This window comes from Peptoclostridium sp., from assembly GCF_009881055.1.
In the GTDB taxonomy this organism is placed as follows: Bacteria; Bacillota; Clostridia; order Peptostreptococcales; family Peptostreptococcaceae; genus Peptoclostridium_A.
In genome coordinates, this window is record NZ_WXFG01000015.1 from 1 (window position 1) to 50,670 (window position 50,670).

Annotated in this window: 46 protein-coding genes, 1 rRNA gene, 1 pseudogene and 1 riboswitch; of the genes and pseudogenes, 9 read left to right on the forward strand and 39 right to left on the reverse strand. The window is 45.2% G+C overall.

Going from position 1 to position 50,670, the window contains the following annotated elements:
* The 6 genes and pseudogenes from GT589_RS02520 to GT589_RS02545 all read right to left on the reverse strand — a co-directional run.
* Positions 1 to 112: pseudogene (locus GT589_RS02520) on the reverse strand (glycine/sarcosine/betaine reductase complex selenoprotein A); the annotation flags it as partial.
* 96 nt (positions 113 to 208) lie between these two features.
* Positions 209 to 541 carry a thioredoxin TrxA gene (trxA, locus tag GT589_RS02525; RefSeq protein ID WP_025434639.1) on the reverse strand — a complete coding sequence of 111 codons (333 nt, stop codon included), beginning with the start codon at positions 539 to 541 and terminating at the stop codon, positions 209 to 211.
* A gap of 107 nt (positions 542 to 648) precedes the next feature.
* On the reverse strand, positions 649 to 1,596 hold the full coding sequence (gene trxB / locus GT589_RS02530; RefSeq protein WP_293395513.1) for a thioredoxin-disulfide reductase: 948 nt from the start codon (positions 1,594 to 1,596) through the stop codon (positions 649 to 651).
* A gap of 331 nt (positions 1,597 to 1,927) precedes the next feature.
* The gene (locus tag GT589_RS02535) at positions 1,928 to 3,448 is read right to left on the reverse strand and encodes a glycine betaine uptake BCCT transporter (RefSeq protein ID WP_293395516.1); all 1,521 of its coding nucleotides are present in this window, start codon (positions 3,446 to 3,448) and stop codon (positions 1,928 to 1,930) included.
* Between the two features lie 289 nt (positions 3,449 to 3,737).
* Positions 3,738 to 5,051, reverse strand: coding sequence for a betaine reductase selenoprotein B (grdH, locus tag GT589_RS02540; RefSeq protein WP_293395519.1), 1,314 nt, complete (start codon positions 5,049 to 5,051; stop codon positions 3,738 to 3,740).
* A 34-nt stretch (positions 5,052 to 5,085) separates the two neighbouring features.
* Positions 5,086 to 6,414: a glycine/sarcosine/betaine reductase component B subunit gene (locus tag GT589_RS02545; RefSeq protein WP_293395522.1), complete on the reverse strand. Its 1,329-nt coding sequence runs from the start codon at positions 6,412 to 6,414 to the stop codon at positions 5,086 to 5,088.
* 369 nt (positions 6,415 to 6,783) lie between these two features.
* On the opposite strand from GT589_RS02545, the gene GT589_RS02550 reads away from it, so the two are divergent.
* Positions 6,784 to 7,485: a TetR/AcrR family transcriptional regulator gene (locus GT589_RS02550; protein ID WP_293395525.1), complete on the forward strand. Its 702-nt coding sequence runs from the start codon at positions 6,784 to 6,786 to the stop codon at positions 7,483 to 7,485.
* Between the two features lie 82 nt (positions 7,486 to 7,567).
* On the opposite strand, the gene GT589_RS02555 is transcribed toward GT589_RS02550, so the two are convergent.
* The 7 genes from GT589_RS02555 to dut all read right to left on the reverse strand — a co-directional run bounded on the left by GT589_RS02555 (position 7,568) and on the right by dut (position 13,968).
* Positions 7,568 to 9,289, reverse strand: coding sequence for a methyl-accepting chemotaxis protein (locus GT589_RS02555; RefSeq protein ID WP_293395527.1), 1,722 nt, complete (start codon positions 9,287 to 9,289; stop codon positions 7,568 to 7,570).
* Between the two features lie 266 nt (positions 9,290 to 9,555).
* Positions 9,556 to 11,004 (reverse strand): aminotransferase class I/II-fold pyridoxal phosphate-dependent enzyme, encoded by a 1,449-nt coding sequence (locus tag GT589_RS02560; RefSeq protein ID WP_330582840.1) that lies wholly within the window; start codon positions 11,002 to 11,004, stop codon positions 9,556 to 9,558.
* A gap of 99 nt (positions 11,005 to 11,103) precedes the next feature.
* The gene (locus GT589_RS02565; protein ID WP_293395530.1) at positions 11,104 to 11,454 is read right to left on the reverse strand and encodes a hypothetical protein; all 351 of its coding nucleotides are present in this window, start codon (positions 11,452 to 11,454) and stop codon (positions 11,104 to 11,106) included.
* A 4-nt stretch (positions 11,455 to 11,458) separates the two neighbouring features.
* Positions 11,459 to 12,190 (reverse strand): lysophospholipid acyltransferase family protein, encoded by a 732-nt coding sequence (locus GT589_RS02570; protein ID WP_293395533.1) that lies wholly within the window; start codon positions 12,188 to 12,190, stop codon positions 11,459 to 11,461.
* A 94-nt stretch (positions 12,191 to 12,284) separates the two neighbouring features.
* Complete coding sequence (locus tag GT589_RS02575; RefSeq protein ID WP_293395535.1) at positions 12,285 to 12,614, reverse strand: hypothetical protein; 330 nt, start codon at positions 12,612 to 12,614, stop codon at positions 12,285 to 12,287.
* 99 nt (positions 12,615 to 12,713) lie between these two features.
* Positions 12,714 to 12,799: riboswitch (cyclic di-GMP riboswitch) on the reverse strand.
* 152 nt (positions 12,800 to 12,951) lie between these two features.
* The gene (locus GT589_RS02580; protein WP_293395538.1) at positions 12,952 to 13,521 is read right to left on the reverse strand and encodes a manganese efflux pump MntP; all 570 of its coding nucleotides are present in this window, start codon (positions 13,519 to 13,521) and stop codon (positions 12,952 to 12,954) included.
* A gap of 15 nt (positions 13,522 to 13,536) precedes the next feature.
* Complete coding sequence (dut, locus tag GT589_RS02585) at positions 13,537 to 13,968, reverse strand: dUTP diphosphatase (protein ID WP_293395641.1); 432 nt, start codon at positions 13,966 to 13,968, stop codon at positions 13,537 to 13,539.
* Between the two features lie 147 nt (positions 13,969 to 14,115).
* Here dut and GT589_RS02590 point away from each other — a divergent pair, with 147 nt between their 5' ends.
* The 3 genes from GT589_RS02590 (at position 14,116) to GT589_RS02600 (ending at position 17,422) form a co-directional block, all read left to right on the forward strand.
* The gene (locus tag GT589_RS02590) at positions 14,116 to 14,823 is read left to right on the forward strand and encodes a response regulator transcription factor (RefSeq protein ID WP_293395541.1); all 708 of its coding nucleotides are present in this window, start codon (positions 14,116 to 14,118) and stop codon (positions 14,821 to 14,823) included.
* On the forward strand, positions 14,798 to 16,210 hold the full coding sequence (locus tag GT589_RS02595) for a sensor histidine kinase (protein WP_293395544.1): 1,413 nt from the start codon (positions 14,798 to 14,800) through the stop codon (positions 16,208 to 16,210). The genes GT589_RS02590 and GT589_RS02595 overlap by 26 nt, the downstream gene beginning before the upstream one ends.
* Positions 16,211 to 16,339: 129 nt before the next feature.
* Positions 16,340 to 17,422 carry an HD-GYP domain-containing protein gene (locus tag GT589_RS02600; protein ID WP_293395547.1) on the forward strand — a complete coding sequence of 361 codons (1,083 nt, stop codon included), beginning with the start codon at positions 16,340 to 16,342 and terminating at the stop codon, positions 17,420 to 17,422.
* A 90-nt stretch (positions 17,423 to 17,512) separates the two neighbouring features.
* Here GT589_RS02600 and addA read toward each other — a convergent pair whose 3' ends face one another.
* The 8 genes from addA to GT589_RS02640 all read right to left on the reverse strand — a co-directional run bounded on the left by addA (position 17,513) and on the right by GT589_RS02640 (position 28,376).
* On the reverse strand, positions 17,513 to 21,103 hold the full coding sequence (gene addA, locus GT589_RS02605; RefSeq protein WP_293395550.1) for a helicase-exonuclease AddAB subunit AddA: 3,591 nt from the start codon (positions 21,101 to 21,103) through the stop codon (positions 17,513 to 17,515).
* Entirely contained in the window at positions 21,087 to 24,473 is a 3,387-nt protein-coding gene (gene addB / locus GT589_RS02610; RefSeq protein ID WP_293395553.1) for a helicase-exonuclease AddAB subunit AddB, read from the reverse strand. The genes addA and addB overlap by 17 nt, the downstream gene beginning before the upstream one ends.
* A 133-nt stretch (positions 24,474 to 24,606) precedes the next feature.
* Entirely contained in the window at positions 24,607 to 24,762 is a 156-nt protein-coding gene (locus GT589_RS02615; protein WP_293395556.1) for a hypothetical protein, read from the reverse strand.
* A 32-nt stretch (positions 24,763 to 24,794) separates the two neighbouring features.
* Positions 24,795 to 25,007 (reverse strand): hypothetical protein, encoded by a 213-nt coding sequence (locus tag GT589_RS02620; protein WP_293395559.1) that lies wholly within the window; start codon positions 25,005 to 25,007, stop codon positions 24,795 to 24,797.
* Between the two features lie 17 nt (positions 25,008 to 25,024).
* Positions 25,025 to 25,855 (reverse strand): response regulator, encoded by an 831-nt coding sequence (locus GT589_RS02625; RefSeq protein ID WP_293395562.1) that lies wholly within the window; start codon positions 25,853 to 25,855, stop codon positions 25,025 to 25,027.
* Positions 25,856 to 25,897: 42 nt separating this feature from the next.
* Positions 25,898 to 27,058, reverse strand: coding sequence for an FprA family A-type flavoprotein (locus GT589_RS02630; protein ID WP_293395565.1), 1,161 nt, complete (start codon positions 27,056 to 27,058; stop codon positions 25,898 to 25,900).
* A gap of 18 nt (positions 27,059 to 27,076) precedes the next feature.
* The gene (locus GT589_RS02635) at positions 27,077 to 27,502 is read right to left on the reverse strand and encodes a Fur family transcriptional regulator (protein WP_293395568.1); all 426 of its coding nucleotides are present in this window, start codon (positions 27,500 to 27,502) and stop codon (positions 27,077 to 27,079) included.
* A 127-nt stretch (positions 27,503 to 27,629) separates the two neighbouring features.
* The gene (locus GT589_RS02640; RefSeq protein ID WP_293395571.1) at positions 27,630 to 28,376 is read right to left on the reverse strand and encodes a hypothetical protein; all 747 of its coding nucleotides are present in this window, start codon (positions 28,374 to 28,376) and stop codon (positions 27,630 to 27,632) included.
* 206 nt (positions 28,377 to 28,582) lie between these two features.
* Here GT589_RS02640 and GT589_RS02645 point away from each other — a divergent pair, with 206 nt between their 5' ends.
* A complete protein-coding gene (locus GT589_RS02645) occupies positions 28,583 to 29,686 on the forward strand; it encodes an HD-GYP domain-containing protein (RefSeq protein WP_293395574.1) in 1,104 nt (367 codons plus the stop codon).
* 61 nt (positions 29,687 to 29,747) lie between these two features.
* Here GT589_RS02645 and GT589_RS02650 read toward each other — a convergent pair whose 3' ends face one another.
* From GT589_RS02650 to GT589_RS02665, 4 genes are all read right to left on the reverse strand, one after another.
* Positions 29,748 to 30,458, reverse strand: coding sequence for an amino acid ABC transporter ATP-binding protein (locus tag GT589_RS02650; RefSeq protein WP_293395577.1), 711 nt, complete (start codon positions 30,456 to 30,458; stop codon positions 29,748 to 29,750).
* A 15-nt stretch (positions 30,459 to 30,473) separates the two neighbouring features.
* Complete coding sequence (locus GT589_RS02655; RefSeq protein WP_293395580.1) at positions 30,474 to 31,112, reverse strand: amino acid ABC transporter permease; 639 nt, start codon at positions 31,110 to 31,112, stop codon at positions 30,474 to 30,476.
* 133 nt (positions 31,113 to 31,245) lie between these two features.
* Positions 31,246 to 32,058 carry an amino acid ABC transporter substrate-binding protein gene (locus GT589_RS02660; RefSeq protein ID WP_293395583.1) on the reverse strand — a complete coding sequence of 271 codons (813 nt, stop codon included), beginning with the start codon at positions 32,056 to 32,058 and terminating at the stop codon, positions 31,246 to 31,248.
* A gap of 158 nt (positions 32,059 to 32,216) precedes the next feature.
* Complete coding sequence (locus GT589_RS02665) at positions 32,217 to 33,581, reverse strand: PP2C family protein-serine/threonine phosphatase (protein WP_293395585.1); 1,365 nt, start codon at positions 33,579 to 33,581, stop codon at positions 32,217 to 32,219.
* Between the two features lie 269 nt (positions 33,582 to 33,850).
* Between GT589_RS02665 and GT589_RS02670 the strand changes: the two genes are divergently transcribed.
* The 3 genes from GT589_RS02670 (at position 33,851) to GT589_RS02680 (ending at position 36,583) form a co-directional block, all read left to right on the forward strand.
* Positions 33,851 to 34,717, forward strand: a complete 867-nt coding sequence (locus GT589_RS02670; RefSeq protein WP_293395588.1) for a DMT family transporter — start codon at positions 33,851 to 33,853, stop codon at positions 34,715 to 34,717.
* Between the two features lie 103 nt (positions 34,718 to 34,820).
* Positions 34,821 to 35,630 (forward strand): histidinol-phosphatase HisJ family protein, encoded by an 810-nt coding sequence (locus GT589_RS02675; RefSeq protein WP_293395591.1) that lies wholly within the window; start codon positions 34,821 to 34,823, stop codon positions 35,628 to 35,630.
* Between the two features lie 116 nt (positions 35,631 to 35,746).
* Positions 35,747 to 36,583, forward strand: coding sequence for a CHAD domain-containing protein (locus GT589_RS02680; RefSeq protein ID WP_293395593.1), 837 nt, complete (start codon positions 35,747 to 35,749; stop codon positions 36,581 to 36,583).
* A 135-nt stretch (positions 36,584 to 36,718) separates the two neighbouring features.
* On the opposite strand, the gene GT589_RS02685 is transcribed toward GT589_RS02680, so the two are convergent.
* The 5 genes from GT589_RS02685 to GT589_RS02705 all read right to left on the reverse strand — a co-directional run bounded on the left by GT589_RS02685 (position 36,719) and on the right by GT589_RS02705 (position 43,086).
* Positions 36,719 to 37,981: an efflux RND transporter periplasmic adaptor subunit gene (locus tag GT589_RS02685; protein WP_293395596.1), complete on the reverse strand. Its 1,263-nt coding sequence runs from the start codon at positions 37,979 to 37,981 to the stop codon at positions 36,719 to 36,721.
* 19 nt (positions 37,982 to 38,000) lie between these two features.
* Positions 38,001 to 40,364, reverse strand: a complete 2,364-nt coding sequence (locus tag GT589_RS02690) for an ABC transporter permease (protein WP_293395599.1) — start codon at positions 40,362 to 40,364, stop codon at positions 38,001 to 38,003.
* Positions 40,361 to 41,065, reverse strand: coding sequence for an ABC transporter ATP-binding protein (locus GT589_RS02695; protein ID WP_293395602.1), 705 nt, complete (start codon positions 41,063 to 41,065; stop codon positions 40,361 to 40,363). The genes GT589_RS02690 and GT589_RS02695 overlap by 4 nt, the downstream gene beginning before the upstream one ends.
* Positions 41,066 to 41,287: 222 nt before the next feature.
* Positions 41,288 to 41,944: a PHP domain-containing protein gene (locus tag GT589_RS02700; protein WP_293395605.1), complete on the reverse strand. Its 657-nt coding sequence runs from the start codon at positions 41,942 to 41,944 to the stop codon at positions 41,288 to 41,290.
* A 248-nt stretch (positions 41,945 to 42,192) separates the two neighbouring features.
* A complete protein-coding gene (locus GT589_RS02705) occupies positions 42,193 to 43,086 on the reverse strand; it encodes a diacylglycerol/lipid kinase family protein (RefSeq protein WP_293395608.1) in 894 nt (297 codons plus the stop codon).
* Positions 43,087 to 43,282: 196 nt separating this feature from the next.
* Here GT589_RS02705 and GT589_RS02710 point away from each other — a divergent pair, with 196 nt between their 5' ends.
* Positions 43,283 to 43,762 carry a hypothetical protein gene (locus GT589_RS02710; protein ID WP_293395612.1) on the forward strand — a complete coding sequence of 160 codons (480 nt, stop codon included), beginning with the start codon at positions 43,283 to 43,285 and terminating at the stop codon, positions 43,760 to 43,762.
* 25 nt (positions 43,763 to 43,787) lie between these two features.
* On the opposite strand, the gene GT589_RS02715 is transcribed toward GT589_RS02710, so the two are convergent.
* The 9 genes from GT589_RS02715 to rrf form a co-directional block, all read right to left on the reverse strand.
* Complete coding sequence (locus GT589_RS02715; RefSeq protein ID WP_293395615.1) at positions 43,788 to 44,705, reverse strand: Ppx/GppA phosphatase family protein; 918 nt, start codon at positions 44,703 to 44,705, stop codon at positions 43,788 to 43,790.
* A 25-nt stretch (positions 44,706 to 44,730) separates the two neighbouring features.
* Entirely contained in the window at positions 44,731 to 45,048 is a 318-nt protein-coding gene (locus GT589_RS02720) for an FtsB family cell division protein (RefSeq protein ID WP_293395618.1), read from the reverse strand.
* A 4-nt stretch (positions 45,049 to 45,052) separates the two neighbouring features.
* Positions 45,053 to 45,310, reverse strand: a complete 258-nt coding sequence (locus GT589_RS02725) for an RNA-binding S4 domain-containing protein (protein ID WP_293395621.1) — start codon at positions 45,308 to 45,310, stop codon at positions 45,053 to 45,055.
* A gap of 168 nt (positions 45,311 to 45,478) precedes the next feature.
* Positions 45,479 to 45,757 carry an HU family DNA-binding protein gene (locus GT589_RS02730; RefSeq protein WP_293395624.1) on the reverse strand — a complete coding sequence of 93 codons (279 nt, stop codon included), beginning with the start codon at positions 45,755 to 45,757 and terminating at the stop codon, positions 45,479 to 45,481.
* A gap of 74 nt (positions 45,758 to 45,831) precedes the next feature.
* The gene (mazG, locus tag GT589_RS02735; protein ID WP_293395627.1) at positions 45,832 to 47,283 is read right to left on the reverse strand and encodes a nucleoside triphosphate pyrophosphohydrolase; all 1,452 of its coding nucleotides are present in this window, start codon (positions 47,281 to 47,283) and stop codon (positions 45,832 to 45,834) included.
* A gap of 13 nt (positions 47,284 to 47,296) precedes the next feature.
* Positions 47,297 to 48,739, reverse strand: coding sequence for an aminotransferase class I/II-fold pyridoxal phosphate-dependent enzyme (locus GT589_RS02740; protein WP_293395629.1), 1,443 nt, complete (start codon positions 48,737 to 48,739; stop codon positions 47,297 to 47,299).
* A gap of 178 nt (positions 48,740 to 48,917) precedes the next feature.
* Positions 48,918 to 49,562, reverse strand: a complete 645-nt coding sequence (locus GT589_RS02745; RefSeq protein ID WP_293395632.1) for an SdpI family protein — start codon at positions 49,560 to 49,562, stop codon at positions 48,918 to 48,920.
* Positions 49,549 to 49,845 carry an autorepressor SdpR family transcription factor gene (locus tag GT589_RS02750; protein WP_293395635.1) on the reverse strand — a complete coding sequence of 99 codons (297 nt, stop codon included), beginning with the start codon at positions 49,843 to 49,845 and terminating at the stop codon, positions 49,549 to 49,551. Before GT589_RS02750 ends, GT589_RS02745 begins: the two co-directional genes overlap by 14 nt.
* A gap of 714 nt (positions 49,846 to 50,559) precedes the next feature.
* Positions 50,560 to 50,670: ribosomal RNA gene (rrf, locus tag GT589_RS02755) — 5S ribosomal RNA — on the reverse strand; the annotation flags it as partial.

The following is a 50,670-nucleotide window of genomic DNA, read 5'->3' on the forward strand; positions in this document are numbered from 1 at the left end:
CAGAGTATACTACTTCTGCTCCTGTGCCTTTTAGACATTCTGCCATAGCAGGACCTGGTATACCGTCTCTGTCACCGATGATGATGACTTTTTTGCCGTCAAACAAACTCATGGTTACCATCCTCCTATAAAAAATTTTAAATCTATAAAATAAACTCCCGGCCAAAAGGCCAAAGTCTACTCACTTAATTAATCAAGCTTGTTTCTATTAGCCAACGTGCTTGGCTATCATTGCATCTATGTTTTCTCTTGTAGCATCGTCTTTAGTAACTTCTTCTACTTTTTGTCCACCCTTGTAAAGTGTTATTGTTGGAAGTCCAAGTATTTTTTGGCTTATTGCAAGTCTTCTTGCTGAGCTTGTGTTGAATTTACGGAATGCAACCTTGCCTTCGTACTTTGCAGCAAGCTCCTCAACGTCAGGCATAAGAGCCTTGCATGGCACGCAGCCGTCGCTGAAGTAGTCAACTAGAACATAGCCTTCTGCCTCTAGTACCTCTGCTTGGAATTGATCCTTGTCTATTTCAACTAGTAATGCGCTCATTGAAAGTCATCTCCTTTTAAATTTTTAATATTATCAACATATTTTTTACAGTCACCATTTGAATTTATAGCCTTGTTTCGGATTGTCAAACAATATTTTTGCGTTCTTTATTCTTCGAAGTTAGCCTCAACGTATTTTTCAGCCTGAGTTGCAGCTATGGCTCCGTCTGCACATGCAGTAACTACCTGTCTTAGAGACTTGACTCTTATGTCCCCTGCTGCGAATACGCCTTCAACATTTGTCTTCATGTTGTCGTCTGTTATTATATAGCCGGCATCATCAAGTGTTATCTTGCCCTTGAATATGTCGCTCTTTGGTATGTAGCCTATGAATACGAATATTCCGAATGTGCCGTCTTCTTCATTTGCAAAGTACTCTGTAGTCTCGCCTGTAACCAGGTTCTTGAACACTGCAGACTCTACTATGCCGTCTCCCTTTATCTCTTCTATTGCAGAGTTCCACATGAAAGCAAGCTTAGGGTTCTTGAACGCCTTTTCCTGTATAGACTTGGCAGCTCTTAGCTCATCTCTTCTGTGTACTATTGTAACCTTTCTTGCAAACTTGGCAAGGTACATAGCCTCTTCAACCGCAGTGTCTCCTCCGCCTACTACGAACACTTCCATGTCCTCGAAGAAGTCAGCGTCGCAAGTTGCGCAGTATGATACGCCTTTGCCTGTAAGCTCTTGCTCTCCTGGGCAGCCTGCAAGTCTTGGAGCCGCTCCTGTTGCAAGTATTACTGATTTTGCCTTGTACTCGGCCTTTTCGCCTTTTATTACTTTTATCTTGCCGTCAAAGTCAACGTCTACTATCTTGTCCATTACCTTCTCAGCGCCAAACTCGTTTGCCTGCTCTTCCATTCTCTCTATAAGTGATGGACCTGTGGCTTCCCTAACTGATCCAGGGTAGTTGGCAACCTCGTGAGTTATTACTATTTGTCCGCCCACTTTCTGACCTTCGATCATAAGTGTCTTCATTTTTGCTCTAGCTCCGTATAGCGCTGCCGCCAGCCCTGCAGGACCCGAACCTATTATGGCCAAATCGTATACATTTTCCACTTAAACCCCTCCTGTTTATGCATGCATTTTTATTCATGCATGGTGTGATTTTATATCACAATGTCAAATAAATGTCATCATATTAAAATATACCAAAATAATGCTTATAACTGAATATATTTCCATTGAAAAAACAACATATTATATTTTTTGATAGAGACACCATTTTGCATAAATTAATCATATGATGACACTATATTTATACTCAAACGCAAAAGATGGAAACATTATTTATATTTTAACAATGCATATCGATATACAAGCCAAAAATAGCAGCAGATATATATCCTGCAGCACAAATTTTTGGCTTGTTATTCAGCAGTTCACAAATTTATTTCTTTGACTTGGAGTCCTCCGATAGCACCTTTAAAAGTGAAACACAGGCAAGAAGCATTACTCCTATGAAAGGAAAAGCCGCTGCTACAGATATGGTCTGAAGCGACTGAAGACCTCCCGCAAGAAGAAGTGCGGTTGCAAGGAGCGCCTGGAAGAGTCCCCATATTATTTTCTTTTGATTCGAAGGATTCAGATCTCCTTCAGATGTAAGCATTCCTAGTACAAATGTAGCCGAGTTTGCTGATGTTATGAAGAATGTGCACAAGAGGAAAAGAGTGATGAATGACAGTAGCGTTCCAAAATTGTAATGTTGCATAACTGCAAACAATGCAGTTTCAGGCGCACCTACCGCAGCCTTGAGCCCATCAAGGCCAATCTTATCCGAAAGTCCTATTCCAAGAGCTCCAAACACTGCAAACCATATGAAAGATGCCACTGCAGGCGCAAATATTACTCCGCCCACAAACTCTCTGATTGTCCTACCTCTTGATATACGCGCTATGAACGAACCAACAAATGGAGCCCAAGCTATCCACCATGCCCAGTAGAATACTGTCCAGCTTTTAAGCCAGCTGTTGTCTCCAAATGCATTAATCGACATTGAATCCTTTAAAAAGTCATTTAGGTACAGTCCAAGGCCGTTTGAGAACGCATTCATCGTGGCCACCTTAGGCCCTATGAGGAATGTTCCCACAAGAAGTGTTCCTGCAAGCCACAGATTGATATCTCCTAGTATCTTGATTCCCTTGTCTATGCCGCTCACCGCAGTCCAGATGTAGATTACTGTAACAATAGCAATTATCATTATATTCATCATTGTTGTCTGTTCTATGCCGAATATATAGCTGATTCCGCTTCCTATTTGAAGAGTTCCCATTCCAAGGGATGTTGCAACTCCTGCAACCGTTGCGAATACAGCCAGTATATCTATAGTCTTGCCTATAGGCCCTTTGACTCTCTCTTCGCCAAATATAGGTATGAATATGCTGCTTATGAGGCCCGGCTTTCCTTTCCTAAATTGCATATACGCAAGAGCCAGTCCTATGACGCTGTAATTCGCCCAGGGATGGAATCCCCAATGTTTGAACGATGTCTTGAATGCGAAATCGACAGCTTCTTTAGAGCCCGGTTCTACACCCAGCGGCGCAAGGTAGTGATAAATCGGCTCCGCCACGCCCCAAAAAACAAGGCCTATGCCCATGCCTGCGCCAAATAGCATCGCAAACCATGATGTAGTACTATAATCAGGCGTCGAATCATCAGGTCCGAGCTTTACATCTCCAAACTTGCTGAATGCAAGGCCTGCAGCAAAAACTACAAACACGAACATGGACATAAGATATGCCCAGCCAAATGTTTCTGAAAGAAAAGAAAGAAGGTTGCTTGCAAATGTTGCAAAGTTATCCTTGAAAAGCATTCCCCATCCAACTATTCCAAGAACTATAAGCATTGATATATAGAACACCTTGTTGTCTGGCTTTTTCACTTGGGGAGCTTCACTATTTAATGATACCAATTAAATTCCTCCTTTTTTGCTAGCCAAAGTTAGTTTTGACACTTAGTTATTTTTTTAACTTATCGTCATATTATTTGCTATGTTTTCTGCATTGTAATAAGTTTCTCATGTTTATATTGTATATTATATAAGGGGTTATTTAGATACAATATTTATTGCCTAATCAGGAGTGATGCATCATGCAATCACTCCTGATTAAAGCTTTCCGTACATTTTTCACTTTTGCCGTTCAATTTTATTTTCTATTTTTCAATTATATTTTGGATTGCGTTTGGATTGCGTTTGGATTTTATATTTTCACCTTGAATATTGTCTGTTCCTGAACATCTACCGTTAGAGCATCTAGTGCCGTTCCAACCCTGTGATACCTAAGTTTCCACTGCTGCTCCTTGGATGTTGAAGGATCTCCCAAAGGATATGGTATTGATATTGTAGGTACTATTTTGTTGGCTCCCACTGTAGAGGCAACAGGGATCAAGTTGCACATTTGTACTATAGGGAATCCGGCTCTTTCTATTTCTTTTACCATCGTTGCACCGCAACGTGTACATGTGCCTCAGGTAGAAGTCATGATAACGCCGTCAACTCCGCCTTCTTTAAGCTTTACAACTATTTCCTTGGCCATTCTTGCAGCTTCTGCCTCTGTAGTTCCAGTTCCAACTGTTGAGTAGAAGTACTGGTGAACCTTTCCTATCTTGCCTTCCTTTTCATATGCTCTAAGAGCGTCAAGCGGAACTATAACGTTTGGATCAGCGTCTGCAGCAGCAGGGTCGAATCCGGCGTGTATTGTCTTATAAACGCCACCTTCAAGCCTTTCAAGCCCTGTCACATCATACATTCCCCATCTTGTGGCTGAAGCCGATTGGATTCTGTCAGGGTTGTCAACAGGAACTATTCCGCCTGTAGTAACTACAGCTATAGTAGCCTTCGAAAGGTCCTTTATAGGCGCAGCTATTTCTACTCTATCTGACTTAGGTATTGGAAGCTCTGTCTGGAACTCTTCACCGCTTAGCTTTTTAAGCAGCATGTCAACTACTCTTTCAGAAGCAGGCTTTCCATCCTCTCTCCAGTACTGATGCCTCTTTCCTCTTGGGAAAAATCCTTCAGCGTCCGCAGGTCCGATTTTCTCTCCTGCAATAATCTTGTTGGCCACCTTAGCCATAGCGCTCATGTCCTGTCTCATTCTGCCTGCGTTGTTTCCGCCTATCATCACGTACATGTCCTTCTTGAACATCTGAACTCCAGGATTTTCAACATGCATAGATGTAACTACAGGTACATTGTACTTTTCCTTTACAGCCTTGCATATTTCTCCACATGCCACGCCGTATCTTCCTGCCTGGAATGCCGGCCCTGCAAGGAATATGTCGAATTCCTTGTCATCAAGGAATCCAAGTATTCTCCTTATGGCCTCATCCTTGTACGTTCCCATGAAGTTGTCACCACATATTACAGTATGTGTCACCTCGGCACCTTCTAGAACTCCGTTAAGCATCATAGCCGCGCCTACTTGTCCGTTTATTATTTCAGGCTCGTAATCAGCCTTGTCTTCACCGCCTACCTGTCCAAAGAACTGGTTCAAGTATAAGATTGCTTTTTTCATCTATTCGCACCTCCGTCAGGATTATATTAGAGTACTAAAATTCCTTCATAGTCTTTGTAGACCAGCCTACAACCTGATCTCCGCAGAACATGGCATTGTTTTCCATTATCACAGAGCCGTCAGCTTTCACTGAAGAGCCTAGTATCTCGTCTCCTGCCCATCCGCCAGAAAGACCATCTCTAGCAAGAGCTTCCAGTTCTCCGAGTACTACTGGCATAGGAGGAAGCTCTATTAGCTCAGATACGTTGCCGCAAGAAACTATGGCATTTGCCTTCTCGTCTAGAGTAACAAGCGGCTGCGAGAAACCGTCCCTTCCTGTACACTCGTTTGTCAGGCCTACAGTTTTAATGCCTTCATTCTCAAGGGCCACTATGCATGCTATGAAGTCAGCATCCGGATTTCCGTAGCCTTCCTCGGCAACTATTGCTCCCTGTGCTCCAAGAGTCTTGGCCATTTGTGCCACGAAAAGAGCTGAACGCTGCTTTTGCTGAAGTGCCACGTTTAGGTTCGACATTATTACTCCAAGGAAATTGACTGTCTTGCCGTGCTCAGCGTATAGCCTTTTTAGGGCAGGGAAGTTCTGGAAGTCATATGTCGACCATTTTGAAGAGCATGGCATGAAGCTTCCTGATATGATCGCTCCATCAAGCACTTCGTTTGGATGCATGAATGTTGGCACCATTCTGTTCATGTCCCAGCCATAAACAAGATCATTGTAGCCAAGCTCCTCCATCTGAGACTGAGGCTGCATTACGAATACTACTCCCGGAAGCTTTGTTACTTCGTCGTTTCTTTGTGTAACAGGCTCAAGCTCGTATGTCTCTATTTCCTGAGGCTCCATGTCCTTTACTGTCTTTCCTATATATTCAGCAAGCTTGTGACCGGCCCATCTTAGAGTCTTATTCTTTTTCTGTTGCTCGTTCTTTTCGAAGTCCTCGTTAGTATCTCCCACAAGAACTATGTTCTTAAGCGTCGAGTAGTATGTGTACTTTGCTCCCTCGCCGCCCATATCTATAAGTCCATCCTGGAATCCTCCCCAGTGCTTGCCTACCACAAGAACACTGCAGCCTTTAAGGGCATGAGTTCTTCCCTCGCCACATCTTGTAAGCTCTTCGTCTGTAACTCCAGGGAAATAAGTTCTGCCGTCAAGTTTGATCCTTGGCTCTATGGCCTCTTTGACAGGGCAAAGTCTTACCATGTCGCCGGGTTTTACAATATGAAGCTCCGCATGTGTTATGTTCTCATCCTCCATAACATAGTCCAGAGCCTCCTGCTTGTTTATAGTAAGCACGCCGTCCTTGAATGACGTTTTTTCTCCGAAAACGATTTCCTCAACATAAAAATTACCCAATTCCAATTTCATCAACAGACACTCCCTTCATACTTTAAAATGATAGATTTGCTTTAAAACTCCTGCAGGTTTTTTCAAATCCAGTCTGTGAAACGTTTTTTGATTTTTCAGAGTTTTTTTGAAACTTCTACTCTTTGTTATAATTATACACGATCCAGTTTATTTTGCAACCAAAATTATATAATAATCATGATTATGATAGAGGACTTCTATAATACTTTTCTGTATTTGCAAGCTCTTAGCATTAGTTTTATTTATCGAAAAAAATTTCACAATTATTATTTTGTTCAAAAATTACCCCCAACCGTATATGTTAGCGGTTATATTTGTGTTATAATCACATTTGAAAATCAACAAAATACTTATTTAGGGTGATTATATATGTACAGCAAAACCTCTGAAGTCAAAAAAAGAATGCAAAAGATAAGGATGATGAGCTATTTCATAGAGGCGACACAGAAAATAATAGAAGAGCAGGGCTTTGAAAATGTTACCATAAGAAAGGTTTCAGACATTGCCGGCTACAACAGCGCCACTATTTACAACTATTTCGAAAATCTAGAACACCTCGTGTTTTTTGCATCCATGAAATACCTGAGGGAATACTCGAGGAATCTCTCATCTTATACAAAGGGAGCCAGGAATTCTCTTGAAAAGTATCTCAACATTTGGAGCGCCTTCTGCAAGTATTCCTTCGAAAGGCCTCAGGTGTTCTACACCATATTCTTCGACAAATTCAGCAGCTCGCTTCCTGACATAGTTGAGCAGTACTATGAGATATTCTCAGAGGAGCTTGGTGAGCACAAGGATTCAACACTTCTGATGCTTCAGAAGAAAAACATATATGCTAGGAACAAAGCCATACTTGAAGACTGCGTGAGTGAAGGCTATATAATGGCTGACGATATAGACGCCATAAACGAGATGAGCATGCTCATATACCAGTCTCTCCTGTCCCGTGTTGTGGACGGCCAGGTCTCCTATTCTCCGGATGAGTCATCCAAAAAGACTCTTGAATATCTTAAGCGTGTGCTTATCTCATATCAGGTGGACAATACTGTGTCGAATGCATTTGAAAACTAAGGCAAAAAAATAGAATCCTTTTCGGGATTCTATTTTTTTGTCCTGCTGCGATGTCGCTGTTCAATTGTAAAATTATCTGAGTTTAGAATTTGAACTTGCCAAGCTCCTCGTCCATATTCCTGGCTATGCTGCTTAGCTCCTCAGAAAGGCTCTCTATCTCCTCTATCGAGGCCAGCTGTTCCTGCGTACTTGCGGATGTCTGCTCAGTGGCTGCCGAGGTCTCCTCTGTCAAGGCAGATATGTCATGTATAGAGTCGATTATTATGCCCTTATGCATTTCTATCTTTTCGGCACTCTCGCTGACCTGGTCAATCTTTTCATTGAGTTTTTCCAGTATAAGCAGCGTATCTTCAAATATTCTTCTTGTCTCTGTTACAGACTTGTTCTGTTCAAGTGCCGCAGCCTTGGCATCTTCCATGGTGCTTACAGCTTCGTGTGATTTTTTCTGTACGGTCACTATCAGATCCTTTATTTCGCTGGTGGCGCTTTCTGTACCCTCGGAGAGCTTTCTTATCTCCTCCGCTACTACTGCAAATCCGCGTCCCGCATCGCCGGCTCTCGCCGCCTCTATGGATGCATTGAGCGCAAGCAGATTTGTCTGGCTTGCTATGTTGTCTATCATTGCAACTATAGACTCTATGTTCTTAGAATAATCGTATACGCCCTGAATTTCCATGCTTACCTGCTCTGTCATCTTGTTGCTCTCGTCCACCTTGAGGTCTACAAGCTCTATGGCCTTGCTTCCCTGGATGCTAAGCTGCGCTGTCTCGTCAGAGAGCGTATTCATATCGCTTATGAACCTGCTTGCCTGCTCTATCTCATCTCCAAGCTCGGTTGCCTTGATTGCGACGTTTTCAGCGTCGCCAGCCTGCTCTGTGGAGCTTTGTGCTACCTCCTGCATCGCCTTGGCAACCTCATTGGCTGCAAGTGTAGATTCATTCGTTATCTTGGAAAGGTTCTCCGAGGATTCCGTTATCGTTCCAGCCGAAACCCTTATGCTTTCGAGCAGGTTTCTGAGGCCCTCCTGCATCCCCTGCATCGACTTGGCAATCTGCCCCATTTCATCGTTTCTCTCAAGCAGCTGCTTGTCCACATCACGGCTGAGATCGCCTCTTGCTATTAAATCCAGATGCTTGTCTGTTTCAAGCACGGCCTTTACTATTCCACGGGTTATGAAATAACTGGCTGCTATGCATATTGCAGCGGCTGCTATTATTATCTGAATCATTGCCAATGATGCGCTCTTTGATTCATTCAGATTTTTCTGCTTTATGGCTTCCGCGCTTTTTATGTTGTAGTCCACAAGCGCATTGAGCGCAGTGTGGTACTCTGTAAGCATCCCCTCCGAGGCCTTGAATACGTCATATGCCTCATCAGGCTTTCCTTCCCTGGAAAGTTCAAATATAGCCTCCATCTTCTGCCCGAAGTTGGTCCTGTTCTCCTTGAAGGCCGCCAGCTGTTCTTTTTCGAGCTGATCCATAGGGGTCTTCTCGTAGGTTGAAATATTGCCTGTGAGCTCTTCGCCGTCCTTGCCTATCTTGCCTATGTATTTCTCGACACTATTCATGTCGCCAGCTCTTGAGGAGTTTATCACCTCGAGCAGGTTCTTTTCAGCATCCGCTACGTTTGCCGACGCTTTTTCAAGATGTTCCACAGACTCCATTGTGTTGCTGAAAATCAATTCAATATTCTCATTGGCCTTCATGTTGAAGTAGTAGCCTACCCCACCCACAACAAGCAGCATAAGAATCATGAAACCTGACAGCATTGACATTTTACCGCCCAGCTTAATACTCCTAAACATGTAATCCCACCCCCGTTTTATTCTTTACTATTTGCTCTCTTTCGAGCCGGCATTCATAACGTTGGAATATTATGCATCCCTATAGTGCTTCATACCCATAATGTACATATATTAACATTATACAAACCTTAGACTTTTCTTAATTTATTTTAATGTAATTATAGTTGTTTGCTTTTGCACATTATAAATATTCCATGCATCTGCATTTAATTATCCGCAGAAAAAAAAGATGACCCACTACAGTGAGCCATCTTTCACTTATTCATTTACATTCCTAGTATTTTAATGTACTCTACATCAGGGTCTTCAGTTCCAACGAGCACAGCGCTTTGTTCCTTGAGAAAGCTTATGTAGTCTATCATTTCGCTCGTTATTCTCTCTCCTATTGCAAATATAGGGATTCCATGCGGATAGAGCATAAGGGATTCTCCCGCCACCTCGCCTGCTGCATCCTCAAGCATTACAGTCCTTTTGGGGCTGTAGAAAGCCTCTCTTGGCGATATTACCACGTATGGATTTTCAAGTATAGGCTGCTCTATTTGGCGCCAGCCCTTTGCATGCCTTGTGCTTATATCCTCAAGCGCCTCCACAAGGGCGTCTATGTCTGATTCGGAGTCGCCCAGGCTGACTATGGCAAGTATGTTGCTGCCGTCCGCCAGCTCCACCTGTATATTGTGCTCCTCTTTCAGCATGTCGTATACCTCAAACCCTGAAAGTCCTATGCCGGATACGCACACGCCAAGCTTTGTCTCGTCAAAGCCGAATATATCGTCTCCGTTTATAAGCTCTTTGCCGAAGGCATAAAGGCCTTCTATTGAATTTATCCTGTCACGCGCTGCCCTTGAAAATTTTACAGCCTTGCCCACCAGCTCATCTCCCATGGTTGCAAGATTCTTCCTTGCCGCATCGAGACTTGCAAGCAGCAGATATGAAGCGCTTGTTGTCAGCATTAGCTGCACGGTTGTCATTACAGCTCTGTGATCAACCATCCCATTTTTGACAAGCAGCATTGAGCTTTGTGTAAGCGAGCCCCCTGTCTTGTGAATGCTCACAGCGCTCATGTCTGCCCCCGCATCCATTGCAGACATTGGCAGGTCTTCATGGAATCCAAAATGCGTCCCGTGGGCCTCATCCACTAGCACTACCATGCCCCTTGAGTGCGCCAGTCTTACTATTTCACTTATGTTTGAGGTGGCTCCATAGTATGTAGGGTTCATAAGCAAAACAGCCTTTGCATCTTTATTTCTGTTTATGGCCTCTTTTATTGCTGCTGACGAAACCCCGGTTCTTATCCCGAGTTCTCTATTGACGCCCGGCTGAACATATATGGGCACGGCTCCGCTGAGCACCAATCCCTTAATAATTGATTCGTGCGAATTCCTGGGCACTATTATCTTTTCTCCGGGCTTGCATGTGCTCATTATCATAGCATGCACCGCGGCGGTTGTTCCCCCTACCATGAAAAAACAGTGGTCTGCATTGAAGGCCTCAGCTGCAAGCTCCTGGGCCTGTTTTATCACTCCGCTTGGGTTGTTGAGAGAATCTACAGGCTTGGCCGAGCTAATGTCCAGCTTAAGCCCTTTTTCTCTGAGTATCTTGTCAAAATCCGACAGGCCTCTTCCGCCTTTGTGCCCGGGAACATCGAAGTGTATAGTTTCCTTGTCGCAGCATTCTACTACCGCGTCTAAAATAGGCGTGCTGCTTTGACTTTTCAATATGTATTCACTCCTTTAAAAAAAGGGCGTTCAAATCCAGTCTGAACGCCTATTCTTGATAATATGTTATTTTACCCCGGTTTGCAGCGTTGAAACCATCTATATGCTCTGCTTTATTCTCATGAGCACGCTGTAGCCTTCATCAATTATGCTTATAGAGCACCTCGAGCAGTCGATTTCAAAATTGAGCATTGCCGAATAAAGGTCTATGCTTCTTAGTATGTGAACCGTCGCAGACGCATTGCCCTTTTCCTTTGAGAGCCTTATTAGTATGTTGGCCGCCATGCACGATTGGAGCCTGTCGCCCAGGTATCCAGGCAGTCCTTCCATTTCGATATTAAGCGTCCTCTCACCCAGAGGTATTAGTATGTCCGCATCAGATGCTTCATCCCTTAGAGTCCTTATTTCAAAATCAGTGTCCAGCAAGAGTCCGTATATGTTGTTTTTCAAACCGCTACGCCTCCTGAGTCTGTCCAAGATTATTGAGTATCTCACCGCGCACTATGTCGCCCAGATTTTTCTCGTCTTCCTTAGAAATTTCATCGGTATATATAGGCTTTGATATTATTATGCGAACGTCCGAAGGATATACGCTCAGTTTGCCTTTGAGCATTATGTCCTTTGAGCCTATTATGGTTACCGGCACTATTGGCGCCTGCGCCTTCGTTGCCAGCTTCAGGCTTCCCGGCTTGAACTCCTTGAGCCCGCCGTCCTCGCTCCTTGTGCCCTCCGGGAATATTACCATCGAATATCCGCTTTTGACATTGTCAGAGCCTTGGCTTATGGATTTGAGTGACTGTCTCGCATCGCTCCTGTCCATGAATATGCAGCCCATCTTGTCCATCCAGCTGCTTATCACAGGCAGTTTTCTGAGCTCTATTTTGGCTATGAAAGCCTTGGGCTTGTCTATGCAACCCAGGAGTATTGGTATGTCGAAGTTGCTCTGGTGGTTGCTCACAAAAACTACGGCCCTGTCGCTGGGAATGTTCTCCTGGCCCTGGACGCTCACTCTCGAGCCGCTGAGCCTTACAATTGCTTTAGCCCATTTGCTCACTGTATCGTTTACGATTTTGTCCTTCTCATCCCTTTTTCCTGCCTGCTCGAGCTGTGAAACCCGCCTTAGCTTTCCAAGCGATGAAGTCAGGTATGTCACAAGGTATATTAGTATTGTTATTGATCTTATCATTTGATGCCGCCTTTCGCTGTATTTTTTGATGTCACTAACCATTTTAGCAGATTTCTTCCCCATATACAAAGCAAAAGGCCTTCATATTGAAGGCCTATGCATATATGTAGATTCCGCTGTAGCTTCTCTTTCTTCTTATGTACTCCTTTTTCAATTCAAGCTTTTCAATCAATGCGCCTGATTTTTGGATGTACCTTTCAACTTCACTGCTCGCAAAGTCACCCCTTTGCTTTAGAACCTCTGATATTTGAATCAGCATGTCAAAATCGCTCTGGGCGTTTTTCAAATCGCGAGCGCTCTTTGCCTTGCTCAGGTTGTTGCTTATTATGTCATACAGTCTGTCGAGCTCCCTTTCCACCGCACACTTGTCAGGCGTATTCAGGTAAACAAATCTTACTAGTTCGTTGGTTATCTTGATTCCCATTACAACACCCCCTGCTTATTTAAAGGTATTTGTGGGATGCTTACAAAAGCGCCCACCGTTTCCGGCGCTTTTACTATGCTGGATTTAGCATATAAGCATTCCGGCAGCCTGGCAATCATGGGGATTCTCCCTTTAGACCCATGGCTTTGCGTCCCTGCCTTTAAGCAGGTTTGCCATTGTCACATGCTTTCTTGAGTGCTTTCAAAATGCTGCGAACATTTGCTTTGACGTATATCTGTATTCTGTAGCATGAGCATTCTTGATAATAATTATATCATACCGCATATTTTTTTAAAATATCGTTATAAATATTGTATGGATTATTTATGTTTTTGTCCTACACGAAAATCGTATGCTGCAAGAGTATCTTGAGTCCTATGCCTATGAGGAAAGCTCCTCCAAGATATTCCGACCAGCTGCTTAGCATGCAGCCGAACTTGTTGCCTATGAAATAGCCCCAGAAAGAGAGTATGAATGTGACTATGCCTATTATTAGCGCAGCGCTGACAAGCGGCGTGTTCAAAACGCCAAAGCCCACGCCCACTATGAGCGCGTCTATGCTCGTTGCGACTGCAAGCGCGATAAGCAGCTTTATGCTCAGATGGCTGATGTCCTCTTCTCCGCACTCTTCGTCCTTGTTCTTGGCTTCGTGTATCATGTGAAGGCCTATTGCTCCAAGCAGCAGGAATGCAATCCAGTGGTCGACTCCAGATATGTATGACTTGAAGCCGGCTCCGGCCAGCCAGCCTATAACAGGCATTGCTCCCTGGAAAAACCCGAAAAACAGTCCCAATTTGAGCGCATCATTTATCCTTGGCTTTTTTGCAGCCACTCCTCCGCTTACCGAAACTGCAAAGGCATCCATTGCAAGTCCTATTGCTATGAAAAAAATCGAAAGTAAATTCATAATTCCACTCCTCCCCTAGTATCCGCTTGAACCAAAGCCGCGCTCGCCCCTTCTGCTCTGAGATAGCTCGCCAGTCTCGGCCACCTCTACTCTGAGCACCGGCTGCACTACCATTTGGGCTATTTTCATTCCTTTTTCAACCTTGAACGGGTCTTTTCCGTGGTTAATCAGAATGACTTTTATCTCTCCCCTGTAGCCCTCATCTATGGTTCCCGGGGTGTTGAGAACTGTAATGCAGTGTTTTAAAGCCAGGCCGCTTCTTGGGCGAATCTGGGCCTCCGTTCCCGAAGGAAGCTCTATGCTTATTCCGGTCCCGACAAGCTGGGCCTCACCTGCTTTGATTAGTGTTTCCTCCACCGAGAACACGTCAAGCCCTGCGTCACCCGGATGTGCATAGCACGGCATTATTGCATCCTTGCTCAGCCTCTTGATGTTAAGCTTCATGATTTACCCATCCTTTCTGGAAGTTTCATATAATATTTTATTATAGCACATTTATATGGCTCCTCTGACGCGTTCATCACAAAAATAAGCTATGTCCGCAGATGTTTTGGGTATATGTATCTATATGCTTATTTTTCAAAGGAGGCCACAATGAACGTCAACATACTTATAGCAGAGGATGAAGAGGATATACGTCAGCTTGTAACACTCCACCTTGCAAAGGAGGGCTACGAGGTGTTCGAAGCGTCAAACGGCGTTGAGGCACTTGAAATATTTACACGCGAGAGGATTGACCTTATAATACTCGACATAATGATGCCCGAGATGGATGGCTTCGCCCTGCTGCAGCGCATAAGAAAGCGCAGCAAGGTCCCCGTCATAATGCTTACCGCCAGAACCGAGGAGGCAGACAAGATTCTCGGCTTGGGGCTTGGCGCCGACGACTATGTGATAAAGCCTTTCAGCGTGATAGAGCTCATATCTCGTGTAAACGCCCAGCTCAGGCGGTACATGGAATACAACCCCATGAAGGCCCCTGAGGACAAGCTGCGCAACGGCGGCATTGTCATGGATCTTGATGATTATTCCGTCGAAAAGGACGGCGTTTCCATAGAGCTCAACCCCAAGGAATTCAAGATGCTCAGACTTTTTTTGGAGAATCCGGGCAAAATATTCACCAAGAAACAGATTTATGAGTCCGTATGGGACGAACCTTATGTGGGTGACAACAACACGCTCATGGTTCATGTGAGCCATCTGCGCGACAAGATTGAGACAGATCCAAAGGACCCCGAATACATTAAAACCATAAGGGGAATCGGATACAGGATGGATGATAAAGATGATAAAGCTAAGTAAGTATGGCATAGGGCTGCTCAACAGAAAAATCTCAATATCGACCCAGTTTTTTCTCAACTACCTTATACTGTTTTTTCTCATGATTGCAGTGACGGTTACAACCTCCTTCTTTGGATTTTCTTATGTCGAAAAAAACATAGAACCGGACAACTTTGATCTTTCAGCCCTGCACAGCAGCATAGTTGAGGACGGCATAGACAAGGCCTGCCAGAAATACGGCGTGTCGGATGTCTCGTATGTGGAGATACTCGACTCTAATTTCAGAATAACACAGCAGTACAACAGCCCTCACAGCATAGGCTACAGATATCCCAAGGAAAACATGCTGGATTTGATGCTCAGCAACACTCCCCGCTACAAATTCCTGAACGTAAAAGAGCAGCAAAGCCTCGTGCTGTTTGCAACCTCGGCATCAAGCAGCTCGGCTAAGGCCGAAAACGTAATGCAGGTCTTTCTTAAGACGTTCACAGTGAGCCTTATAATGGTGCTTCTTATATACGCCAAGATAACCTCGTCTCTTATCATATCTCCGATAAACAAGCTGCTTCAGGGAGTCAAGACCATATCTGCCGGAGACTACAGCACGCGCATTAAATTCAGCTCCAAAAACGAATTTGAGGATTTGCGTGACGCTGTAAACCAGATGGCCCAGAAGATAGAAAATGAGATAAACCTGCGCGAGGAGACTGAGGACAACAGGAAAAACCTGGTGCTATATATATCTCACGACCTCAAGACCCCGCTCACCAACATACTCGGCTACTGCGAAATTCTTAAGAATGAAAAGGACCTGCCCCCGGAAACCGTCGATAAATATCTGGATATAATTATTGCCAATGCCAGACGCGCAAACAGCCTGATACAGGACCTTTTCGAGTTGTCCAGACTCGGAACCGAGAGCGGCACAAGGGATTTCCAGCGCCTTGACATTTGCGAGGTGACGCGCGAGATTATAATCAACTATATCGACGAGCTGGAGCAAAATGATATGAAGTACGATTTCGAAATACCCGACCAGCCTGTGGAATGCCTTGTAAATCCAAAGCAACTGGAGCGGGCAATCGGAAACATAATAAACAACAGCATAAAGTACAGCGGCAGAGGCACTGAGCTTTTCATAAAGCTGAAGGCCACAGAGGACTCAGCATTCATAATAGTACGTGATACAGGCGTTGGCATATCAGAGGATTTCAAAGGTGACCTGTTCGAGCCTTTTGTAAGGGGCGAATCCTCCAGGAATCCAAAGACGGGCGGTACGGGCCTTGGGCTTGCAATAACTCAGAAAATAATAGAAAACCACAAAGGGAGAATAATTCTGGACAGTTCGTATCGGAAGGGCTGCAAATTCATAATAATGATTCCAATACTAGATGGAGACAATTTATAAAAATTCACAAAAATGAATTTACCAGCTTTAAAATCAGGACTATATGTGTTATATTCATTTTTATGATAGGTATATTTCCCCATATCCTCAGCATCATAATTCCTATGCATCACTGCCGGAGGTGTTTTTATGCAGCATAAAACCACAACAGTTCCTGTTTTAAACCTAAACGCCGGCATGATCCTGGGCGATGATTTTTTCGATTCGAACGGCTCTTGCATTGTGAGCAGGGGCGTCGTTCTAAATGATAGCATTGTGTCACGGCTCAAGGAAAGATTCCCCTATAAGCTCGCATGCATACAAGTTGAGCTTGCTGAAGATGTGATGGCGTCACGAAACAGCAGGGTAAAACGCATAGTCAGGACAGAGGTATGCTTAAAGCAGCTTTCAAACGGAATAAAATCCGTAATACGCGATGTCCAATCGAGCGGAAAACTCGATTCAAGGGCAGTCGAGGGCATGTCTGTACAGCTGCTTGAGAATTTCAGGGACTACTCTATAGTTCTGGAAAGCATAGTCAAGGAACGCTCTTTAGATGAATACATACAAAGGCACTGCGTAAATGTATCTGTGCTTTCTATAATGCTGGGCCGATGGCTGGGCTTTACAGAGAGCGAGCTGATGATGCTCGCGCAGTCTGCGCTTTTGCATGACATAGGAAAGGTCAAGATAGACGAGCGCATACTCAACAAACCTGGATGTCTGACACGTCTGGAGTTCACTGCAATCAAGCGGCACTCCATCCTGGGATACGAACTTGTCAAGGACATACGCCACATAAGCCCCATGGCAGCCTCCGGCATACTCATGCACCATGAAAAAATTGACGGCTCCGGCTATCCCTTAGGCCTGCGCGGAGAGGAAATAAGCCCATTTGCAAAAATTATAGCCGTTGCCGATATTTTCGACGCGATAACCTCCAAAAGGCCCTACAAGGGCAAGGAGTCACCTTTTCACGCTCTCGAGGTCCTCAAAAGCGAGCTTTGCGGAAAACTGGACCCCCTCTGCCTCACGACATTCCTGCAGAAGGTTTCGATGTTTTACATAGGAGAATACGTCCGCCTAAGCAATGGAAAGGTTGCCAAGATAGTTAAAATAAACCCTTCGGATATATCCAGGCCTCTTATTTTGTCTGGAGCCGAATTCATAGACCTGAGCAGGTCCTGTGCACTTGAAATAGTTGAAATCGCCCACATTGCAGCCATGAAATAGTACTGAGAAATATCAAAGAGGCTGTCTCTAACAGGTTTATTTTTCCTGTTTTGAGACAGCCCTTTTTTTGTTTGATCTATATGTGGTTTCTTAGAATATGCGAACCTGCTTTGAAATGCTCAGCAGATATATATACCCCTCCTTTACCTTCATTCCGGTCAGCTTTTCAAGGGCCTCCCTGTAAAGCTCGAGCTGCGCCCCGTATTTTTGTGCGGCGCTCTCTTCGATTCCCTCCTGCTCCCTGTCCGTCTTGTAGTCGAGCAGCACCAGCTCTCCGTCTTCCTGGAAATAGCAGTCTACAATCCCCTGAATTAATATAGGGTCCTCGCAGCCTTCAAGCTCCGGCATTACCTCGCACGCCTTCCTTTGTATGACGAAGGGTACCTCCCTATGCGATTCCTGTGCCTTCCTTAGCCTTTCGCCTATTTCGCTCCTGAAAAAGTCCCGCATCATGCCTGCCTGCACCACTTGCGCCTCTTCCTGCGAAAGCAGTTCCCTTGAGACCAGCTCCTGCACCTGGAGCATTATATCATCCTCACTGGCCGTCCTTTCCATGTCTATGTGGCGCATTACAAAGTGATTTATGCTTCCCTTCTCAGCGGCAGTGAAGCCCTTCTTGCCCTCCACGAATGAAGGAGATTTGGAAAGCGACGGTATGCTGTAGGCAGAGCCCTCGTAGCCTTCCTTTGAAATCCTTGAAAGCTGGGTGACAGATATTTTGGAAGGTATGCTAACTGTTTCAGCATGGGGGTATTTCCATGAGAATCTTGAGGAAATCAGTTTAGAGAACTCTCCATTTTCAGGGCTTTCCTTGAGATTGCTCAGCTCTTTTTCAAAGCTCTCGGCCCGCCTTCTCCTTTCCACCTCGGCTATGCTCACATGTGACCTGTCCAGCAGCCTTACATCAAATGAGGAGAGACCGTCAGACAGCACGTGCAGCTGCTCATTTTCACACAGCCTGCGCAGTGCAAGCGCATCCTTATGCCTGACTGCAGCCGCGCATATCCAGTCCATGAAGCCGAGCGCGCTCGCGAGGCTGTATGTGCCAAGCTGTCTGCACCATTTCTTGGCCGAGCTTTCGACGTCTCTGACGCTTCCAATCATTATGAGCCGATCTACAGCCCTTGTCATGCCAACATAGAGTATTCTCATCTCCTCCGAGAGACTCTCTATGTCGATTCTCTTTTTGATTGCTATCTGGGGCAGAGTCCTTCTGTAAAAGCGCAGCTGCGGCTCGACATACCTTGGCCCTATTCCCAGATCCTTGTGCAGTACGATTTCTGCGCTCGAATCCCTAAGGTTGAACTTCTTGCCAAGGCCGGCCATAACCACCACAGGGAACTCCAGGCCCTTGCTCTTGTGTATGCTCATTATCCTCACTATGTTCTCATTCTCGCTTAGCACCTTGGCGCTACCCATGTCTGAGCTGCTCCTTAGCATCCTGTCTATGAATCTTATGAAGTTGAAAAGTCCGCTTATGGTTGACTTCTCAAGCTGGCCCGCCCTGTCAACGAGTATGCGCAGATTCGCCTGTCTCTGCTCCCCTCCCGGCATTGCTCCCACATAGTAGTAGTAACCGGTGTCCACAAGCAGCTTCCATATGAATTCATCCAGCCTCATCATCCTTGACTCGTCAGCCCACTCATCCAGCCTGCCTGTAAAGCGCCTGACCTTTTCCGCAAGCTCATCATCGCAGGAAGACGCGTAGTTCTCAAGGGCCTCATGGTAGCTTGACTGCCTGCTGGCAAGCCTGACCTGCACAAGCTCCTCTATGGAAAACCCGCCTATTGGCGATCTCATGACGCTTATCAGTGGTATGTCCTGCCTCTTGTTGTCTATGAGCCTCAGCAGGTTTATGAAAATCTGCATCTCAACGGTGTCGAAATAGCCGCTGCTCTCGTCGGAGTAGACGGGTATGCCTTCCTCCCTGAACACCTGTGTGAATACGGAAGCCCAGCTCTTTACAGTCCTAAGGAGTACCACGATGTCCCTGTATTCTATCTGCCTGTAGGCTCCGAGCTTCGGGTCGTAAGTCATCCCTCCCACGATTTCCTTTATCCTTGATGCAGTGAGCCTCGCCTCCGCCTCTATGTCGCTCATCTCCTCGAGTTCGCTGCCTACATCGAGCCCGTCGCTTCCTTTTTGGACTATGTTTATCTCAACCGGCGAGCCCATGCATTCCTCGAATTCCGTGCCCTTGTAGAGGAAAGCCTCCTCATCATAGTCTATCTCCCCGAGCGATTTTGACATTATCTGCCTGAATATGAAGTTGATGCTTCCGAGTATCTCCTCTCGGCTCCTGAAATTCTTAGACAGGTCTATCCTGAGATCCTTTGTGCTGCCGTCCTTGCTGTAGGTTTCGTACTTTTCAATAAACAGCGTCGGGTCAGCCAAGCGAAATCTATATATGCTCTGTTTTACATCTCCCACCTGAAATAGGTTGTCTTCTCTTTTTATCCTGCCTATTATGGTCTCCTGAACTATGTTGCTGTCCTGGTATTCGTCGACAAATATATATTCAAATCTTCCAGAGAGCTCCTTTCTGACCTCATCGCTCTCCAGTGCCTTCAGCGCATAGTGCTCCAGGTCGTTAAAATCGAGCAGGCCCCTTTCCAGCTTCTTGGCGCTGTATATCCCGTCAAATTCGCCGATCATGCCGCTAAGATATTTCATGAGCGGATGCATTCGCTGAAGCTGCCGCGCGTGCTCCTGCAGAGTCGTCCCCTCTACGTCGCTTTTCATGGAGTCTATCAGTTTTTTGTAGGACTCCCTGAGTTTTTTCGCATCCTCCTGAAGCCTCTCGTCTATCTCATCCTTGCGTTCCTTCTTTATTGTTGCCAGCCTTGCATGCTTGATGCCAGGCATCAGGGCATAGAAACCGGAGAGCCCGCTTTCAAGCGAAGCCCTAAGAGCGGCCACATTCTCCATGTCGGCTTTCAGAGTTGCCGCATATTCGCTCGGACCTCCCGGAAGAGCGCATATTGAACCCGTCTGACTAAGTATGTCCGCGGCGCCCTCGAGCTCCGAGCTGAAGCTTTCGGCTATTGTGCGGCCCCAGCTTGTGTCCTCAATCTCATCAGCGCCTACATTGAGGCTCTCCACGCTCCGCTCGAGCCACTCAAGAGGATATGGCTGGCTTTGTATGAAGCCGTAAATTGACAGCATTAGCTCCTGCAGCTTTGTGTCCTCGCGGTTTCCCCCAAAGCCCTCCACCAGTTCTATAAAGTCAGGATGCGCCCTTTTGTAGCATTCCTCGAAAAGCTCATCAGCAGACTCCTGTATGAGTATTGCAGCCTCGGCCACATCAGCTATCCTGAAGGACGGATCTATGTCTATTATGTGGAAGTTGCTTCTTACCACGTCTATGCAGAACGAGTGCATCGTCGTTATGAACGATTTGCTCAGCAATGTTATCTGCCTTCTTATATATTCGCTGTCGGCGCCTTCCTTCTCAGCTTCCCTTGCAAGCGCAGACATTATCCTCTCCCTCATTTCGCCAGCGGCCGCATTTGTGAAGGTCACTATCAGAAGCCGGTCTATGTCCACGCGATCTCGCAGCACTAGCTCTATTATCCTCTGAACTAGCACTGCAGTCTTGCCCGAGCCCGCGGCGGCAGACACCAGAAGGTTCTTGCGTCTTGCAGTTATTGCCGTCTCTTGCTCCTTAGTCCACTTTGTCATCTGAACTCTCCCTTCCCGAAAGCAGCTCCCTCACCTGTGTATCCGAAAGCTTCTTTATGTTCCTGTATTCGTTGTCCTCCAAAAGCGTGTCAAACTGGCATATTGACTTGAATTTGCAATAGCTGCAGGATATCTCGCTGCCGCTCCTGCACGGCTGTATCTTTATTTTGCCCTTTAGTATCTCCGAGCCTATCTCGCGTATGATATTTTTCACGTGACCTATGAGTCCCCTGAATTCAGATTCGCTGACTGCGCTTGAGCGCTCGGATATCTCGCCGTCTTTTTTGACCTCTGCCGGTATTATGCTCGAATACCTTTCGCTTTCTATTTCGGAGTCCATTGCCTTTACAACGCTTACATCCTTCAGAACTATTCCGTTCATCTTGAGCTGCTTTAATATGCCCTTTTCTATGTCGTCCTCGCCCAGCTTATCTGCATCTATAAGCGGATCGTCTATCCTAAAGTAGAACACTCCGGCCGGATGGAGCTCGTCAAACTCGAGAAGCTGCTTGTTTTCAAGCAATGCGTCCATATATACGAGCAGCTGTATCTGAAGCCCATAGTATGCATCCGAGAGCGTGAACTTTTTGCTGCCCGACTTGTAGTCTATTATCTTTACATAGCCTTCACGGCCGTCTCCCAATATGTCCACCCTGTCTATCCTGCCCGAAAGTTCTATTTTCTCTCCTCCCGGCAGCTCTATCACTATGGCCGGGATGCTGCCGCATTCCGAAAACTCCACCTCGTGGTCCAGAGGCGCAAATTCTCCCCTTCTTATGTGCTCCACTATAGCCCAGGCCGCACGCTTGCCGACCCTTTTTATCTTGTTTACAAGGTAGCTGTATCTGTGGCTGCTGTAGAGCACCCCGCTGCCGAATTCCGGCACCATGCTGTCTATTACGCGCTCGACTATCTCGTCGCTTTTTTCTCGCTTCAGCTCTCTCCAGCTTATGTTCTCGTCTGAAATCTCCTTAGAAAACTTCTCCACTGAGGAGTGGAAAAGCGTTCCCATATCAGGCATTGATACAGTGTATTCAGGCCGCTCCCTGGGCGAGAGGCCATAGTTGACAAAATGCGCAAATGGGCAGTTTGCAAATCTCTCAAGCCTTGAAATGCTCGATTTAAGCGGACTGGTATAAAGCCTGGATGCGAGCCCGCCTCCCATATACTCCTGCTGGTTTTTGTGGAAGAGCCCTTCGCATACTATGTCGGACTTTTCACTCCACTGCGGACTGGATGCATACCACGAATACAGGTCTCTCCAGAGGCTGTCTTCTGTCGACGCCTCCATTTCCTGCCTTATGAGCTCGGAGAGCTGCCTTAGGCCCGGGAAAGGAGATACCAGCATTGCAAGCCGCCTGTCCGAGTCGACTACTATATCTGATTCCACCTGAAGGCCTGCATAGAGCTTTTTCATTCTATCCGCTATAATCGAGGGCCTTAGGGCCTTGCCTTCCTCGTCAGCTATGGCATAGCTCATATGCAAAAGTTCGCTCGGCTTTGAAAGGGATGTGTATATCGAGAACTTCTCCTCTTCGGCCCTTGTAATGCTGTCTGTAGCTATGCGGACCCCATTCTCCTTCATTATGAGTTTTTCATCGTCCAGTATGAGCTCCTCGTCCGAAAACCCGCCAGGAAGCACGCCGTCGTTGACTCCGAGCACGAAAAGCGCCTTTATTTCATGGCTCTTCGACCTTTCGAGGCTGCCTGCTATCACCTGGTCCATCGTCGGCGGTATTACACCTATCTTGTGCTCTGCAAAGCCCGCAGAGAGTATACCGGCATACTCGCGTATGTCAACCTTCATGTCACCAATCATTTCAACCATCTGGTCGAATATCTCTATTACTATGTTCCAGATCTGGGTGTTTTCATTTACGTATTCGAGCCTGGAATCATCCATGAGGCGCTGAGTCCATCGCTCTATCTTCTCAGGCATGTCAAGCTCTACCATGAAGTCATATATGATGCTCGTAAATTCCTTCACCGTCTTCTTTTTTCCGAGCTTCTTTTTCAGGCCTGCAAGAGGAGGCACTAGTTTTATGCGCGCCTGCTCTGCCAGCAAGCGCTCCTCGTCCGAGCCCAGTGCAAACTCGCTCAGCCAGGCGGATGACTTTATGCCGTATCTTAGTACGTAGTTTTCAAGGCGCTCCCAGCTGCTCCGCTCAAGCTCCGTAAAACCGGTCTTTATGAATTTGAATACGTCTTCATATCTGAAATCCCTGACCGCAATGTCTAGCGCCGCTAGAACAAATCTTGTTATAGGATTGTTTGTAATCGGTCTTTTTTCGTCTATGAAGACCGGTATGCCATACTCGCTGAATGTCCTTTTGATTATCTGCGCGTAGTCCTCGAGCGCGCCTGTGACTATGGCGATGTCCCTCCAGCGGTAGCCCCTGCCGGATGCGAGCTTTATTATCTCTATAGCTGCGTTTTCAACCTCGCTGTGCCTGCTCGAGCCCGCAAACAGCCTTATGCTGGCCATATCCCCTGCATATCTCGAGAACGGGTAGGCATACAGATTTCTCTCCAGGTGCAATAGCTCGGGAGGCCTTGCAGCTTCAAGCTGCACCTTGCATGTGCTCTCGCCGGCTCCCGCCTCACTGGCAGATGCCGAAATCGCCTTCATTGTCCTTCTGGTTGCAGCAAAAATCTCATAGTCCGGCCCCCGCTCCGTGTCGATCGTGAGGCTTACGCTGACCTGTGCCGCCTTTTTTACAAGCTCGTTTATTACGCTGAGCTCGCCTGCGCTAAAACCACTAAAACCGTCTATCCAGACATGCGCTCCCTCAAGCAGCCTGCTCGAGCTGATTCTTTGAGACAGAAGCCTAAGCCAGTCGTGCTCGTCAACATAGCCTTCCTCCAGTGCCTGTGTATATTTTTCATATATTAGGCCCAGCTCCCTCAGCTTGAGTCTGAGCATACCCTCCTCCAGGGCATCGCTGCACGCCATTAGATTCTGGGGAGCTATATCCTGCATTTTTAAGTCGTCTATGAGTGCGCTGCATTTCGAGAGGAAGCCCTCCTGCCTTGAGGCCTTCGCATACAGCGTCAGCTCGCCTGCGTTTGCATCTATTATGCTCCGAAGCAGCATGGCCTTTCCGCTTTGGTTTATTTGAACACGTTTTATTCCTCCTACCTCGCTGAGTATTCTGTGCGCCAGCCTCTGGAAACTCAGGACCTCCAACTGCATTATCCCCGCACTGCCCAGAGAAGCTATTATGTCAGTCTCCGCCTGCAGCGTGAACTGCTCGGGCACCATAAGCACCAGCTTTACAGCCTGGTTTTGTTCCATGCATTTCCTTATATCTTCATAGACAGCGCTTGTCTTGCCGCCACCTGCACGAGAAAGCACATATTTTAATTGCATGGCGTCACCCCTTTCCTGATATGAGAACTCCTGTTCCTATTATACCAAAAAACCCCGCATCAAACCGCAATCAAAGCGGCCATGCAGGGCTTTTCCATTTAAATATCTGGCTATGAAGCTTTATTTTTGCAACCTATTCGTACTCTATGGCATAAAACTCATCGAGCCCTTCTATCGTTTCGACCTCTCTGACTCCCACGATATCATAGTCCCTGTTGGGCGTAATTATTATTATATCCCTGTTCTGATCAAGACCTTTGAGTATATCCATAAGTTCTTTAACTTTCAATGCAAACACCTCCATCGAATATGCGGCTGGCATTAACTGATATGAGCTAGCTTCTCCAAGTACTCCAAATATTTTTTATATGCAACGCTGTCGAGTATCTCCGATAGCTCATACTTCCCATCCGCAAGCCTCAGTATTTCTTCTGCAATGGAATTTATTACATCTATCGGCTTATTTTCATTTATCGCCATATTCAGCTCGCATCTTTTGATCTCGGTGGCGACTTTGTACTTTGCCTTGTCCATGTTGAGTCACCTCCCGATTATGCTTCTTCGCCCGCTCTTAGCTTGTCTGTAAGCATCGGAAACAGGCTCTCCCTGGATGATATCTCCGTCGGGAATGTGACAAAAGTGTTTTCTACGGAATAATTTTTGAATCGTTCATCCGTTATTTTTATTTCATCAAAAAGACTCTTTATCTTTTCATCCACAACGCTAGTGTTCTCCTGAGTGCAAAAGGGAAGCACTCCTATGTAGCTTTGGTTTCCAAAGCTCATGAATATGTCCGTGTCCCAAAACAGGCTGTTTATCTTGCTGTAGAGCTCTCTAAAGAGCTTGTCCTCGGCTTTCATTCCATAGCCCGAGTCTGCACTGTCCTTGTTTATAACGCTCATGATTAGTGAAATGCTGTAATTACCCTTCTCAGCCTTCCGAAGTTCACCTGAAATGTACTTGTTGAAATCCATATACACCCTTCTGGCTCCCAGGGAAGCGCTGCCGTTTTGCTCATCCGCCTTCATGTTCGAAATTATCCTGCTTAGAAGAAATTCATCTTCAAACGGCTTGAGTATGTAGTCCGAGGCGCCGGCCTCTATTGATTTGACAAAGGTGTCCTTCTTGTTTTGCGCCGTCAGGACTATCACCGGAATCTCATAGCCTCTCGACTTGGCTCTTCTTATTACTTCCAACCCGTTTTCCTTGTCCAGCTCAAGTTCTGTTATTATAAGCGAAATTTCATCTTTTTTCTTTTGAAGCATCGTGAAAAGCTCGCTCGAATTCCCAACCTCATGCAGCCTTATGCCATATTTTCGGACAATCTCCTTTATCCGATGTCTCACATAAGCTGCACTGTCTAGAATAACTATACTGCTCACGGCTATCATCCCTTTACCTTTATATATCTGCTGCTATGTTTTTTATATGATCTCAAGCACCATCTTTTCTATATTGTCAAGCTCGTCAGTTGAAGGAACAAATTGCTGCTTTATTTCTGCAACTACGTCGCAGCCCGCAAGCTCCAGCTCTGATTTGACAAGTCCTATGCTTTGTCCTCCCCAGCCAAAAGAACCGAAGGCTATAGCTTTTCTTCCTTTAGGCGCGAGTCCTTTCATATACGCCAGGAATGCCGCTACCGTAGGAAGCATGTTGTTGTTTAGCGTTGGCGAGCCCACGCATATATACTCCGCATCCATTATCTCCGTCATGACATCCGATATGTGGTTGTGCTCAAGATGCAGAAATCTTATAACATATCCCTTCTCCTCGAAGGCTGACTTTATGCGTGATGCCATGGCCTCAGTTGACTTCCACATGGAGTCGTATACTATAACAGCCTTTTTCGAGGTTCTGTTGGAAGCCCAGTCAGCATAGAGACTCACTATCTCGGGAATATGCTTACGCCAGATCATTCCGTGGCTTGTCGCAATCATTTCAATATCCAGCCCCTTGGCTGCTTCAAGCTCCTTTTGAACCTGCATTCCGTAGGGAAGCACTATGTTGGCATAATACTTTCTGGCCTCTTCCATGACTATGTCTATTGGATATTCGTCATCGAATCTTTCCGAGGATGCAAGATGCTGCCCGAACGAGTCGTTCGAGAATAGTATCTTCTCCTGCGGCATGTAGCATACCATGTTGTCAGGCCAGTGCACCATAGGCGTGAGCAGGAATTCAAGGCTCCTCTTGCCAAGCTCAAGCTTGTCACCCGATTTTACGACCTTGAAGCTCCAATCCTTCTTGTAGTGGGCCCTAAGACCTTTTTCCCCGCTGGCGCATGTGATTATTGTTGCATTTTTTGCGATTTCCATCATTCTCGGAAGCGCGCCTGAGTGATCCATTTCAACGTGGTTTGAGACAATATAGTCTATGCTTGATGGATCAATTATGCTCGATATCCTGCTTATCATTTCATCTGCAAGGTAGCCCTTGACAGTGTCTATAAGTGTTATCTTTTCGTCCACTATCAGGTATGCATTATAGGTCGAACCTCTCTGAGTTGAATAACCATGGAAACTTCTAAGGTTCCAGTCGATGCCTCCTACCCAGTATATGCCTTCCTTTATGCTGACAGCTTTCATAAGAACACCTCCGTAATTTTATTTTCTGCTCAGACAGTCTTTGCAGACGCCTTTGAAATAAAGATGCTTCTCTTCCACCTTGAAGCCCTCTATTCCGCTTACTCCGCTATCTTTAATTTCAAATTCGAAATCATATACATTTGAGCACTCCAGGCACTTGAAGTGCCCGTGGCTTGCTGCGTCGGCATCATATCTGCCCTCGTTCTCCTCTATTGTTATAAGCTGAGTTATGCCTTTTTCAATAAAAAGGCTGAGCGTATTGTAAACTGTTGTCTTCGAGAGTGTCGGTATATGCGGCAAAAGTGACCTGTGAATTGTGTCGACCGTAGGATGGTTCTTGTTTTGCACTAGATATTCAAATATCTTTAGTCTTTGATATGAGGGCTTGACCCCGTTGTCCTTTAGATATTCGCCAAGGGTGTCTATGCTCATTTTGCTCTTCATAATATCCATCTTCCTTTTTTATTGATAGCATCGATTTACACTTTTGTAACAATTACAATTTTATTTTAATGTTTTATAGGCATGCTGTCAATATTGAGAAAATAGCATATTGCATGTTTATTGGCTGTTAAGGCTGAGTCGGCATCATATCTTCTATTTTCATCACCTTTACGTCATCCGGAAGCTTGAAGGTATCCTCGCCGAAGCTGCCTTCTTTTATGTTCTTTATTTTCATTGTGGACACGATCTTCCCATCGGCCTCAACTTCACTTTTTACGACAAGCCCCGTTTTTTCGTCTATCCACATCCTGCTTATTATATTTTGACCTGTGCTTTCATCCTTTAGTACAACCAGCTTGGCATTTCTGCCATCCACATCGTCATCCTTTATTTCCACGACGCCATCCCAGTTGACATCATCGCTTGAGGTATTGATGTCGTAATCATCCTGCATGCTTTCAGACGAGGTTATGTCCTGTCTTATGGCTATGTTCTCAGCCGGATTATACATCAATATGTAGTCCTCCCCGGCTTCCTTTATGAGTACTGACATGACCTGTCCGCTCTGGTCGAGGGTCTCAGTCCGTATATTCTCGCCCTGCTGCCATGTTTTCATAGCCATTGCCGACTCCGGCATGCCGCTTCCGCCCTCCACAGTGACAGTATATTCATAGTATACGCCTTCTCCTGGGCTTCGCTTTGATACTAGCTGCTTCATTTCCTCCTTGAGCTGGTCGAGTGTTTTTTCGCTTTTCTGGCTTTCCTGGCTCTGATCTTGCTGTGCCTTCTCTCCGGTGTCTGTTTCCTTAGAGCAGCCTGCAAGCGATACTGCCATCGCACATATAAGAATTCCCAGATATATCAGCTTCTTCATTTTTCCAACCTCCCTGATTTGATTTTTTTGTCAAAATGACTCTGATGCGGAAATCGCTATAGTATTTAATACCCTATAATGCGCCCATTATGTTTTAAAATCTATAAATTTGCAGAATAAATGTTGGCTATATGTACTTTTATTTTCTCACCGTCCATAGTATCATAGTTACATACAAATATATGTTTACTCAGGAGGGACGTCTTTTGTCAATAATTCAAAGCGACAACAAATTGATAATAAGCACGGACGACCTTCGCGAGGGAATGATTCTGGCGCAGGAGATAATCGACCATCGCGGCGTTCGCATACTTGCTCCGGGTACAGTAATGTCTGAAGCTATAATACAAAAGCTTCAAATCAGTTCAAACACAGATTCAGTATTCGTATACAAGCCCGATGACATGGCGGGACACCTTAGCCTCAGCACACAGAGCACTTCAAGTCAAGCGCCATCAAACGCCGAAAAGCGTATTGAAGAACTTGTGGATTTGGCTTCAGAGCAGCTCAAGAACAAAATATTTGCGGCCGACTCAGAAAAGCTAATAAACGTGGTTCACCTCAACAGGATAACCGAGCTCATAGTGGAAACTGCTTTTAATACAGGCGAGCTGATAAGCTACATAATGAAAATCCGCGAACACAAGGATACCCTCTACAAGCATTCAATAAACGTCGCTGCGCTCAGCTGCATGCTCGGCAAATGGCTGGGGTACGACAACGCCACGCTCAACATACTCACCCGAACGGCTATGCTTCACGACATAGGCAAGACGCGCATAGACAGCCGCATACTAGACAAGCCCTCCAAGCTTTCCGATTGGGAATTCAATCTCGTAAAGAAGCACTCAGAAATTGGCTACAAGATGATACGCAAGATTAACTATATGAGCGAAAGCGTCAGCCTGGGCGTGCTTATGCACCACGAGAAGGAGGACGGCTCCGGCTATCCGCTAGGCTTGTACGGTTATCAGATACATCCATTTGCAAAGGTCATAGCAATAGCCGACATATTCGACGCCCTCACATCTAAGAGGGTCTACCACAGGAGAACCTCTCCGCTTAGCGTGCTTGAAATATTTCAGAGGAAGTCTTACGAGAAGCTGGATGTAAAATGCACCATGAATTTTGTAAAGAACATATCAAGCTTTTACGAAGGCGCGGATGTGGTTTTAAATACGGGAGAGCACGCAAAGATAGTGAAGATGAACCTCAACAACATATCAAGGCCGCTCATACTCGTAGGCTCTGATTTTATCGACCTTGAAAAATCAAACACACTGCAGATTGACGACATACTACCAAAATAAAAAGCGACTGGAAAATCAGCATATAATTTTCAAGTCGCTTTTGTTGTTCTATTTTTTTGTTCTAATCCTGCATCATTCTTTTGAGAAATGCCTGCACTCTCGGATGATCCGGATTTTCAAACATGTCCTTGGGAGTGCCCTCTTCTACTATTTTTCCCTTGTCCATGAAAATGACTCTGTCTGAAATCTCTCTGGCAAAAGCCATCTCGTGCGTCACTATTACCATAGTCATATGCTCTGCTGCCAGCTTTTTGATTACGCCGAGCACCTCGCCTACAAGCTCAGGGTCAAGAGCTGAGGTGGGCTCGTCAAATAGTATTATCTCCGGCTTCATTGCAAGAGCCCTTGCTATTGCAACCCTTTGCTTTTGTCCGCCGGAAAGCTGTCCCGGGTATGCGTCAGCCTTGTCCTGGAGCCCCACATCCGAAAGCATCCTTAAGGCCAGCTCGCGAGCCTCTTTTTTGCCCATCTTTTTGACTATTACAGGAGCCTCCATTACATTTTCAATGGCGCTCATATGCGGAAACAAGTTGAAGTTCTGGAAAACCATCCCCAGCTTGCTGCAATTGTGCTTGCTCAGCTGGTCACCGTCTATTCTTATTACGCCTTCGTCTATCTCCTCTATCTTATTGAGACATCTAAGCAGGGTGCTTTTTCCAGATCCGGAAGGACCTATCACCGATATTATCTCGCCTTTTTTCACATTGAGGCTCACGCCGTCAAGCACTGTGAAATCGTCAAATTTTTTTACTATGTCAATAGCGTCTATCATTAATTTACCTCCCGACTAGTACACAGTATATTTTTGCTCTATCTTCTTGAACACAATGACTATAACCCAGCTCATTGCAAGATAGAAAAGTGCGGCGATTACGAACGGTATTATCGTAAAGTCCCTCGTGAGCACCTCTTTTGCCGACCTGAGAAGATCTGCCATGCCTATTGCTGCAACAAGCGCAGTGTCCTTTACAAGGGTTATGGCTTCGTTGCAGGTTGGAGGAAGCACTCTCCTTATCGCCTGCGGAATCACTACCCTTCTCATTGTCTGAACATAGTTCATTCCCAGCGAGTGCGCGGCTTCGTACTGACCCTTGTCTATAGACTCTATGCCCGCCCTGAATATCTCAGTCAGATATGCCGCATAGTTCACTATGAATGTAAGTGCGGCCGCCATGAAAGGCGTCATAGTTATTCCGAGTATCGGAAGCCCGTAGTATGCAAAAAACAGCTGCAGGAGAAGCGGCGTTCCCCGGAATATCCAGGTGTATGCCTCAAGGACTATTTTAAGCGTTTTGTGCTTTGAAACCTTGCCCAGGGCAAAAAATATTGCCAGCGGCACGCTGAATATGGCCGTCACTGCATAGATTTTAAGGCTCACTACAGTACCCTTGAGAATATAAAGTGTAGTATTGATTATGTATTCCATATGAGTCCTCCAAAAAACTTATTGTGCGTTATCGCTTTACCACATTAAATCTTACCATAAATGCATGCTATTTACTAACCGAAAATTCAAAAGACAGGCTATGCCTATGACATTGCCTGCCTTGATGTATATACTATTTTACTATGTCTTCTCCGAACCACTTTTTAGATATCTCTGCAGCAGTTCCGTCTTCCTTCATTTCGCTAAGTACTTTGTCAAGCTCCGCAAGGAATGCCTTGTCTTCCTGCCTTACTCCGACTCCGTATGATTCTTTTCCTAGGTCCTCTTCAAGCACCCTGTAAGTGTCTCCCGCGTTGTTTGAGGATATGTAGTATCTTCCAACAACCGCATCCATTACAACTGCGTCAACCCTTCCAGCCTTAAGGTCAAGCAGAGCCTCTACGTTGTTTGAATACTTCTTAACTTCGCTCAGCTTTCCTGCAAAGTCGGCATTGTTGTCAAGCGCTGCCTGGGCTGTGCTTCCGAGCTGTATGCCCACAATCTTGCCTTCAAAGTCTGCCTTAGCGTTGTACTGCGAACCTGTTTGAACTATTATTATCTGGCTGTTGCTAAGATAAGGAGCTGTAAAGCCTATCTGCTCTTTTCTCTCGTCAGTTATTGTAAGTCCGTTCCATATTACGTCTATTTCCTTGTTTTTGAGGCTTAGTATTATTCCGTCCCAGTCAACAGGCTTGAAAACCACGTTTACGCCCATTCTCTTGCCGGCCTCCTTGGCCAGGTCTATGTCGAAACCAACTATCTCTCCTGCCTCATCTCTAAAGCCCATCGGCGGGAAGCTGTCGTCAAGGCCTACTATTATTTCACCCTTTTCCTTGATAGTCTCAAGCGACTTGTCTTCCGTCTCCTGAGTTTTGCCGCAGCCCGTGAAAATCACTCCCGTGATTGCAATTATAAGTGCCAATAAAACAGATAATTTTTTTTTCATTCTAGCAGTCCTCCTTGTTTGTTTGCGTTTTATAAGTCTGGGCTTGTCTGCCCCGACTTATATTATACTTTCTTACTTTATCAAAGTAAAGCAGAAAAGCAAAAATATATGTTTTCTTCATAAAAAAAGCCCCGCCATTTGCCAGCAGGGCCTGTAATCTAGTATTCTCTATGGATTGCAAGAAATGCGATGTCGTCTCCGAATCTGCTCTTCCTGCTGTGTCTTGACATCTCAAGCAGCATTATCTTGAACTGCTCTTCCAGGCTCATGTCCTTATTCCTTACGAACATGCTCTTGAGCCTTTCGATTCCCATTTCCTCTCCCAGGGCATTCCTCTCCTCGACGGCTCCGTCAGTGAGGAGTATGAAGCTGTCGCCACTTTCAAGGTAGATTTCCCTGTCCTCATAGTCAAAGTCGAACAGGTCAAGCCCAAGGCCGTTTATCGGGAGTCCTGAAATTTCATATGTGCCCACAGTCCTCTCAAAGCCCTTGACGTGCATAGGCGGCACATTGTGTCCGGCATTCGATATTGTGAGCGTATGGCTTTCAATATCTATAACGCCTATAAATATACCTATATACATTTCCTCGTCCATTTCTATATCAAGGAATCTCTTTTGAAGCTTCTTGAGCACCTTGGAAGGAACAAGTCGCTCTCCCTTTTTCTCATAGTACTTCACAAGCCCTTTTAGTGTCTGCTTGAGAAACACAGTAAGCAGGGAAGCCCCCACGCCGTGACCGGATATGTCCGCCATGTAGAACACTATGCTGTTTTCGTCATTGCACTCTATGACATCGTAAAAGTCACCGCCCAGATAGTATGACGGCTTGTAATTTCTGTAGAAGGTGTAGTCACCGAAATTTATGTAGCCCGATGGCAGTATTTTCTTTTGTATCTTTTGAGCAAGCTTGAGCTCCCTCCTGCTATTTTTGTTCTGCTCTAGTATTATCTTTTTCTCCTCGTTTATTATGGCGTTCTTTTCAAGCATTACCTGTTTTTCGCTCATGACCTCTTCGAGGAGTATCTGGTTTTTCATTACCAGCCCGCATATTGGACCGTAGCGCTTGAGTATTTCTATCTTATGGGGTTCGAGCTCATCAAGGCTGTCAAGCTCGAATCTCATACCGGCTATGTTTTCTCCTATGTACTTTATAGGCATTACAATGCTGGCAGGAGTCTCATTTATTACGTAGACCTTCTCCACATATAGGAAAAAATAGTCCTTTCCAAGCTCGGTGCGCATGAGGTTTATCTTTTTTGTCTCCCCGTCCTCATAGATATACCTCGCATAAAGCCCCTCCATTGATTCCTTCCTTATAAGCATAGTTCTCTTTGCCCCGAGAAGTTCAGAAAGGTGTTTTATTACAAGCCTAGTGACCTTCTCTATGCCCTTGGTCTTAAGCAGCAGCTCCAAGAACTCTATGAGAAGCAGAACAGTATCGTTTTCCATATGGAGTTTTTCTACAGCACCTTTCAGATATTTGTTCTCCTCTAAAATGAATTGCGAATACTGCTCGTTCAACCCGAATCACATCCCAAAACTATTTTTGTGTATAACGGATAATAATCTCAATAAATCCCCATGTTTTTATTTTTATCTATGTATAATTACTATTCTACCAGACTTTTGGGCAATGCCCAATAACAATATCGCTGTTATTTCGAATTAACCGGAAAAATTTTATATATCCTTGATGCTGAATTTATTCTGATTTTGGAGTATCATATTATAGTGGCTAGTGATGGCTCAAGTTCACAAGCATAACATTTTAAGAAAAGAAGGTATATTTCATGAAAAAAGGCTATATCTATATTATATTGTGCGCTTTCATATTCAGCACAATGGAGCTTGCCGGCAAGCTCGTAGCCGGCTCACTGAGTCCCATACAGGTTACGTTTATGAGGTTTTTGATAGGTGCTGTAATGCTGCTTCCCCTTGCTGCCACTGATTTGCGAAGGAAAAGCATAAAGCTTGAACTGGGCGATTACGTTTATTTTTTTGTTCTCGGTTCGCTTTGCATACCCATATCAATGGTGCTCCACCAGCTGTCAGTAGTCCATACTCAGGCCTCAACGGCTGCTATAGTTTTCAGCATAAATCCGCTGTTTACGCTGCCGTTTGCTTTTTTCATACTGGGTGAAAAGATAGAAAAAAAAATGGTAACGGCACTTTCTGTAAGCCTTGCGGGCGTAGTTTGCATATTCAATCCCTTTGCCGTAAGCTATGACATACGGGGTATACTTCTCGCTCTGGCATCCGCTCTGACATTCGCGCTCTACACAGTGCTGAGCAAATCGAGGCTCTCAAAATACGGCGGCTTCATATTCAATTTCTTCACTTTTGCAGCCGGTGAGATAGTTCTTTTTGCAGTACTCTTTGCAAACGGCACTCCTGTTTTTTCGAGCATCACACCAGAGAGCCTTCCCGTTATCATATACATGGGGATTGTGATAACCGGCCTTGGATACATATTCTTCTTGGAGGCCATAAAGCTGACCTCCCCAGTTACGGCATCCTCTGTGTTTTTTATAAAACCTGCGCTTGCTCCGTTGCTTTCCATGGCTTTCCTGGGCGAGCGCATATCGCTCAACGTGGCCATCGGAATGCTTCTCATAGTATCAGGCTCTGTTATGAGCTACAGGGCCAGGGCCAGATAGAGCTCTTTAGGCTGTATATTCATTTATATTCATGTGTCAACATGTGAAATAACGCCTTTTGGGTGTTAATCTATAAAAATAAACATAGAGGGGGTTGATTGTTTTGTATTTTTCCGACTATCACGTGCATTCTCATTTTTCAGATGACTGCAGCGAAAGCATGGAAGCGATGGTGAAAAAAGCCATAGAACTGGGTCTTAGGGAGTTGGCTTTTACCGATCATGTCGATTTTGACTACCCTGATCCCAACTTTCCATTCCTTATAGACTACGACAGGTATACCGAGGAATTCAATGCCATGAAGGAGAGGTACAAGGGCAGCATCGAGCTTCTGCTTGGGGTTGAAATAGGCATGCAGCCTCATGTTTACAGCGACATAGAAGCTCTCGTCTCGAAGTACCCTTTCGATTTTATAATAGGCTCTGTGCATGCTGCAGACAGGATGGATTTTTGTTCTCCCGACTTTTTTATAGGCAAGACGCAGTATGAAGCCTACATGAGGTATTTCGAGAACGTGCTCGAAAACGTAAAGCTGTATTCTGCGATGTTTGACGTGCTCGGCCACAAGGACCTTATAGTGAGATACGGAGGCTTCGACTCTACGGATGTAGACTGGCTGTATTTCGACGAAATAATAGACGAAATCCTCAAGGTTCTCATCAAGAACGGAAGGGGTATTGAGCTGAACACCTCGGGCTTCAGATACGGTCTTGAGCGTCCGCATCCGCATCCATATATACTGGAGCGCTACAAAAATCTGGGTGGGGAGATAATAACTCTGGGCTCTGACGCCCACACCGCAGGGCATATATGCGCCGATTTCGACTTTGCCTACAGCATGCTTAAGGATTACGGCTTCAAAAGCATATGCAGCTTCAAATCGAGAAAGCACAGCTTCATAGAAATCCCTTAGCACAGCTCTTGTTGATGCTATAATGCTGCCGCCTGTTTATCGCGGCAGTTTTTTTGTTTTTTTCATATTGTTATGGAGATATATATAATATGACTAAAGCTCGAGGAGGCCATTTTATGAAATGCGAAGTTGATTTGATAGGCGATTATCTGGACAAACTGCTCCACAAGCTGGATTCAGAGCTCAATAAATGCAAGGCTCATCCATCCGAAAAATCAGTGCATGACACGCGTGTTTGTCTAAGGCGCATAATGTCAGCAGTCGAGATTCTGGACACGGTTTCTCAGACTGATGAATCCATATCGCAAAAGCACCTCAAGCGCCTAAAGGAGATTCACAAACTGTTTAGCCCCATCCGGGACACTCAAATTTCAATGCTTTATGCACATGAAATGATAAATGATTTTCCTTCCATTGGTATTTTCGAGGAGTATCTGGAATCGCGCGAGAAGAGGCTATCCTTCAAACTTCAAAAGAAACTCTCCGATATGGATATCTATCCTCTGCATAAGGTCGCAAAAGCTGTAAAACTTGAGGTGGCCGAACGCTTTGGAGAAAACGGGCTGCTCGGCAACCTCCGGTCGACTACGGACAGAGCCTTCATCAAAGTGGTAGAGCTTATAGACCATGTGGACACGGATGATCTTAAATCCGTCCACACGGTCAGGATAGCCTTTAAGCGCTTCCGGTACATGGTGGAATTGCTCAATGAGCTGCAGCCCGTCGAAGAGTATCTGCTAAATGGAATGAAAGCCATACAGGATGAGCTCGGAGCCATTCAGGATATTACCGTCGTAGAGGAGCTTTTGCAGCGCTTCATAGAGAAGAAATCGCCTGGTGGGCGACTTCTTTCGCTTGAATACCATGAGTTGCTCAGCAGGCGGAAAAAGCTGGCTGAAAGCTTTGCAGCGAGTGCGAATGATATTACGAATATGTGGAGTGTGCTTAGATGATGGTCTCGCCATTCTATTTCGTTTTGTGATTTCCTCTTGGCTCATGAAAAAGCGCAATATCTGCAATTTCGAAAACTCGCTACGCTCAGACAATTCGAAATTGCTATGATATTGCGCTTTTCATTCTCCGGGAAATCATTCAAGCGGTTCTACTCGCTTGCCATCTGCAAGGCCTGTTGCCTTGCGGTCGAGTATTATTATTTCTCCTTCCTCGAGTCCGCTTGATATCACGGACATGTCTTCTGTTTCAGCACCAATTGTAACGTTTCTTAGCTGTGCTTTGCCGCTTTTTATGACAAATAGGGAATCCTTGTCCTGGTACTTGAAGAGGGCTCTTTTGGGAACGGCTATTGCGCCCTCGCTTTTGCTTATTATGAAGTCCAAATCAACCTTGTAGCCGGGCCTTAGCATGGATGTGTCACCCGATAGCTGCACTATCGTCTTGACTCTCTGCTCGACAAGGCCTATGGCCGAAACAGTCTCTTCCGCCGAGGGGTCTATCCTCGAGACCGTTCCGTCAAATACGAAGTCCTGGGGCTTGTGCTCGAATGTGATTCTAACGCCCATGCCCTCTTTAAGGTCAACGGAGTTCTCGGTCAGCACCATGGACTCTATCTCGATTTGCGTACCCTCTATAGTGGTCATAAGCTTTTCTCCATACTGGACGTACTGGCCTTCCTTTGCATCCACAGTCCTAACCACTCCGTCGGACTCAGCCCTTATTACGCCCTTGGACGTGTTGCTCCTCAGCAGGTCTATCTGGGCCTGTATTGATTTTTTCAGGCCTGCAAAGTACTGCTTTGTGGCATTGGGGTCGCCGTAACTGTTCTTGATGATCTCTAAAGCCACCTTCTGGTCATCCAGCACGCCCTTTAGCTTTTCCATGTACAGCCTGGCATCATCGAGCTGCTGCTTTGATACGGCATCCTGCTCGTATAGCGCTGAGGCCTTGCTGTATTTGTCAATAGCATCCTGGTAGTCCCTTTGCGCATTTTCAACCTGCATGGTCTGCCTCTTGATTTCCAGATCCCGATTGAGAGTGAGTTCTCCGCGCTCCTGTCCTTGGATGCTCTGGAGCTGTCCTTCCAGCTGCCTGATGCTGTATTCATTGTCGCTTATGTCAAGCTGTGCTATGATGTCTCCCTTTTGTACAGACATTCCTTCCTTTGCATTTAGTGATTTCACCTTTGCAGCAAGCGGCGAATAGTAGTCCTGCTCCCCCTTTGAAAGGACTGTGCCCTCGTCCTGGAAGCTGTCCTCTATGCTCGTTTTCTGAACCTTGTATGCTTCAAGGCTGAGCGGCGCCAGGTAACTGCTTATGGAGGCATATATTATAGCTGCTGCTGTTAGTCCTATTATTCCCCGCTTTATCCATTTTTTTGCGTTGTTGTTCTTCATAATTTTCACCTCCAACTGATTATTCCCTTTCCTTTAGAACCTCCACCATGTCGAGCCTTGAAATCTTTCTGTATACTGAAATCTGAGCAGCTATTACAGATACAATGGCAACTGCCAGACCAGCCTCAAACGACCTTAGGTCTATTGAGTATGGAATAGTGAAAAGGTCCGTGCTCATACCCTGGGCTATTACCCATCTCAAGCCGAATGTTACAGGTATGCCTATTATCCATGAAGCCATTGCTATAAGCCACTGCTCGAGAGCTATTATCTTGAACACCTCCGGCCTTGTCATTCCAATCACCCGCAGCGAAGAGAGCTCACGCTCCCTTTCTGAGAATATTATTGTCGAAGAGGTATATACAACCGCAAAGCCGGATATAACTCCGAACACTACAAATACCCACTGCATGTATTTGTAGCTTTCCATAAGGCTGTTGAACATCTCAATTACGCTCTCTTTCCGGTCTAGGGATGACACATTCTTTCCCTCTATATAGTCGTTGTTAAGACTGTCAAACGAGCCGTCCTTTATATTCATCAGTATGGAGCTTGCCATTGTTTTATGGCCTAGCATATCGCACAGGGCGCCAAGTTCCATATAGGCGCTTACTCCGAAGTACTGCGGTACGACTCCCGATACCGTTGTGCTCACCGTATCTCTTGTGGCCCATGGACTTTCAATCTCAACCTTATCACCTTCCTTTAGCCTGAGCGAATTTGCCAGCCTTTCGGAGAGTATCATCCCGTTGCCTTTTATATCGACTCTGCTTCCCTTGTTGTCCAATATGTGGTACAGCCTGCTTCCCTCTTTTATGCCTATGCAAAGAGCATCCTTTTCAAGCCAAGCGTTTTTGAGCCTAACCGGTGCTTCAAGCAAAGGCTCCGCCTCGACCACGTTTTCATTATTGATTATCTCCGAATAAAGCTTGCCTGCATCGAGGGGGTAGTAAAAGCTCATCTTGGCATCGTATTTCTGAATATCGGTGAACTGCTCGTCCATCATTATCTCTACTGTAGTCATGAATGAAGACATTGTGGCTACTATGCTGAAAACAAAAATCATGCCCAGCATAGTGAAAAGGCTTCTAGCTCTGTTCCTGAACAAGTTTCTAACCGCCATTTTGGAAAGAGAGTTCAAATTTCTCCAGACAATCTTGAGCCTTTCCAAAAATATAGTGTGCGTCTTGATTTCGACCTCTGTCCTTAGCGCCTGGGCAGGCGTTAGCACGAGTATCCGCTTTGTACCGCTGTAGCCTGCAAAGAGGCTGAATATCAAGGCAATCAGATTTGCCTGGAAAAAATATTCTATGGGGTATGTGGCGCGCAGATTCGGAAATGTAAAAAATTCCCTGTACATTTCAACGAAATAGTTTTCAAGCCAAAATCCCAGAATCCCTCCAAATATGCCGCTCAGCACACCTACTACCAAGCTGTAGCCCATGTAGTGCATGAATATTTCCTTCTGATTGTATCCGAATGCCTTTAGAATCCCTATCTGACCCTTTTGCTGCTCGACAATCCTCCTGAGCATCATGTAGAGCACAAAGCTTGCTACTGAAATAAATATAAACGGGAAGGTCTTGGCGGTATTCTCCAGCTGCACTATCTCGTTGTTGAGTATGGAATGGCTGACCTGGTCCTTTCTCTCGTATATACCCTTGAGTCCGTAATGCTTGAGCCTTTGCTTCAAAATGCTCTCCACATCATCATATGTGTACCCTTCCTTGACAGTAAAGGCAAGCTCGTTGTAGATGCCCTTTTCTCTGAAAAGCCCCTCCATGTTGGAGTAGTCTATGTAGGCTACTCCAAACAGGAGCGGATCTGGGTATATCTGTTCTATGCTCCTTATTGCATATACATAGTCCGGGCTCACTGCCCCTCCCAGCACCTTGAGCCTTGTCTTTTTGCCTTCGGCTATTACCTCTATTATGTCTCCAGACTTTATATTATTTGCATTGTAATACTTTATATCTGTCCATACTCCGTCTCTCGAAGAGCTTATCTGCTCGCCCTCCATTGCCACCGGCTTGTTAAGCATATTGGGGTTGTCTGAATCTATTGAGACCATTCTGATGTATTTTGCCTGTTTTGATTCGCTGTCATATACCCGGACGTCTTTTACAAGCTTCCCCTGTATTCGCTCTATTCCCTCAATATTAGCAAGTGAATCCACCGCATTTACGGGAATCCCCGTGACCTGGGCGAAGCCGTCTCCGAAGCTGGAGCTTTCATAAAAGTCGTCAAGTGCGCCCTTGAGGTCGACCATTACCATGAACATTGAAGTGTATACGCTAAGACCCATCATCATTACAATCGCGCAGGAAATATAAACCAACTTGTGTCCCATTATGTCTCTTATAAGCTTTTTGCGAAGTATCACCAGGACACCTCCTCCGGTTTCATAGGCTTCTCGTTCACCGCGATTCTTTCTATGCTTCCGTCTCTTATATAGAACACCCTGTCTGCCATCTTGCCGATATCCGAGTTGTGCGTTATTATGACTACCGTCTTGCCGAGTTCCTCATTGAATAGCTTGAGAAACTTGAGGACCTCCACTCCTGTTGAAACGTCAAGCGCTCCGGTGGGCTCATCGCAAAGTAAAAGTTCCGGGTTCTTTGCAATCGCCCGGCCTATGGCCACTCTCTGCTGCTCACCGCCGGAGAGCTGGGCCGGGAAGTGGTTCTTCCTGTCGCGCAGGCCTATTTTTTCCAGCACGTAGTCTATCTCGAGGGGATCCTTTGCTATCTCCACAGAAAGGCTTATGTTCTCGCCCGCCGTGAGATTCGGCATCAGGTTATAGAACTGGAATACGAAGCCCACGCTGTTTCTTCGGTATCTGGTTAGCGCACCTTCGTCGTATTCAGATATGAGCTCATCCTTGTAGTAGAGCTCACCGCCTGTTGGGGTGTCCATTCCGCCTATGATATTTAGCAGCGTACTCTTTCCGGAGCCGCTGGGCCCCAGGACTACCACAAACTCGCCCTCGTATATTTCAAAATCGACCCCACGCAGAGCAGTCACTACGACTTCTCCCATCTGGTAGTCCTTCCTTATCCCATTGCCTTTTATAAGTGTATTCATAATATCGCCCCTGTTTTTAGAAAAGCTTTTTGCGTATCATTCTCTTATTACCCTCTGCGCCTTGCTTTGCTACATTTTTTGGCAAAAAAACTCAAATATTATAAACTACAAGGCACATCTGATAGCCTCTGATTCTACCTACACCTGTTTTATTTTGCATTTTAGCGCATAAAAAAAGCTCCGGATAATTATCCGGGGCTCCTGTCTTTTAATCACTAAATTCTATACTGCCGCTTTATTATTTATTATACTAGGGTATGACTCTATTGTTTCAAACCTTCCTTCAACAAGTGCAGCTGGATGCGTACGGCCTGACTTTACCGCATCTATGAAATCCCTCGTATCTCTTATTCTTCCATCAAAAATTGTGGCATACCTGCCTATTGCATCTACTGTATGTGCATCACTTGCACCCAAAGACGGAATATTAAGCTCTGCTGCAAGGCCGTATGCGTCCAGGTTGTCGCTATGCCTTGTACTTCCATTGAACGCCTCTATTCCTGAAAGTCCCTTCACTCTTCGTATCAAATTGCCCATTCCTCTATTGTTCTTTCTGAACGGATGAGCGCTCATAGCCACTCCACCGGCTTTTAAAGTCATATCTATTAGCTGCTGAGCATGGAGCTTTTCGGTCGGAAGGCGATCGAGGCCAAATACGGTTATGTCTCCTTCATGGGTGAGTATCTCAGCTCCCACTATTATGAGGAATCCGGTCTCTTTTGAATACTCGTGTGCCTTTTCCATTATCTCATTGCTCTCATGGTCTGTTATGCAAACGCCGTCAAGACCGATCTCCCTTGCCCTTTTTACTATGTCCTCAAGCGAGAGTTTGCTGTCTAGCGAATATGTCTTTTCATGCATGTGCGTATCTATGATCATGGCCTATTCACCTCTGTCTGTTATGTAAAACAAAATCGACATTTAATTGAATTGTGTTTTCATGTTCTATTTTAATTATATCTAAAATTTGGCTACACTTAAAATTGAATTTGCTTATTGCATTATATTCTTCTATTGAAACTATCTATAACTAAACAGGGCAAGAACTTTCGGACAAAAAAAATGGAAAAGGCCATCAAAAGTTTGCTTTTGGCTGGTCTTCCCCATTTCGTTTATATATCTGCAGGTTACGGCACACATATTTTCAGTGCTTTGGAAAGTATTCCGAATTCAGCGGGGAATCCTCCCCCATCCTCACCGTCTACATCTATACGCAAGTCTGTTTTTAGCGTCTCCACGCGGAGGCTGTCCGTCTTGAAATACTTGACTGCATTGTTTGTCACATGCTCCCCTCTCAATATACCCAAAAACAGGTTTGCAAAGTCAAGTATGTCTGTCTTTTCTATTATCACAACATCGAAGAGCCCGTCATCAATTGTTGCATCAGGGGCGAATTTTTTAAAACCACCTGCAAATGTAGTATTCGATACGGCAAATAGAGAAATTTCACTTTCAAAACTCTCTCCATTAACTGTGAATCTTAGCGGAAACGACTGGAATATCTGCTTGGGAATCTCCTTTAGTCCTTCGGCATAATATGCAAATCTTCCCAGTATCGTCTTTGATTCAACCTTTGTAGTCAGCGCTATGTCGGTGAAAAGCCCGCAAGCAGCGACATTCACGAAATATTTGTCATTCAATGTGCATACGTCTACTGCTCTGGTCTTCATGCCCCTTATCATGCGGCATATTTCGTCTATTTCAGAGGGCATATTGAAAAATCCCGCAAAGTCGTTGACCGTTCCTGCAGGTATTATGACAAGCGGCACATTGGCGCCAGACTTCATCATGCCGTTGACAACGTGATTTATGGTTCCATCCCCGCCAAGGGCTATTATGACATCAACGCCAGACTTCATTCCATCTCTTACAGCTTTTTCATAGTCAAAATTCACGCTTGTGTCAAATTTTTTAACGCTGCTGAGCGTGCCGTCGAGCACAAGCCTGCCGACAATGCTCTCAAGATTCTTTTGAAGGAATGTTCTTCCAGAAGAGGGGTTGTTTATTATGAGCGTTTTCATGGTTTCCTCCGTGATTATATTATGCTATATGATTTATTTGACATATTGTTATATTTATACCATCGGCGCATGACTTCTAAAAGCTTTTCAGGTAATCTTATTATACAACCTTCGCTCTCTCCAATATTTATTGATACTATTTGCCTGTACAAGGGTATCAGTATCATATCAACATAAGAGTAAGCGAGGTGATGTTATGAATCAAGATGACTTCATACAAAAAGTTCTTTCCAAAACATTCTGGGGCAGCTTCCTGTTTCTTAACGGAGAGGTGCTCGGCAGCAACAACTTTGAAGGCGTCTTCTACAACGGCGAATACGTTGATGACGAAGATGAACTTGCAATACTCAGGGAGTGGATAGTTGCCGCCATGAACAGTAAATCGACCGAAACAATCGATGACACCGAAGCGATATGGAAAAAATACCCTATCGAAGTGCTCGAAGACGGCAGGGTTCTTGATTTTTCAAAAATTGAAACCGAGCCTACTCATGATATTTTTTTCGTCATATTCATGAAGGACAACACATGGGAGATACAAATAGAGGAGACCGAAATAGAATTCGAAGATTCAGAACTCCTAGGCTCTGATGAAGACTGGACTGATGAGGATATTTTTGAAGGCGAAGATGGAGTAGACATATATGTCAATCCCGATGAACTCATAGACGAGTAAAAGCCCTGCATTTGCAGGGCTTTTCTTATATGTTCATCTTTTTTGCTATGAGACCTTCCAGATTGTCATATTCGCTTACGGCCATTCTGTCAAAGCATATCATTCTGAGTATTATCTCGAGTATGCCGACTCCCGCAGTTATGATGTCGGCTCTTTGTGGCTGTAACCCTTTTATCATCCGCTTCTCACTCAGCCTCATGTTCTTGAGGCTGCCAAGAAGCTGGCTGATTTCACTGTACCTAATCACGCTGCCGTGTATCTTTTCCATGTCGTAAGGCTCCATTTCCTGGAGCATTGCAGCTACAGACGTTATTGTTCCGCCTATGCCCACAACCTTTTTGATGTTGAGCTTGCACACCTTGTCTATGGTATCGTCAAGCTCTTCCGATATATAGCTCTCCATGAGCCCGTATTCAAGCATGTCAACCGGATCCTGCCTTAGAAATTTTTCAGTCATCCTGAGAGCGCCTATGTTCTCGCTCTTTATGAACTTTATACCGTCCTTGTTGCCCACTATGAACTCTGTTGAGCCGCCGCCTATGTCAACAACCAATATGTTCTCATCCTTGCGGTCGAGCCCCTGCAGCACTCCTATAAAGCCCATGTCCGCTTCCGCAGCGCCGCTTATTATCTCTACTGCTATACCTGATTTTTCTGCCGCCCTTTTTACAAATTCGTCCGAATTTTTACTATCACGAAGAGCTGACGTTCCAATGGCCCATATCTCTTCACAGCCCTCATGCCTTGCCAGGCTGCCAAATTCGTCGAGAGAATCCAAATTCCTCTGTATGGCTCCTTCGCCTATTATGCCATCCCTGTCCACATCAAGCCCCAGCCTTGTTACATTTATATGCTTTTCCCTGTTTTTGAAATCGCCGTCTTCATAGTCAGCTATGAGCAGTCTCATTGAATTGGTTCCCACATCTATTGCAGCAACTTTCATATATATTCCCTCCAAACCTATGCTGCTATTTTGTGCCTTGCGAGTCTATATACATTATCTCCCCGGGCTTTACCATCTTGAGTCGTTCTCGAGCTATCCGCTCTATGCTTTCAAGGCTTCCTACGCTCTCCATCCTTTTGCGAAGCCCCTTGATTTCAGCCTCTTCATTTTTTATGTTGCGCTCTATGCTTGCTATCTGCGACTTGTACTTCCTTATTGTGATTTCCTGCTTCACAAGCGTCACGCAGACATATGCAAATATTAATATTACAACTACATTGACAGCAAGCCTCTCATAATTCATCTTTCTTCTGGGGCTCTGCTCGCCCTTTCCTTCATACATGGGGCTACAGCTCCATGTCCTGCTGCATGACTTCATACATTTCACAGGCTTCCTTTTTGAGAACATGCTCCCTTATTTCAGTGACCTTCACCTTTGTGAGCTTTTCACCGAATCTTATCTCGATTATATCTCCAATCGAAATCTCTGTTGAAGCCTTTGCTGTTTTTCCATTTATGCTTATTATCCCACTATTGCAGGCCTCTTTAGCTATTGTCCTTCGCTTTATAAGTCTTGATACCTTCAAAAATTTGTCCAGCCTCATCTGCCATTCCTCCAAAGCCACATTATTAATTAAAATCATTATAGTTTTTATTATACCACAAGAAAAAGCTATTTACACTTTCGTGAATCAGCGCATATAAATCCGTACCCGCAAAAAAATAAAAAGCACGGATAACATCCGTACTTTTATCTTTTATGTATAATTATATTATTTGTTAACTATTTCCTTAAGTCCTTTTCCAGCCTTGAACACTGGAGCTTTAGATGCTGGTATTTCTATTTCCTGCTCAGGATTTCTTGGGTTTCTTCCTGTTCTAGCTGCTCTTTCTCTAACCTCGAAAGTTCCAAAACCAACTAGTTGAACTTTGTCATTGCTTATAAGAGCTTCTTCAACTGTCTTCATGAACGCGTTTAGAGCTGCCTCTGCATCCTTTTTAGTTAGGTTACTCTTTTCAGCCATTTTAGCCACTAATTCAGCTTTGTTCACAATAACTACCTCCTCATAAAATATATTAAGAATTTATTTAGTAACACTTTTGGAGTGTCTTGGACAAACCAAGTTTAACCCAGCACTTTCTTAGCCGCTTCCCAGAGTATGTCCATCTCTTCCAATGTCATTTCCTGAATATTCTTACCCATTTTTGCGGCCTCTATCTCTATAAATTTGAATCTTCTTATAAATTTTTCAGTTGTACCGTTGAGCGACTCTTCCGGATCGACTTTCAAGAACCGGGCTAGGTTGACTATTGAAAACAGCAAATCGCCTAACTCTTCCTGTATGTATTGTATATCGCCGGCTGCATGCGCGTCAACAACTTCTTTGTATTCTTCCCGAACTTTTTTATACACATCCTCGATCTCTTCCCAGTCAAAACCAACATATGCGGCCTTGGTCTGGACCTTGTGAGCCCTTATGAGAGCCGGAAGATGCCTCGGAATTCTCTCCAGCCCTTCCGCCACAGTCTCTTCGCCCTTTTCAGCCTTCTTCATGTCCTCCCACTTCTTCATGAAAGTGGATTCTTCGTACTTGTCTTCCCCGAATACGTGAGGATGCCTGTATATAAGTTTATTGCATATGCTGTCCGCCACCTCGTCAAGGTTGAACATGCCCTCTTCCTTTCCAATCTGTGAATGGAATACAACCTGCAGGAGCACATCGCCAAGCTCCTCTATCATACCTTCCACATCATCATTTTCGATTGCGTCTGCAAGCTCGTAGGCTTCCTCAATCAGACACTTTTTGATGGACTTGTGGGTCTGCTTTATATCCCAGGGACAGCCATCCTTGGATCTTAGCTTCTCCATTATGTCCTCCAGGTCTGATACGCCCTTGAATTTTCTGCTTGCACCTCCCGGCACGTACACGCTCGTCAGATGGTCGAAGCCTTTGTAGTGATCAAGCTCACAAAGCGGCATGCCTACTATGCTTTCGCTGTCCTTTATCCCTGCGTGCCCAACTACGTATATGCCCTGGTCATCGTCATAATGCTCCATTAATTTTAATTTTGTATCCGAAGCCACCAGTTTGCTGTAAACCTGCGTTATAATTACTGCCTTGTCGCTGCTGAGCTCCCTGCTCTTGAAGCTTAGCGCGTCAAGCAGCACGAAACCATCTGAAGGGTCGAAGCCAAGAGAATTGAACATTGCGTCTACAAAGCTCATCGACGGTATTATTTCAAGCTCTATGCCCTTCTCGCAGGCCAGCTTTTCTATCAGCGAAACGGTGTTCTCCGCCACCCTAGGGTGCCCAGGAACAGCGTATACGACGCCTCCTTGCGCCATGGACACTATGTGCTCTGCAATACCCTTGTAGACCTCCTCAAAGCTGCATTCGGTTTCATAGTACCTGTCTAGAGAATCAAATTCCACCCCTTCTCTTATCAGCCTTTCAACTACCGGATGCTCCTTTGTCCTTAGCACCGCGTGCTTTGAATTCTTCAGGGCATCAAGCGCCCCTTTGCTTATCAGGTCAATGTCTCCCGGCCCGAGGCCGACTATAGTTATCTTGCTCATTAAAAATCACTCCCTATAAATGCCTCTTTGGCATGTCTATCACCATGACGCTTTTATTTTCATCCGTACCTACACCGTTTACCTGCATTCCCATCCCCAGTGCCTCTGTTACATATTCAATTACGTCATCTCTAATGAGCTCTCCAGGCGCAATCAGCGGTATACCTGGCGGATACGGGATTATGTAGTCCCCGCTTATGCAGCCCCTGGATTCTTCCAGGGAAACCGCCCTCTTTTTCATGTAAAAAGCGCTGGATATGCTCGCCAACGCTTTGGGCATGGCAGTGGGATACTTTGGAATCTCCTGATGGTTGCCATGGCGCTTCAGCCTGTCTATTTCGCAAAGCGCAGACCTGACCGCATCGAAATCACTCCCGTCATTGCCTATGCTGCTTACAAAAAGTACACCATAGGGCGTTGAAAACTCCGGCTGTATGTTATAACGCTCCCTAAGCAGCTCCTCGATTTCATACCCGCTGGCGCCAGTAGCCGTTGTAAGCACAAACAGCTTGGTTCTGTCAAATATGCCCGCATTTCCCTCATACAGCTTTATATTTTCAAAGCACTCAAATTCCTTGGCTATGTCATCTATATGTCCTTGCAGTTCTTCCATAAGCCTTTCCCCGTGCTTTTCATATACGAATGCAGCCATCTCAAGCGAGCTCATGAGCAGATATGACGGACTCGACGACTGCAGCATACGCAGTAAGCTCCGAAGTCTTTCTCTGTCCGCCATTTCCCCATTAACGTGCAGCATGGAGGACTGCGTAAAAGAGCCCAGAGTCTTGTGCAGACTACATATGGCAATGTCCGCACCCAATCTTATGGCAGGCGATGGCAAACGGCTGCTAAGGCCCAGATGCGAGCCGTGCGCCGCATCCACAATAAGCGCCATGCCATGCCTATGTGCCGCCTTGCTTATGCGTTCTATATCAATGCAGTCTCCGTAATAAGTCGGACTTGTTAAAAACACGGCCTTGGCATCCGGATTTTCTTGTATGGCCTCTTCTATAGTCTCCTCAGATGCCGGCAGCGGTATGCCCCTTTGAGCATCTATACTCGGTTTGAGATAAACCGCATCGATTCTTCCAAGCATGCAGGCATTGTACGCGCTCATATGGCTGTTCCTGTCCATGATAAGCTTATCCCCCGGTGAGGTGCAGCTCATTATCGCGGCATGAATGCCTCCCGTAGTTCCGTTGACAAGAAAAAAGGACTCCTCACTTCCAAAAATTCTGCTCGCTGCCTGCTGAGCCTCCATTATTACATCCTGGGGATTATGGAGATTGTCAGTATCGGGAAGTTCTGTCGTATCAATTCCCAAAATCCCGTCCTCATAATCGATTATTCCAAGCCTTTTAAAAAGCTTTCCCCCATTATGGGCCGGCACATGGAACGACACAGTACTCTTCCCCGCTATTTCACGCAGCCTTCTATTTAAAAAAAGCTCTTCCATGCCATGCTCCTTTTTATTATATGATAAAACCTTTAACACATTGCAACCATGCCATTTATATTAACAGCGTGCTATACAGATAGTATATCACAGCCATTCGCACAATATGCAAAATACCGCCTCTCTCACAAAAAAAAGAAGCCAAAGTCAAAGCTTCGGCTCCCTGATCCTATATTTATCACTGTTTACTCTCCGTCTCCTTCTTGAATACAAAATAAGAATATATAAATATATATAGAGTGAATCCTATAGTACCTCCAACTATTATAATAAACTTAAGCATTGAGCTTTTTAAAAACGCACTCAGGATGAATGCCGCTCCAATGGCTATGAAACCGTACCCGCCAACCCTGTGAGTCTTCTTCCATACATTTTCATTGGCAAGAGTCCAGGGGGTTCTTATTCCGAAAAAATAGTTCTGTCTTATCTGGCTCATGAAATTCCCTATCACAATGAACATCACGCCAATGCCCATAGAAACAACAGTTGACACATCCAGATTAAGCCCAAGGCTCACAAGAATAGTCACCCAGTGTATTACAATTAGGAATACTAATATTAAGCCAACAGTTATGCTGTATGCTTTCTTATGCTTTTCATACGACTTCTTCTTTGGATCTATCTTTGGAAACAGCATCATCAGCATATAGAGCACCAGCGGAAGCAGTGCAGTTATAAAAACGTTGTTTTTGCCTCCCACCCGGTCCACCTCGCCCTGTATGTTCCAGTGAAGAGGTATGGTATCAGGCAGATAGCCATATACAAAAATAGTTCCGATTATGGATATAATTATAAGCTCTAATATGAATTTATTTGTTTTCATTGTCCTGGTCACTCCCTTCAGCAAAATCAAATATCCACTTTACTATTTCCTGCATTGCCGTTGTGTTTATGGCGTATATTATATTCTGGCCGTCCTTCTCCCAAAGCACCAGGTTCGCATTCTTTAGTATATTCAGATGGTGGCTTATAGAGGGTTTGCTTATGTTGAAGTAATCGGCTATCTCTCCCGCGCTCATATCCTTCTCCTTCAAAAGCTCAAGTATCTTGCGTCTTGTAGGGTCTGAGAGCGCTTTAAACAGATCATTCAAGCTATCCACCTCCATTCGATGTATTCTTTTGGATTGTTTAGATATTTAGGTAATCATCTAAATATATTATACTGCTTTTTCATATTTTGTGCAATATCTCTGTCAAAAAAGCTACTTTGACTGTTCTTATTCTTTTGAAGCTGCGTTGCTGCTTAGGCTTTCTGGCTTTGCTACTGACTCTGCATGATAAATTGAGCGCCGGTTTCCCTCCCACACCGCTCTTGCGTGAATCTTTTATTTTTTTTGCAGCACTTTGAATAGCTTGATTTGCTTAGTCATTCATCCAAATAAAAAAAGCCGGGCTATATAAGCCGGCTAATCGATGTTTATACAAATGGGCCATTGGACAGATCTCTCGTGGCAAGAATCCAAACGGAATAAAAGAGGCTTGATTTAATGAGTTGCGATGCATCTAGATATATGCGTACTTTGCAGCGTAAATCCGATGAAAGAATGCCAGGTCTTTTTGAGGCTTGTTTTGATGAGGCTGCAGGCGAAGCATATGCCCAAAGCCGCAGAATTTTGAGTGTCTGAGCAGCGCAGCGCGAGTTCTCAAAATTCAAGAGCTTTGAAATATGCGAGCCTTTGCAGCCTCCAAAACGAGACATAAGACCGGCTTTTTCATCGGATTATAGCTGGCAGCTGCAGCATCGTATGAGCCGCCTGGAAATCCAAAAGCGGAGTCTAAGACCGCCTGTTTCTTGTATTGATGCAAAAAATAAAAAGATTACGCAGCCACGACCTACTCTCCCAGGACCCTTCGATCCAAGTACCATCGGCGCTAAGGAGCTTAACTTCTGTGTTCGGCATGGGAACAGGTGTATCCTCCTTGCTATAGTG

Coding starts and splice junctions, on each gene's coding strand:
- trxA (WP_025434639.1), bottom strand. CDS start 541: ATGAGCGCATTACTAGTTGAAATAGACAAGGATCAATTCCAAGCAGAG.
- GT589_RS02545 (WP_293395522.1), bottom strand. CDS start 6,414: ATGAAATTGGAATTGGGTAATTTTTATGTTGAGGAAATCGTTTTCGGA.
- GT589_RS02550 (WP_293395525.1), top strand. CDS start 6,784: ATGTACAGCAAAACCTCTGAAGTCAAAAAAAGAATGCAAAAGATAAGG.
- GT589_RS02555 (WP_293395527.1), bottom strand. CDS start 9,289: ATGTTTAGGAGTATTAAGCTGGGCGGTAAAATGTCAATGCTGTCAGGT.
- GT589_RS02570 (WP_293395533.1), bottom strand. CDS start 12,190: ATGATAAGATCAATAACAATACTAATATACCTTGTGACATACCTGACT.
- GT589_RS02575 (WP_293395535.1), bottom strand. CDS start 12,614: ATGGGAATCAAGATAACCAACGAACTAGTAAGATTTGTTTACCTGAAT.
- GT589_RS02580 (WP_293395538.1), bottom strand. CDS start 13,521: ATGAATTTACTTTCGATTTTTTTCATAGCAATAGGACTTGCAATGGAT.
- GT589_RS02590 (WP_293395541.1), top strand. CDS start 14,116: ATGAACGTCAACATACTTATAGCAGAGGATGAAGAGGATATACGTCAG.
- GT589_RS02595 (WP_293395544.1), top strand. CDS start 14,798: ATGATAAAGATGATAAAGCTAAGTAAGTATGGCATAGGGCTGCTCAAC.
- GT589_RS02600 (WP_293395547.1), top strand. CDS start 16,340: ATGCAGCATAAAACCACAACAGTTCCTGTTTTAAACCTAAACGCCGGC.
- addA (WP_293395550.1), bottom strand. CDS start 21,103: ATGACAAAGTGGACTAAGGAGCAAGAGACGGCAATAACTGCAAGACGC.
- addB (WP_293395553.1), bottom strand. CDS start 24,473: ATGCAATTAAAATATGTGCTTTCTCGTGCAGGTGGCGGCAAGACAAGC.
- GT589_RS02620 (WP_293395559.1), bottom strand. CDS start 25,007: ATGGACAAGGCAAAGTACAAAGTCGCCACCGAGATCAAAAGATGCGAG.
- GT589_RS02630 (WP_293395565.1), bottom strand. CDS start 27,058: ATGAAAGCTGTCAGCATAAAGGAAGGCATATACTGGGTAGGAGGCATC.
- GT589_RS02635 (WP_293395568.1), bottom strand. CDS start 27,502: ATGAAGAGCAAAATGAGCATAGACACCCTTGGCGAATATCTAAAGGAC.
- GT589_RS02640 (WP_293395571.1), bottom strand. CDS start 28,376: ATGAAGAAGCTGATATATCTGGGAATTCTTATATGTGCGATGGCAGTA.
- GT589_RS02650 (WP_293395577.1), bottom strand. CDS start 30,458: ATGATAGACGCTATTGACATAGTAAAAAAATTTGACGATTTCACAGTG.
- GT589_RS02655 (WP_293395580.1), bottom strand. CDS start 31,112: ATGGAATACATAATCAATACTACACTTTATATTCTCAAGGGTACTGTA.
- GT589_RS02660 (WP_293395583.1), bottom strand. CDS start 32,058: ATGAAAAAAAAATTATCTGTTTTATTGGCACTTATAATTGCAATCACG.
- GT589_RS02670 (WP_293395588.1), top strand. CDS start 33,851: ATGAAAAAAGGCTATATCTATATTATATTGTGCGCTTTCATATTCAGC.
- GT589_RS02680 (WP_293395593.1), top strand. CDS start 35,747: ATGAAATGCGAAGTTGATTTGATAGGCGATTATCTGGACAAACTGCTC.
- GT589_RS02685 (WP_293395596.1), bottom strand. CDS start 37,981: ATGAAGAACAACAACGCAAAAAAATGGATAAAGCGGGGAATAATAGGA.
- GT589_RS02695 (WP_293395602.1), bottom strand. CDS start 41,065: ATGAATACACTTATAAAAGGCAATGGGATAAGGAAGGACTACCAGATG.
- GT589_RS02700 (WP_293395605.1), bottom strand. CDS start 41,944: ATGATCATAGATACGCACATGCATGAAAAGACATATTCGCTAGACAGC.
- GT589_RS02705 (WP_293395608.1), bottom strand. CDS start 43,086: ATGAAAACGCTCATAATAAACAACCCCTCTTCTGGAAGAACATTCCTT.
- GT589_RS02710 (WP_293395612.1), top strand. CDS start 43,283: ATGAATCAAGATGACTTCATACAAAAAGTTCTTTCCAAAACATTCTGG.
- GT589_RS02715 (WP_293395615.1), bottom strand. CDS start 44,705: ATGAAAGTTGCTGCAATAGATGTGGGAACCAATTCAATGAGACTGCTC.
- GT589_RS02720 (WP_293395618.1), bottom strand. CDS start 45,048: ATGTATGAAGGAAAGGGCGAGCAGAGCCCCAGAAGAAAGATGAATTAT.
- GT589_RS02725 (WP_293395621.1), bottom strand. CDS start 45,310: ATGAGGCTGGACAAATTTTTGAAGGTATCAAGACTTATAAAGCGAAGG.
- mazG (WP_293395627.1), bottom strand. CDS start 47,283: ATGAGCAAGATAACTATAGTCGGCCTCGGGCCGGGAGACATTGACCTG.
- GT589_RS02740 (WP_293395629.1), bottom strand. CDS start 48,739: ATGGAAGAGCTTTTTTTAAATAGAAGGCTGCGTGAAATAGCGGGGAAG.
- GT589_RS02745 (WP_293395632.1), bottom strand. CDS start 49,562: ATGAAAACAAATAAATTCATATTAGAGCTTATAATTATATCCATAATC.
- GT589_RS02750 (WP_293395635.1), bottom strand. CDS start 49,845: ATGGAGGTGGATAGCTTGAATGATCTGTTTAAAGCGCTCTCAGACCCT.